This window comes from Microbacterium sp. Se5.02b, assembly GCF_019464375.1.
Taxonomy (GTDB): domain Bacteria; phylum Actinomycetota; class Actinomycetes; order Actinomycetales; family Microbacteriaceae; genus Microbacterium.
This window is the reverse complement of record NZ_CP080491.1, coordinates 1758787-1815488: the sequence shown is the minus strand read 5'-3', so window position 1 is coordinate 1815488 and position 56702 is coordinate 1758787. Positions and strand designations below refer to the sequence as shown.

The window sequence follows — 56702 nt, the reverse complement described above, 5'->3', positions numbered from 1 at the left end:
CCGCTTCCGAGCACAGCTGCGACGTTCTCAGTCGGAATCGACGAACCGGACGCCGGAGGTCGACCCACCGAACGTCGCCTCCCGCAGCGCCGCCTTCGCCGCCTTCATCGCCACAGAACCGTTGTACCCGCGCCGCGACAACTGCCCCACCAGACGCCGAAGCGCGGTGTCGTGGTCGAGTCGGCTCAGCGAGCGCGCTTTTCCACGGGCGAAATCGAGCGCTCGCTCGTCGTCGTCGTCCGGCAGCTCGTCGAGCGCCCCGTCGATCACATCCCGAGGGATGCCACGTTGGGCGAGCGCGCGGGAAAGGGCCACTCTCCCCTGCCCCTTCCGTTCCACCCCCGACACCACCAGGACACCGGCGAGGGCCTCGTCGTCGAGGTAGCCTCGACGACAGAAATCGTCGATGACGTCGTCGACGATTCCCGATTCGAGTTCGAAACCGCGCAACACCTGCCGGGCCTCGGAGACGGACAGCGAACGGGCGCGCAACTTGCGCACGAGAGACTCCTCCGCCGCGACGCGGGCCTCGTCGACAGACTCCGCACCCCCATCGGCAGGCGCCGAATTTTGTCCGCTCAGCGCCCGAAGACGGGGAGCCTCGGTCGCCGTCGTGTGCGGCGAATCGGATCCGGGCCTGCGGGACGCTCCGCGCGCAGGATGACGGTCGCTGGGGCTGCCCCATCGAGCGCACCGGATCGCGGCCCTCCGATGGACGGGGAGTCCCACGTCGAACGCCAGAGCCCGGCGTCACCGACCTGAGGCCGCGTGACGTCCACAGCAGGCTCTTCATCGGCGTGAGGGCGCTCGGGCTTGTGCGCCGTCTTCCCTGACCGCCGCCGAAGAGCGGGATGATGGGGGCGATCCGCTCGGGATCGCCCCCACGAGCGTCGTTCATCAGGCCGGACGACGCTCTGCGAGCTCGTCGGCGGCCGCGGGCGCCGCGACCTGGGCACCGATGCCGAGCTTCTGCTTGATCTGCGTTTCGATAGCCAGTGCGATGTCTGGGTTGTTGAGCAGGAACGTGCGTGCGTTCTCCTTGCCCTGACCCAGCTGATCGCCGTCGTAGGTGTACCACGAGCCCGACTTCTTCACGATGGCGTGTTCGACACCGAAGTCGATCAGGCTGCCCTCGCGCGAGATTCCGACCCCGTAGAGGATGTCGAACTCGGCCTGCTTGAAAGGCGGAGCCATCTTGTTCTTGACGACCTTCACCCTGGTGCGGTTTCCGACGGCGTCGGTTCCATCCTTGAGCGTCTCGATACGACGGATGTCCATGCGGACGGAAGCGTAGAACTTGAGCGCCTTGCCACCCGCGGTGGTTTCGGGCGAGCCGAAGAACACGCCGATCTTCTCGCGGAGCTGGTTGATGAAGATCATCGTGGTGTTGGTCTGGTTCAGACCACCGGTCAGCTTTCGCAGTGCCTGCGACATGAGTCGGGCCTGCAGACCGACGTGCGAGTCACCCATCTCGCCCTCGATCTCGGCTCGCGGCACGAGCGCCGCGACGGAGTCGATCACGATGAGGTCGATCGCACCGGACCGGACGAGCATGTCGGCGATCTCGAGGGCCTGCTCACCTGTGTCGGGCTGCGACACGAGAAGTGCGTCGATGTCGACGCCGAGCTTCGCCGCGTAGTCGGGGTCGAGCGCGTGCTCGGCATCGATGAAGGCTGCGATGCCACCGGCGCGCTGCGCATTCGCGATCGCATGCAGGGTCAGGGTCGTCTTACCTGAGGACTCAGGCCCGTAGATCTCGACGATTCGGCCACGCGGGAGCCCTCCGACGCCGAGGGCGACATCGAGGGCGATGGAGCCGGTGGGGATGACGGCCACGGGGGCGCGCTCATCGCTGCCCAGCCGCATGACCGAGCCCTTTCCGAACTGGCGGTCGATCTGGGCGAGGGCGGTCTCGAGGGACTTCTCGCGGTCGGCGGGTGATGGCATGATGTGCTCCTTCTGCGCGCGTGGTGCCGCCTGTAGGCTGTCGCGGCGCTCCCGGCTGGGAGAAACTCTCCGACAAGGCGTATGGCTCTTCGGCTTGTTCTCCACCGTAGGAGGGGCCACCGACAACGACTCGGCGATCCCACCGGATGTGCAGATCGGCTTCTCTGAACCACTTGTGCAGAAGACTACGCTCGTTTCGAACACATCTTCGACGACACGCCGGAATTGGCACACCATGTCCCGTATGTTGCGGACACAGGGCGAGTCGGACTCAGCGCTTGCGCGGCTCCTGACGGCCTACGCCGTAGCGGCGGTCCGCGGGGACATCCATCTCGGCGCAGAGAGCGAGCCAGATCTCCCGGGGTGGGGTTCCGTCAGCGAGAGCCTCCACTGCGGTCCGGCCTCGGAGAGCCGTCAGCCCGAGGTCGTTCACGAGCGAAGTGGCTCGCGCCTGGAACTCGGTATCCACGGCGCGAAGGAACTCGCTACGACGCATCGGTTCCCCTGTGGGAGGTCAGTGCAGTGAAAGCTGCGGCTCGACCGAAGCGACGAGGTCGTCGGGAACGACGTCAGGGAACACCTGGATGCCCTCGAGGACGGAGATGCGGTCGCCGACCTCGCGCATGATCGTGGAGATGGGCACATCGAGCGCATCGGCAACCGACGCGAGGATCTCGCTCGACGCCTCTTTCTGACCTCGCTCGACCTCACTGAGGTAGCCGAGCGCAACCGAAGCCTTGCTTGCGACCTGCCGGAGCGTGCGCCCCTTCTGCAGGCGGAAGTCCCTCAGCACATCGCCGATTTCTTGTCGTACAAGAATCATCGGAACCTCCTCCCCAAGTGATCGATCGAGGTCTCCCCCGATGAGACAGCCAGTCTAGTACGCCTGGCATGCACAGAATCTACCCCTGCACTCTGTGGTTTGAATGTGAGCACACCTGAGATAACCCCAGCGACACCGACACTATTCCGCAAGGGTCTCGAGCACCTCGACGAGCGCAGCCTCTACCGCCTTCGCGCGTATCTCTTCACGATCGCCGTGGAAGAGGAACGCCTTCGTCCGCGAGGCGGTCGGCGTCACGACGCCGATGTGCACGGTCCCCACCGGCTGCCCGTCAGGCGAATCGGGACCCGCGATCCCGGTGGTGGAAACGCCGACGTCGGCGACCCTTCCCCCCACTCGGACGACGCGACGCACGCCGCCGGCCATCTGCTCGGCCACCTGGGGGTGCACCGGTCCGTACGTCGCCAGGAGTTCACCCTCGACACCGAGCACTGTGGCCTTGACCTCCGTCGCGTATGCCACGACTCCGCCGAGCAGCACAGACGATGCGCCGGGGACCGAGACGATCTCGGCGCACAACGCACCCCCGGTGAGCGACTCGGCGACGCCCATGGTCCATCCGCGCTCGCGCAACGCCGACAACACGGAGACGGCGACGGATGCGCTCATGCCCGCTTCTGTCGGGATCCGCGCACCTGCGCGACGATGTAATCGACACCGCTGGCCACTGTGAGCACCAGCACGATGATCATCAGGACCAACGTGACCAGCGTCCAGGCCTCGAGTCCCATCAGGACGTGGAGTGGAAGCAGCGCCCAGCCGAGGGCGACACCCTGGAAGGCCGTCTTGATCTTGCCCATCCAGGCGGCGGCCACCACATGCTCACTGGCGACCATCAGGCGATGGACGGTGATCCCCCACTCGCGCACCAGGATGATCGCGACGATCCACCAGGAGACTTCGCCGAGGATGGCCAGACCGATGAACCCCGCACCCGTGAGCATCTTGTCGGCTATCGGATCCCAGAGCTTGCCGAAGTCGCTGACGATGTCGTACTTGCGCGCCAGGTATCCGTCGACCCAGTCGGTGGATATCCCGACGATGAAGAGGATCGCTGCGGTCCAGCGCAGTGCGGGTGCGAGATCACCATACGTTCCGCCGAGCAGCAGCAGCACGAAGAAGATGACTGCGAGCGGGATGCGCGCGACCGTGATGGCGTTGGGCAGCTGCCGAGGAATGGTCATCAGTCGCGTCCCGTCAGGCCCCAGGCATCTTCATCGCCCTCGGCTTCCACCTCGGGGAGCCCCTCGTACTGCGCAGCGATCGGATCGTGCGCAGCAGGCAGCGGCGGGGCGGGAGGGGCTGCTGGCGATGCGGCACCGGACGGAGCCGCCGGGACATCCTCGCCACGCAGCTTCGCCATCACCTGCGGCAGCTGTTCCGCTGTCGCGAGAACGTCTCGGGCCTTCGACCCCTCGGAGGGTCCAACGATCTCGCGGGACTCCAGGAGGTCCATCAGCCGACCCGCCTTCGCGAATCCGACACGCAGCTTGCGCTGAAGCATAGACGTCGAGCCGAACTGCGACGAGACGATGAGTTCAGCGGCCGCGAGCAGCAGCTCCAGGTCGTCTCCGATGTCCTCGTCGACTTCCTTCTTCTTGGTCGGCTCCAGGGCCTCCTGCACGTCGGGACGATAGTCGGGACGAGCCTGACGCGTGACGTGCTTGACGACCGCGTCGATCTCCTTCTCATCGACCCACGCGCCCTGCAACCGGAACGGCTTGGAGGACCCCATCGGCGAGAACAACGCATCACCCTGACCGATGAGCTTGTCGGCGCCCGGGCTGTCGAGGATGACGCGGCTGTCGGTGACGCTGGTGACAGCGAACGCGAGTCGCGACGGGACGTTGGCCTTGATGAGACCGGTGACGACGTCGACGCTGGGTCGCTGCGTCGCGAGGACCAGGTGGATCCCGGACGCGCGCGCGAGCTGGGTGATGCGGACGATCGAGTCCTCGACATCGCGCGGGGCGACCATCATGAGGTCGGCGAGCTCATCGACCACGACCAGGAGATAGGGGTACGGCTTGAGCACCCGCTCACTGCCGACGGGGACCTCGACTTCGCCGGCACGCACCGCGCGATTGAAGTCGTCGATATGGCGGAACCCGAACGATGCGAGGTCGTCGTACCGCATGTCCATCTCTTTCACGACCCACTGCAGCGCCTCGGCGGCCTTCTTCGGGTTCGTGATGATGGGCGTGATCAGATGCGGAACGCCCGCGTAGCTCGTCAGCTCGACCCGCTTCGGGTCGATCAGGACCATGCGTACATCGGCCGGCCGCGCCCGCATCAGCAGGCTCGTGATCATCGAGTTCACGAAACTGGACTTACCGGAACCGGTGGATCCCGCGACGAGGAGGTGGGGCATCTTCGCCAGGTTCGCGATGACGATGTTGCCGCCGACGTCCTTGCCGACGCCGATGGTCATCGGGTGGGTGCTCTTCTGCGCGGCGGGCGAGCGGAGCACGTCGCCGAGGGCGACCATCTCCTTGTCGGCATTCGGGATCTCGATGCCGATCGCGCTCTTTCCGGGGATCGGCGAGAGGATGCGGACGTCGTTCGACGCCACGGCGTAGGCGAAGTTGTTGCTCAGCTGCAGGATCTTCTCGACCTTGACGCCGTGTCCGACCTCGACCTCGTACTGCGTGACCGTCGGACCGCGGGAGAAACCGGTCACCTTCGCGTCCACCTTGAACTGCGTGAGCACGCTGGTGATCTGCTCGATCACCTTGTCTGTGGCTTCGGACCGCAGGACTGGGGGCGGACCTTCGACCAGGAGCCCGGGAGACGGAAGGATGTACGGAGCCACCGGCGCCTGCGGGCCCCGGTCGCCGGGACCTTCGGTGCCGAACCCGTCGAGGCCAGGGAGATCCGGCACCTCACCGGTATCGGAGGCGTCATCGAGGAGCGCGGTGGTCTGCTGCTCGGCGAGCGAGTCGGCGACCGAGCGGACGTCGGACAGCACCTCGGTCGCGGCGTCATAGGGATTCTCGACCACGACCGCCTGGTCGTAGGCGGGCGTCGGCTCGGAGGTGCTGAGCAGCGCGGTGATGTCGTCGGAGCCGAGTGTGCCCTCGTCGGGATCCTCTTCGCGGCCGGTCTTGTTCCGGCGCCACCAGGGCAGCACGTCGGGGTCGTCGACCTTGTCGGCGTCGTCGATCGCCGCTGCGTCTGCCGAGGGCTTGGCGGGACGCTCCGCGTCGAACATCCATGCGTACAGGTCACCGAGTCGAGAGCCGATGCGGTTCGGCGGAGTCTTCGTCAGGATCAGGATGCTGAGCGCTGCGAGGAGGGACAGGATGATGTACGCGGGGATGTCCGTCAGATACGTCAACGGCTGACCGACCAGCCACCCCAGCAGACCTCCGGCCTCGCTGAGGGCGGGCATGCCCTGGTTCGGATGGGGACGGGGGCCGGCGACGTGGAAGATGCCCGACAGCGCGAGGACGAACAGACCGAAGCCGATTCCGATGCGCCCGTTGTCGTGCACGGAGGAGGGATGGCGGAACAGCCACCCCGCCAGGAGCAGAAGAAGCACCGGCATGATGAAGGCGACGCGACCGACGAAGAGGCCGACGGAGTAGGCGCTGATGTTCGCGGCGACCTCATTGCCGATGAAGAACCACTCGTTCACGGCCCCGAGCGCGGCGAGCAGTACCAGCAGGAAGGGGAAACCGTCGCGGCGGTCGTCCTTCTCGAGGGTCTCGGGTCCGAAGGCACGGAAGAGGCCTCCGACGCCGTGCGCCAGTCCGATCCACGCCCGGACCGCGACGGGGGGCTTGTCGGGCTCGTCGATGTACTTCTTCGGAGCGGGCTGGGCCTTGGGAGACGTCTGCCGCTTGGGGCGCGACGGTGCGCTGGTCGACGCGCGCTCTGTCTTCGTGGTACTCCTGGCCATGCTCTCACGTTACGGCCAACACCCGACATCCCCGCGCAATGACGCGGCTTTCCGCGGATCCGACGCGGTCGATCAGGCCGTGCGACGCGCCATGGTGTCGCGCCTTGCGCCTTCCGCCACCACGGCGAATCCCTCGGCACGATACAAGTTGCGGGCGAAGTTGTCGCGCTCGACGCTCAGACTGATCCGCGCGTGCCCCTGCGATGCGGCGAGCTGAATGAGGCCGCGCAAGAGCGAACGACCGACTCCGCGTGCCCGCCAGAGCGGATGCACGCCGATGATCAGCTCGGGTACCGCGACGCCGACGAACCCGAGTCCTGGCGCGTTCTGCGGGAGCATCCGATACCACGCCGCGCCGACCGGAAGGCCGTCGGTCTCCGTCGCCACGAGACCGTCATCCGCCGCTCGCTTCCACCCCGCGAGATATCTCCGATGTTCCGGAGACATCAGCACTTCATGTCGTGGACGCACTCCGCCGGCACGCCAGTTCGCCGCCTCCACGAGCATGTCGCCGAGGAACCCCGCATCGGTCTGCGCCGCCCTGCGAAGGGCGAATCCCCTGTCCATGACGAGAGCCTAGGACCCGGGTGTTACGTCTCCATGTCGGGCAGCCGTGAGTACCGAAGGCAGTCGCACTTGGGTATAGTTGGCCTCGTCCACGTAACATGTTACATATCAGGAGGAAAGATGTTCTGCTGTTTCTACTTCATCCAGGCGCTCTTCAACTGCTTCTGCGGCTTCGGCGGTGGGTCGACCGGCGGATCGACGGGCGGATCGTCCACCGGCTACTGACCGCAGCCTCCCTCGCCACATGACGATCGAGGGCTCTCGGCGAGACCGGATGGTCTCACCGAGAGCCCTCGGTCGTGTCTGCTGCTACGCCTCGATCACAAGCGGGACGATCATCGGACGACGACGCAGACGCTGGTTCACCCACCGGCCGATCGTCCGTCGCACGATCTGCGACAGGGCATGGGTGTCTCGGACGCCGTTCCCGGATGCCTCCTTGAGCGCCGCCACGATCTTGGGCGTGACATCGTCGAACACCGCGTCGTCCTCCGCCACGCCGCGCGCGTGGATCTCGGGGCCGGAGATGATACGACCGGTGGCCGCGTCGACGACCACGATCACGGAGATGAACCCCTCCTCCCCCAGGATCCGTCGGTCCTTGAGGTCCGCGTCGGTGATCTCGCCGACCGTCGATCCATCCACGTACACGAACCCGAGGTCGAGCTGACCCGTGACCCGCGCGACGCCGTCCTTGAGGTCGATCACGGTACCGTTCGAGGCCATCAACGTGTTGTCCTCCGGGATGCCCGTGTCCTGCGCGAGCTTGGCGTTCGCGATCAGGTGCCGGTACTCGCCGTGCACCGGCAAGACGTTCTTCGGCTTCAGGATGTTGTAGCAGTAGAGCAGTTCACCCGCCGCCGCGTGGCCGGAGACATGCACGCGAGCGTTGGCCTTGTGCACCACGTTCGCGCCGAGCTTGGTGAGTCCGTCGATGACGCGATACACGGCGTTCTCGTTGCCGGGGATCAGGCTCGAAGCGAGGATCACGGTGTCCCCTTCGCTGACCTCGATCGCGTGGTCCATGTTCGCCATACGGCTGAGGACAGCCATCGGCTCTCCCTGAGAACCGGTCGACATGTAGACGATCTGCTCGTCGGGCAGGTCGCGCGCCTTCTTGAAGTCGATGAGGACGCCGTCGGGCACCTTCAGGTAGCCCAGCTGCTCCGCGATCGTCATGTTGCGGACCATGCTCCGACCGAGGAAAGCGACGCGACGACCATGTGCGGCGGCCGCATCGATCACCTGCTGCACGCGGTGCACGTGGCTGGAGAAGCTCGCGACGATGACGCGGCGGGGCGCCTTGCCGATCACCTGATCGAGCACGGGGCCGATCGAGCGCTCGGTCGGGGTGAAGCCGGGGACGTCGGCGTTGGTCGAGTCGACCAGGAAGAGGTCGACGCCCTCTTCACCGAGCCGTGAGAATGCCCGCAGATCGGTGATCCGTCCGTCCAGAGGCAGCTGATCCATCTTGAAGTCGCCCGTCGCGAGAACCATGCCCGCAGGGGTGCGGATCGCGACGGCCAGTGCGTCGGGGATCGAGTGGTTGACCGCGACGAACTCCAGGTCGAACGGTCCGACCCGCTCCTCCTGGCCCTCTCTGACCGTCAGCGTGAAGGCCTTGATGCGGTGCTCCTTGAGCTTCGCCTCGACCAGCGCGAGCGTGAGGCCGGAGCCGATCAAAGGGATATCGCTCTTCAGGCGCAACAGGTACGGGACGGCACCGATGTGATCTTCGTGTCCGTGCGTGAGCACCACCCCGACGATGTCGTCGAGTCGGTCGCGGATCGGTTCGAAATCGGGGAGGATCAGGTCCACGCCCGGCTGATGCTCCTCCGGGAAGAGGACGCCGCAGTCGACGATCAGGATCTTGCCGCCGTACTCGAACATCGTCATGTTCCGACCGATCTCGCCGAGACCGCCGATCGGGATGACCCGCAGCGTCCCTTCGTCGAGAGCGGCCGGTGCTACCAGGGGAATGGACATGCTGTCTCCTCAGTCGGACACTCCGCGCGTCCGTTCGTTCATGGTGACGCGTCTCAGCGCGTCGTGCCGTGCACCTTCGGCAGGGCACCACCCGCAGCCGCATTGCGGTCGGGTCGGAAGTTCGAGAAATCGGCACCGGGGACGTCTTTGACGAGATCGAGCTCATCCTCGATGAGCGCGGCCTCCCACTCCTCCGGGCCGACGAGGGGAAGGCGCACACGCGGACTCGAGATGCGTCCGAGCCCGTGCAGGATGTACTTCGCTGCCACGGTTCCCGGCACGTGCGTCATCACCGCGCGCACCAGGGGCTCGAGGCGCTTGTGCTCCGCGGTGGCCGTGGTGAGGTCGCCCGCGTTGACCGCGTCGATGATCGTGCGGTACGGCGCAGCAGCCACGTTCGCGGTGACGCCGATGAGGCCTGCGGCTCCGATCGCGAGGTGCGGCAGCACATTCGCGTCGTCGCCCGAGAAGTACATCAGATCGGTCTGGTTGAGTACGCGGCTGACCTCCGAGAAGTCGCCCTTGGCGTCCTTCACCGCGAGGATGTTCGGGTGCTTCGCGAGCCGGAGGATCGTCTCGTACTTGATCGGCACCCCCGTGCGGCCGGGAATATCGTAGAGGATCACCGGGAGGTCCGTCGCGTCCGCGACCAGGCGGAAATGCGTGAGGATACCCGCCTGCGTCGGCTTGTTGTAATAGGGCGTGACGATCATGATGCCGTCAGCGCCGGCCTTCTCACTGGCCTTGTACAGCTCGATCGCATGCGCCGTCTCGTTGGAGCCGCCGCCGGTGATGATCTTGGCACGGCCCGCAGCGACGGACTTGCCGACCTCGACGAGCTTGAGCTTCTCGGGGTCCGTCAGTGTCGACGTCTCGCCGGTCGTTCCCGTCACGACGATGCCGTCCGCGCCTGCGGTGATCACGTCATCGATGTGCTTCTCGACGGCGGGCCAGTCGACTTCGCCGTCGGCCGTCATCGGAGTGACGAGCGCGACGAGGACCTGTCCGAAAGGGTTGCCCGAGTGCGTCATGTTCCCAGCGTATCTGGTCGGATACCGCTCATGCGGACGCGGTGACTCGTCCGGTCACGTCGACGATGCGTCCTCCGTGCCGAGTGCCGGCGCGGCTCGGCATACGCTCGGGGGATGGGATGGGTCACGCACCGTACCGAGTCGAAGTACGAGAACGCCTGGATCCGGGTGCGTGAGGACGCCGTCTCGGGTCCGAACGGCGCCGATGGCATCTATGGCGTCGTCGCCACCTGGCATCCAGCCGTGTTCATCGTCGCGGTGGATGACCAAGACCGTATGTGCCTGGTCACGATCGACAGATACACGGTGGGCGTCAGCACGGAGATCCCGGCTGGGGGCAGCGACGGCGAAGACCCGCTCGCGGCGGCGAAGCGGGAACTGCGCGAGGAGACCGGGTACGAGGCGGACGACTGGACGTCGCTCGGCTCCATGTACGCATTGAACGGGATCGCCGAGGCGCGTGAGCATGTGTTCCTCGCACGCGGCGTCCGGGCACTCGCCGCCTCCGAGGACGCCGCCGCGACTCAAGCCGAAGAGGGTATCCAGGCGGTCTCCTGGGTACCCTTCGAACAGGTGCTCAGGATGATCGCGGCGGGTGACGTCACCGACGGCGAGACCATCGCCGCGGTCGCGATGGCGGGCATCGCGCTCGGCAGGTTCCATTGAGACCTGCGTCTCAGACGCGACCTCGCCTTGCCACGCGCGAGGTGAGCGAGCTCGGCAAGAAGCGGGCCACAGCAACGATCACCTTGTAGCGCACCGACGGCACCGACACCGCCTTACCACGGGCGGCATCGCGCAGCCCGGTGCGCACGACGTCGTGCGCGTCCAACCACATGATGCTCGGCACGCCTTCCTGCCCCACAGCCAGCCCCATGCGCTCGTGGAACGTCGTGTGTGTGAAACCCGGGCACAGTGCGGTCACCGAGACCCTGTCACTGCTGTACTCGGCGTTCGCCCACCGGCTGAAGCCGATCAGCCAGGCTTTGCAGGCCGAGTAGGTCGATCGCGAGATGAAGCCGGCCACCGAAGCCACGTTGATGATGCGCCCGCCTCGCCCTCGCATGGACTGGAGCGCGGCGTGCATGAGACGCATGGAGGCTTCGACGTGCACGCGGAGGTGCCTCACCTCATCTTCGAGGTCGTTGTCTGCGAACTGCAGCGGCAACCCGAAGCCGGCATTGTTGACGAGCAGATCGACGGGATCCGAGACATCACGGAGCCGCGCGGCGACCTTCTCGACATCGCCGACCTCCGCGAGATCCGCAGGGAGGACCTCGACGGCGACACCGTATTCACGACGCAACTCGGCGGCGAGCTCCTCCAGCGGACCCGCAGAGCGGGCGACGAGGATGAGATCGGCGCGACGTCGCGCGAGTTGACGAGCGAACTCGGCGCCCAATCCGGCACTGGCCCCGGTGATCAGCGCAGTGGGCATCAGCGCTCGTATCCGAGGAAGCGATAGCGGATGTCGGAGCGAGATGTGTGCCACTCCCCCTCGTCGACGAGGCGCCAGCCGGTCTTCGGCGGCGCGTAGGTGTCTCCGGCGACCTGAAGGTCGAGCTCGGTGACCTCGAGCCGATCGGCGTCGCCGATCACCTGTCGGAAGATCTCCGCTCCGCCGATGACCCAGACCCTGTCGAGTCCGCGCACGGCTTCGGCGACCGTCGCTGCCCGACGCGCACCCTTCTCGGACCAGTCCTGTTGCCGGGTGACCACGATGTTGTCTCGACCGGCGAGCGGGCGGAAGCGCTCAGGAAGCGAATCCCAGGTCTTGCGGCCCATCACCACCGGCGCTCCGAGGGTCACTTCCTTGAAATGCGCGAGGTCCTCGGGGACGTGCCAGGGCATTCCGCCCTCGGCGCCGATCACGCCGCCGCGCGCCTCCGCCCAGATCAGCCCGACCCACGTCATACGGCCACCGCTGCGCGGATCGGGGCGTGATGCTGATAGTCCGACACGACGAAGTCGTCGTAGCGGTAATCGAAGATCGAGTCCGGCTTCCTGGCGAAACTCAGCGTCGGGTAGTCGTACGGGTCGCGGCTGAGCTGCTCACGCACCTGCTCCACGTGGTTGTCGTAGATGTGGCAGTCTCCGCCGGTCCACACGAAGTCACCCGGTTCGAGTCCGACCTGCTGCGCGATCATCTTCGTGAGCAGCGCGTAGGAGGCGATGTTGAACGGGACACCGAGGAACATGTCGGCGCTGCGCTGGTACAGCTGGCAGGAGAGCTTGCCGTCGGCGACGTAGAACTGGAACAACGCGTGGCAGGGCGCGAGAGCCATGTCGGGGATCTCCGCCGGGTTCCACGCCGAGACGATCAATCGCCGCGAGTCCGGAGAGCGTCGGATCTGCTCGATCACCTCGGACAGTTGATCGATGCTCCCGCCGTCGGGCTTCGGCCAGGACCGCCACTGGACCCCGTAGACCGGACCGAGGTCGCCGGATTCGTCAGCCCATTCGTCCCAGATCGTGACGCCGTTCTCGCGCAACCACCCGACGTTCGAGTCGCCCCGCAGGAACCAGAGCAGCTCGTAGGCGATCGACTTGAAATGCACACGCTTCGTGGTGATGAGGGGGAAGCCCTTCGAAAGGTCGAAGCGGATCTGCCGACCGAAGACGCTCGTGGTGCCGGTACCCGTGCGATCGGACTTATGCGTGCCGGTCTCCAGGACATCGCGGAGCAGGTCTTCATACGGCGTCGGGACGGCTTCGCTCATGACAGCCACGATACCGCGACCATCCGCGTCTCGGGCGGAGCCGCTCTGGCTCCCGGCACGTCCGTCATGGTGTGAAACATCGGCCCGCAGCCTTCTTCGCACGGCATATTCTCGCTCTATGTCGCCCACGCTCGCCCTGGGGCTCGCCGCAGCACTCCTCGTGCTCGCGACGACCATCGGTATCGTGCTGCGCCGGCGCGACGGACGACGGCGCGATGGCGGCGCGCTCCACTTCGATCCGGCGGATGCCGCCACAGCGGAGTTCGGCGACAGGGCCACCCTCGTGCAGTTCAGCACCGAGATGTGCGCGCGGTGCCCGCAGGTACGCCGGCTGCTCGACGGTTACGCCTCCGACCACGAAGGACTCCGTCACGTGGAGATCGATCTGACGCATCGTCCTGATCTCTCCGCCCGCTACAAGGTGTTGCAGACACCGACGACGTTCGTCATCGACAGCTCAGGCGCCGTCCGCGCGCGCTTCCACGGCGTGCCGCACCGCCATGCCCTCGCCGACGCCCTGGCCACCGTCTGAGCCCGAAAGTCTGGAGCACAAATGAGCACGCCCGCAGGCATCGACCCCCGAGGCCCACGCTTCGCCGCCACCGTCACGGCCGTCCTCCTGCTCCTGGCGACCTTCCTCGGGCTGATCGGGATCTCGACCGCGCAGGTCCCCGGAAGCTGGTTCGCGATCACTCCCTCCTCGGACTTCGCATTCGTCGCCGGGAGGACCTGGGCCCTCCCCTCTGCGGGGTTCGCCGAACGTGTCCTCGACCCCGGGTTCCTGCTCACGGTGATCATCGCGCTGCTCTTCCTGTGGGGTGTCGTATCGCCCCGCACCGCCCCGTGGAGCGCCCTGTTCCGCACTGCGGTGCGCCCCGGCTCGCTCCGCCGTCCGAGCTGGAGGATCCACGACCGCCTCGGTTCTCGCAAGGGGTCGGACTCTTCGTCGTCACGATCGGACTCGTGCTGCATGCTCTCGGCGTTCCCTGGGCACTCCCGATCGCGACGGCTGCGGCCTTCATCGCGGCCTTCCTCAATGCGGCCTTCGCTTTCTGCCTCGGCTGCCAGCTGTACCTCCTGCTGCAGCGTGTCGGGGTCGTCGGACGCGAAGCTGCAGCGTCCTGACCGCTGTTCCCCCGCGTCGGAGCGCTCGATAGGCTGACCACGAGTCGACGCCGCAGCCCCGCAGCGCGAGAACCGGAGGAATCATGCCCGTCACCAGCGAAGCCGCCAGCACGTGGACCGGATCGCTCATGGAAGGGTCGGGCACCGTGGCGTTCTCGTCGTCGCATCTCGGCACCTTCCCCCTCAATTGGAAGGCGCGTAGCGAGGGCAGCGACACCACCACCACGCCGGAGGAACTCATCGCGGCAGCCCACGCGTCCTGCTTCAGCATGGCGCTCTCGCACGCCCTCGCAGAGAACGGCACTCCGCCGGAGCGCGTCAACACGACCGCATCGGTCACGTTCAAGCCCGGAGTCGGCATCACCGGAAGCCACCTCAATGTCAACGCGAGCGTTCCGAACCTGACGCCCGAGGCGTTCCAGGAGATCGCGAACGGCGCCAAGACCGGTTGCCCGGTCTCTCAGGCGCTCGCAGGCATCGAGATCACCCTCGAGGCGACACTCGCCTGAGCCGCCCGTCAGGGTCAGCGACGAGCGAGACGGATCGCCTCACGAATGCTGGCCCTGGCGTCCTTCCGGCGGCCGGCAGCATCCTGGACGACGCCCAGCCGGTAGCGCGCGCGCCAGTCGTCGTCGGCCGACTCGGCTTCCGCCGCGTACCGAGCGATGAGCGGATCCGCGTCGGCGCGAGCGATCCGCCCACTCGGCGTGAGTTCCGTCTCGACCGGGGGCATGCCGCCTTCGGCATCGAGAAGGCGTCCGAGCCGGTCAGCTCCGAAGCCGAACATCATCTCCCTGACGAGCGCCCATGCTCCGATCGGCGCCAGCACGAGGAGCGTGATCCCCATCCCGATCGACACGGGGGTGCCGACGGAGATGAACATCACCGCGAGCCAGATGGCGACAGCGAGGTAGACGAGCAGCGCCGCGGCCATCAGGCCGACGCCGATGCGCGACATCACGACCGGATGCCGATGTCGATCATGTGCTCGAGGCCCACGACCACGCCGGTCGCGTTGAGGGCGAAGGGCACGGCGAGCCGGATTCCGGGTGCGTACGCCAGCGCAGAGTCGGTGGTGTCGTGGGTGAAGGTGAGCGACTCGCCGGGACCGGACAGGATGACCTCCTGCTTCGCGACCACGCCTGGCCGCCGCAGCGAGTGGATCGGGACGCTGCCGACCTGCTGTCCACGCGCGCGTTGGTCCGCGTGCGGCGCGCTGACGGGCCCGTTCTCCGCCCGAGCGGCGGCGATCAGCTCTGCCGTCCGCACGGCGGTTCCGCTCGGAGAGTCGATCTTGGTCTCGCGGTGCGCCTCGATGATCTCCGCCGACCCGAAGAACGGGGCCGCCGCAGCAGCCAATGCCGAGCCGAGCACCGAGCCCAACGAGAAGTTGGGGATGAAGACCGCACCGGTGCCCGCGGCCTCGACGAGAGGGCGCACGAGCGCGATCCGCTCAGCCGACCATCCCGAGGTCGCGACCAGGACGTTGATACCGCGCTCGACGGCAGCACGCACGACCTCGATGCTCACCTGCGGCGTCGACGCGTCGACCACCAGGTCCACCCCGTCGAGCTCGGAGAGATCGCTGGACGAGGTCAGCACGCGACTCACCTCGAAGCCGTCGAGCTCATCGATCACCGCGCCGATGATCGTGCCGAGCTTCCCGGTTCCGCCGACGAGGGCTACCTGCGTGGTCATGCATCCAGTCTATTTCGACGTCGGCGGGGTCCGGCCGGGGGCGCGCGGGCTGCGCTGCGGTTTCCCTGAGAGCCGTGCCCGCTCGGGCACGGCACGTCACGCGCACGGACCGCAGCACAGCGCTGTCCGCGCGCACCGCTTCGAGTACCGCCTCAGACCAGGAGCGCGTCGGGGATGCCGGTGCGCAACTCCACGGGGAGGTGACCGGTGTCGTTATGGGTGAGGAGAGTCCACGGTCGCCCCTGCTTCTGCGCGATGACCGTGAGGCCGCAATGCGACTGGTTCAACGTCATCCATCGCCACTCCGGAGCCGCGAGCACCTCGCGGACGAACCACGAGATCACGAAGTTGTGTGTGATGAGCACCTCATGCACATCCCCGGTCTTGCGGACGAGGAACTCGTTGACCGCGTCCGACATCTGCGCCCGCCCCGCCTCGATCTCCGCCTCGGTGACGGATCCGAAGAACGGCTCGAACACCGCGGGAGTATCTTCCGTCATGCCGGTCGGCACGCAGTCGAACAGCAACGCGGTGGGCTCAGGGTCCACCGAGGGAAGACGAGCGGCGATCGCCCTGGCCGTCTCGTTCGCCCGCAGCAGCGGCGAATGCCAGACAGCATCGAGGGGAAGCCCGGACAGCCGATCGGCGATCAGCTCGGCCTGCCGCTGTCCTCGGGGAGAGAGGGGTCCATCGGCGAGACCGTGCTCCGCATCTTGATGTTCACCGTGTCTGACCAGATATATGTAGTGCGTCACAACTCGCTCGCTTCATCGCCAGCATTCGCCGGGCCTCCTTCCCACCCTATGTCACGGGCGGAGGGAAGCTCAGTTACCGGCCCGGGTGAGCTCGGCGAGGTGGCTGCGCGACAGCGACACCCCCGCGCCCTGCATGAGCTCGTCGACATGATCGGTGGCGAAGGCGTTCACGATCGGCGCGGCGATCGTGCGCTGCGCCAGCAGCCAGGCGATCGACACGGCCGCGACGGGAACCGCGAGTTCCTCCGCGACCTGGTCCAGCGCGCGCAGGATCTTGATCCCACGCCGGTTGAGGTGCCCTCGGAGCTGCTCGCCGCGGACACCCCGCGATGTGAGCGCCTTGTTGCGATGCCGACCGGAGAGGAATCCGTGCTCGAGCGCATGCGACGGGGTCACCGCGAGGTTCTGCGCACCGGCGACCAGGCGCAGATCGCCCTCGAACGGCTGACGCCGGATGAGGTTGTACGGCGCATCGATCACCTGGATGCGCGGGTAGCCCGCTGAGGCGAGGATCCGCGCCTCGACGAGTCGCTCCGGCGCGAGCCCGTAGGCGCCGACGGCCCCGACCTTGCCGGCATCTGCCAACCACTCCACTGTCGCGAGCGTGTCTTCCAGGTTCGTCGTCGCATCGAGGGTGGCATCGAGGTACAGCACGTCGATGCGCTCGACACCGAGTCTGGTGAGCGAGCCCTCCACCGCGCGCACGAGGTTCACGGAGCCGAGCCCCGGGTTGTCGGCGTGCGCGCCGATACGGACGCTCAGCACCGCCCGGTCGCGTCGTCCGCGAGACCGCAGCCACTGTCCGATGATGTGCTCGCTGCGACCACCGGAGAAACCGTCCGCGGTGTGAATGGCATTGCCGCCGAACTCCACATAGCGATCGAGGATGCCGTGGCTCGTCTCGAGGTCGACGTTCCAGCCGAATTCGGCCGCACCGAGCATCAGGGGAAAGGTCTCGAATCCGGTCTCTCCCAGAGGGACGCGGATCGTCTCTCCTATCCCGGGTCCGACGATGGGGATCGGCGCGGACGGATGCTCGGCGGATCCCTGCGGGGCGCGCTCCGCGTCCGCTCCCGCGCCTACGCTGAACAACCGCATTCTCTCTCACCCCCGCGTCGATCGGTGCGTGCCGACCTGCGTACCTGCTGGACCTGCACCCCCCGGTGCGTACTTCGAGGGTAAGCGACTTCCCCGAACGACTTGACCAATCCAGGGAACGGCGCGGAAACGTCCGATAACGATTTGATCACACCGGAACGGCGAAGCCCGGGCCCGTCCGAGACGGACGGACCCGGGCTCCGGTGCGAGCGTCGAGACTACTCGGCGGCAGTGTCCTCCGCCGGTGCGGACTCGGCGGCGGGCGCCTCGTCGATCACGGGCTCGAGCGACAGCTTGCCGCGGTCGTCGATCTTCGTGATCTTCACGAGGATCTTCTGACCGACCGACAGGACGTCGTCGACGTTCTCGACACGCTTGCCACCGGCGAGCTTGCGCACCTCGGTGACGTGCAGCAGACCGTCCTTGCCCGGAAGCAGCGAGATGAACGCGCCGAAGGTCGCGATCTTCACGACGGTGCCGAGGAACTGCTCGCCGACCTCCGGGTTGGTCGGGTTGGCGATCGCATTGACCTGGGCGCGGGCGGCCTCGGCCGAGGGGCCGTCGGTCGCGCCGATGTAGACGGTGCCGTCCTCCTCGATGGAGATCTGCGCACCGGTCTCGTCCTGGATCGCGTTGATCGTCTTGCCCTTCGGGCCGATCAGCTCGCCGATCTTGTCGACCGGGATCTGCACGCTGATGACGCGCGGCGCGGTCGGCGCCATCTCGTCCGGAGCGTCGATCGCGGCGTTGAGGACGTTGAGGATCGTCAGACGAGCCTCACGTGCCTGGGTCAGCGCACCTGCGAGCACCGACGACGGGATGCCGTCGAGCTTGGTGTCGAGCTGGATCGCCGTGACGAACTCGCTCGTGCCCGCGACCTTGAAGTCCATGTCGCCGAGAGCATCTTCCGCACCGAGGATGTCGGTGAGTGCCGCGTAGCGGGTCTCACCGTCGACCTCGTCCGAGACGAGGCCCATCGCGATGCCGGCGACGGGTGCGCGCAGCGGCACACCGGCGTTCAGCAGCGAGAGGGTCGACGCACAGACGGAGCCCATCGAGGTGGACCCGTTGGAGCTGAGCGCCTCGGAGACCTGACGGATCGCGTACGGGAACTCCTCGCGGCTCGGCAGCACCGGCACGAGGGCGCGCTCGGCGAGGAAGCCGTGCCCGATCTCGCGACGCTTCGGCGAACCGACACGGCCGGTCTCGCCGGTCGAGTAGGGCGGGAAGTTGTAGTGGTGCATGTAGCGCTTGCTCGTCGTGGGCGACAGCGAGTCGATCTGCTGCTCCATCTTGAGCATGTTCAGCGTGGTGATGCCCAGGATCTGGGTCTCGCCGCGCTGGAAGATCGCGGAGCCGTGCACGCGCGGGATGACCTGCACCTCGGCGTCCAGCGGACGGATGTCCGCCAGGCCGCGGCCGTCGATGCGCGCACCCTCGGTGAGGATGCGGCCGCGGACGATCTTCTTCGTCACGGACTTGTACGCGGCGGAGAACTCGAGCGGGGCCGCAGCCGGGAGCGAGCCCGCCTCGGTGGCCTCGATGAGCTCGGCCTTGACGCGGTCCTTGATCGCGTCGTCAGCGGTCTGACGCTCGACCTTGTCGGCGATCTGGTAGACGTCGCTGAGCTCGGCGAACGCGCGCTCGGACACGAAGCTGTAGACCTCGTCGCTGTATGCCGGGAAGACGGGGTAGACGCCCGGCTCCTTCGACGCGGTCGCGGCGAGCTCGGCCTGAGCCTTGACCAGCTGAGCGATGAACGGCTTCGAGGCCTCGAGACCCTGGGCCACGATCTCCTCGTTCGGCTTGGTGGCGCCAGCCTTGATGAGGTTCCAGCTGCCCTCGGTCGCCTCGGCCTCGACCATCATGATGGCGACGTCTTCCGTGCCATCGGCCTTGGTGACGACGCGACCGGCGACGATCAGGTCGAACACGGCATCTGCGACCTGCTCGGCCGTCGGGAACGCGACCCACTGGTCCGCGTGCTCGCCATGACCGGGGATGAACGCGAGGCGCGCACCGGCGACCGGGCCCGAGAACGGCAGACCCGAGATCTGGGTCGACGCCGAAGCGGCGTTGATCGCGAGAGCGTCGTAGAACTCGCCCGGTGCGATCGAGAGGACGGTGATGACGATCTGGACCTCGTTGCGCAGGCCGTCGACGAACGACGGACGCAGCGGACGGTCGATCAGACGGCAGACGAGGATCGCCTCGGTGGAGGGACGACCCTCACGACGGAAGAACGAGCCGGGGATCTTGCCGGCGGCGTAGGAGCGCTCCTCGACATCGACCGTCAGCGGGAAGAAGTCGAAGCCCTCACGCGGGTGCTTGCCCGCGCTGGTGGCCGAGAGGAGCATGGTCTCGCCGTCGAGATACGCGGCGACTGCGCCCTGAGCCTGCTGCGCGAGGCGGCCGGTCTCGAAGCGGATGGTGCGGGTGCCGAAGCGGCCGTTGTCGAGAACGGCCTCGGTGGCGGTGATTTCAGGACCTTCCAAGAGGTCTCTCCTTCTTTGTTTAGACTCGCGAGTCCGTATGACGCGCGAGCGTGTTCAAAGGAGCGGAACGGAAGGGTTCGGGCGCGCGGGCACTCCCGCGAATCTCGCCTGCGCTGGCCACCAGTAGAAAGCCACCCGACGTGTGCCGAGGAACCCACCACAGGGGACCAGCTTCTCCGCCGATCGCTCCATGAGTCGATATGAAATTGTGCGGTCGGCACACGCCGACCGCATCCACCCTACCAGCGCCGACCGCGATTCCCTCGTGGCGCCGTGCATCGTGGACCGGACATGCGTCGGACATACGACGTTCACCCGACGGATGCCGTCAGGTGGGAGTGATCGGTTCTGCTGAGTCCATGCGCATGTCAGTGATCGGCTGCGGGTACCTCGGTGCCGTGCACGCCGCCGCGATGGCCTCGATCGGGCACGACGTCGTCGGCATCGACGTGGACGAGCAGAAGATCGCCGCCCTGGCGTCGGGCGCTGCGCCGTTCTTCGAACCCCGACTGCCGGAACTCCTGGCCGAGGGGCTCGGTTCGGGGCGGCTGAGGTTCAGCAGTCGGATGGCGGACGCCGAGGGAGCGGATGTGCACTTCCTGGCAGTCGGCACTCCTCAGGTGTCGGGTGGACACGCCGCCGACCTCCGATTCGTCGAGGCAGCCGTCGACGGCCTGCGCCCTCACCTGAGGCCCGGCGATGTCGTCGCAGGCAAATCCACCGTCCCGGTCGGCACCGCGGCACGGCTCGCCGCGCGTGTGATCGACACAGGAGCGACGCTGGTCTGGAACCCGGAGTTCCTGCGCGAGGGCTGGGCTGTGCATGACACGCTCGCGCCCGACCGTCTCGTCGTGGGGGCGGAACAGGACGCTGACGGCGAGCGGGCCGTCGCCGTGCTGCGCGATGCGTACGCTCAGGCCATCGACGCCGGCGCCCCGTTCCTCGTGACGGACCTCGCCACCGCCGAGCTCGTGAAGGGGGCCGCCAACGCCTTCCTCGCGACGAAGATCTCTTTCATCAACGCGATGGCGGAGATCGCCGAAGCCTCCGGCGCGGACGTCGCTCTCCTCGCGGACGCTCTCGGATACGACACCCGGATCGGGCGACGCTACCTCGGGGCGGGCATCGGCTTCGGCGGAGGCTGCCTCCCGAAAGACATCCGCGCCTTCGCCGCACGCGCCGACGAACTCGGCCGCGGCGAAGCGGTCGGGTTCCTCCGTGAAGTCGACGCGATCAATCTGCGACGACGGGAACGCGCCGTCCGACTCGTGGTCGACGCGCTCGGGGGCTCGTGTTCGGGCGGCGGATCGCCGTGCTCGGAGCCGCGTTCAAACCGTTCAGCGACGACATCCGCGATTCCCCCGCTCTCGACGTGGCCGTACGTCTGCGAGGTCTGGGAGCGGATGTCGTCGTCACCGACCCGGCCGCGATCGACAACGCGTCAGCCGCGCACCCGCAGCTCGGATACGCGCGAGATCGGGATGACGCTCTCCGCGACGCCGACGCGGTCGTCATCGTGACCGAATGGGATGAGTACCGCCGGGACCTCTCGCCGGAGCACGCGGGTGCTCTGGTGCGCGGCCGCGTCGTCGTGGACGGCCGCAACTGCCTCGACGCCACCGCCTGGCGTGCGGCGGGCTGGCAGTACCACGGCCTGGGTCGCCGGTAACCCGCATCGCCCGCGACGGTCGCTGTCCTGCGATCAGCCCACCGTCACGCCGCGACCGGCCGGTGTCCTACCGAGGTAGACGTAGTCCTGGTGCTTCGACGCCCTGCCGTCGCCCGCGGCACGCCCATGCAGCCGGCGCCACACCCAGGGCAGGGCATGACGACGCCACCACACCCCGACGCCGATGGGTTCATGCTCGTGCAGCGCTGCGTCGAGTAGTCCGAGCGCATCGGCATCGGGCACACCGAGCATCTCTCCCGCCCGATACGCGAGGAAGCGATGCCCGCGACTGCTCAGATGCACGAGATCCTCCCCCCAATTGGGCCGCTCCGCGAGAGACGGATACAGGTCGGTGTCGATGAGCATGGCGCCGGTGCGCGCGGCGATTCCCGCCAACGCCGTGGCGAATGCGGCGAACCTCCGGGTGTAGATGACCGCCGCACGCCGCCCCGGCAGGAACGGCGTGACCAGGAGCACGTCGGCGCCGGCCTCCCTGAGCCGCACGACCGCACCTTCGAGTTCCAGAGCGAGGGCGGGGACGTCCACGTGGTGCTTCACGAGGTCGTTGGCGCCGATCAGGATCGAGACGAGGTCCGGGCGCAGCTCCACCGCCCGCTCCGTCTGCATGCCGGACACGTCACGCACCCGCTTCGACCGGATCGCGAGGTTGGCGTAGTGGAGGCCGCCCTGCGCCGCGAGGAGCAGTGCGAGCCGATCCGCCCAGCCGCGCAGAGCACCGTCGGGAGCCGGATCGCACAGTCCTTCCGTGAGCGAATCTCCGAGCGCGACGAACCGCCGCCAACGACGGGGTGCCACCGCCACAGGCGCCTCGGGCCGGACCGTGCGGCGCGCGCGTGCGCCCCTGTCGGCCCGGTGCAGCGTCCGCGCCTCGTCGTAGTGCGCGAGGAGCTGGTCGCAGACGCTCGCCCAGCTGCGGCTCTGCACGGCGGCGTGGCCTGCTGCGCCGAATGCCTGTCGCTTTCGGGCGTCCCCTGCGAGGTCGGCCACACGCATCCGAAGGTCCGCGTGATCCCCCGGTCGATACAACCAGCCGTCGATGCCCATCCGCACGAGGTCGAGGGGGCCTCCGCGACCGGTCGCGATCACGGGAACACCGCTCGCGTGTGCCTCCTGGAGGGTCTGACCGAAGGTCTCGCTCTCACCCGGATGCACGAACAGGTCGAACGACGCCATCGCGGACGCGAGCGCCAGACCGTCGAGGTGTCCGAGGAACACCGCCTCGGGGAGCAGGCTCTCCAGCCGTGTCCTGCTGGGTCCGTCCCCGACGATCACGATTCGCGTCCCGGGGATGTCGCGCAGCACGGCGAGATCCTCGACCTGCTTCTCGGGAGCGAGACGCCCCACGTAGCCGATCACGACCTCTGCCCCCAGGAGGCGCGGAGCGCCGCGTCACGGCGTGCGGGCTGGAAGCGTTCGGCATCGACCCCTCTCCCCCAGCGCCGCACACGATCCACCCCCAGTTCGGCGAGCTGCTGAGCGGAGTCGGCGGATGGAGCGAGGGTCAACGTCGCTCGGCGGTGCAATCGCGAGATGTGCGACTGAGCGATACCGGTCGTGGCGGCGATCCGGTACCGCTCCGTGTACGCGGCGACGTCCGTCTGGTAGGCGGCGGCGCTGGGGATGCCGAGGCGCTCCGCAGCAAGTACGCCACGCCAGCCGAGCGCGAAAGGCGAGGCGAGATGCACGACGTCCGGTCGGAACCGCTGGAGCGACGAGGCGATGCGGTGCACGCCAGACGTCCCGACCCTGACGTTGCGATAGCCCGGCAGCGGAAGGCTCGGAATCGCCTCGATGAGCGCGCCGTGGACGTGGGCGGGAATCCCGTCGGCAGCGGGCGCGATGACGTGTGCGTCGTGACCCGCGTGCTCGAGATGCCGAAGGATCTGCAGCACCGAGCCGGTGACGCCGTTCATGTGCGGAAGGAAGGACTCCGTGACGATCGCTACTCTCACAGCCCCAGGATGACGGCGATCCCGGCCTGCTCCGGTCGCAAACGGCTGTCAGCACCAGATGTTCACCGGATGCTGGACGGCGGGTCACCGGCTATCCGGCCTTTGGTTCCCGTTCACCGCCGGAAGGCACAGTGGACGACGTGGCTGCCGACCTGCTCACCGAATCGCTCGCGGGCCCGTGGAGTCTGGCGCTCATGTGCCTGCTCGTCGTCGGAGATGCGTTCTTCGTCGTCGTGCCGGGAGAGATCGCGGTGACCGCCCTCGGAGCGCTTGCCGCGACCACGGGTACTCCGCCGCTCTGGGCCGTCGTCGTGTGCGCGGCCGCGGCCGCGACCCTCGGCGATGTCTGCTGCTACGTGCTCGGGCGGCTGGTCGGCACCGAACGCTGGCGGTGGATGCGAGCAGCGCGCGTGCAGCAGGCTCGCGTGGGCGCGGCGTCGACTCGACACCGGTACGGCCACCGTCCTCTTCACCGCCCGGTTCGTACCGTTCGCGCGACTCGCGATCAATCTGGTGGCCGGAGCGTCCCGCATCCATCCGCCCCGCTACCTCGCTCTGGTCGCCCTCGCTGCGACGGGATGGGCGGGATACCAGGCGGCGGTCGGCGCCGCCGTCGCTGCCGTCGTCCCCGGAGGTCCGCTCGTCGCGGTGCCCGTCTCGGTGGTCCTCGCGATCGGTCTCGGTCTGCTGATCGACCTCGTCAGTCGACGCAGGAGAGGGTGAGAGACCGCACCCGGTGCTCTAGGCTCGGGGCATGAGCACCGAAGAAGGCGCCACCTCCGCTGAGGAGATGAAGCGCAAGTTCAAGGAAGCGCTCGAGAAGAAGAACGCGCACCACCGGCAGGGCGAGGCACACCTCGACGGCGATTCCGCCGTCCACAGTGCGAACGCCCCGCAGACCCGGCGCGAGTTCCGACGCAAGAGCGGTTGACCGCGCGGATGCGGGAGCCCGTTCACCTGGACTCCCGCGTCCCTCTCTCCCTCGCGACGTCCACGCCGTCGCCGAGGATGAGGTCATCTCACCGCTCGCAGCATCACTCGCCGGCGAGGCCGCCCAGCATGTGGCCGAAGGAGCGTCCTTCGCCGAGGTATGTGGCGGGGTCGTACGGGTCCGCCACCGTGGCGGCGTCCCGACGAGCGATGGCCTCCGCGAGCTCGTTCGCGCCCTTCTCGACACGTTTGCCGAGCGGAGCCACGTCGTCACCTGAGCCGCCCCAGTCGCTCGACGCGGCGAACACGCCCGTCGACACCGCCTCGGCGTGCAGGTAGGCGAAGAGCGGCCGGATGGCGTAGTCGATCGCGAGCGAGTGCCGCGCGGTGCCGGCGTTCGCGCCGATCAGCACCGGCTTGCCGGTGAGAGCATCGGGGTCGAGGACGTCGATGAACGACTTGAACAGTCCGGAGTAGCTCGTCGAGAAGATCGGCGTCACTGCGATGAGCGCATCGGCCGAGACGACCGTGTTGATGGCGGTCTCCAGCGCCGGCGGGGCGAACCCGGTGAGCATGTTGTTCGTGATGTCGTGCGCGTAGTCCCGCAGCTCGATCACATCGACGCTCGCCTCGATGTCGCGCTCGGCGAGGGCGTGGACGGTGGCGACGGCCAGCCGGTCGGCGAGCATCCTGGTGGACGAGGGGTTCGACAGCCCGGCCGCGACGACGGCGATCCTCCGAGTGGTCATCTCAGGCCTCCTTCCGGCCGAGTCCGAATGCTGCGCCCGCCGGTGCGGGCGTGTCCTGGTAGGGCGAGTCGCCGGTCAGGTTGTCGCCGCGGTTGGCGCCGGGACGCGCCTGACGGGTGGGGCCGTCGCCGAACTCGGCGCGGACTCGCGCGGCGTGGGTCGGCGCGTCCGGCACAGCGGCCGGTCGATCCTTCGCCAGCTCCTTGCGCAGCACCGGGACGACCTCGGAGCCGAGGATGTCGAGCTGCTCGAGCACCGTCTTCAGCGGCAGGCCGGCGTGGTCGATGAGGAACAGTTGGCGCTGGTAGTCGCCGTAGTGCTCGCGCATGCCCGCGTAGCGATCGATGACCTGCTGCGGCGAACCGACCGTCAGCGGGGTCATCTCCGTGAAGTCCTCCATGCTCGGGCCGTGACCGTAGACCGGGGCGTTGTCGAAGTACGGACGGAACTGGTTCACGGCGTCCTGCGACCTCGCGGCCATGAAGACCTGACCGCCGAGTCCGACGATCGCCTGCTCCCTGGTGCCGTGCCCGTAGTGCTCGAACCGCTGGCGGTACAGCTCGATCAGACGCTGGTAGTGCTCCTTGGGCCAGAAGATGTTGTTCGCGAAGAACCCGTCGCCGTAGTAGGCGGCCTGCTCGGCGATCTCCGGGGTGCGGATGGAGCCGTGCCACACGAACGGCGCGATGCCGTCGAGCGGTCGGGGCGTCGAGGTGAAGCCCTGCAGCGGGGTGCGGAACTTGCCCTCCCAGTCCACGACGTCTTCACGCCACAGCTTGTGCAGCAGTGCGTAGTTCTCGATCGCGAGCGGGAGGCCCTGGCGGATGTCCTGCCCGAACCACGGGTAGACCGGTCCGGTGTTGCCACGGCCGAGCATGAGGTCCATGCGCCCGTCGGACACGTGCTGCAGCATCGCGTACTCCTCGGCGATGCGCACGGGGTCGTTCGTCGTGATGAGCGTCGTCGAGGTGGAGACGATGAGGCGCTCGGTCTGCGCAGCGAGAGCCGCGAGGAAGGTGGTGGGGCTGGAGGACCAGAACGGCGGATTGTGGTGCTCGCCGATCGCGAAGACGTCGAGTCCGACCTCTTCGGCGTGCACGGCGATGGCCGTGGTCGCCTTGATGCGTTCCTGCTCGCTGGGGGTGATCCCCGTGGTGGGATCGCGGGTGATGTCGCTGACCGACATGATGCCGAACTGCATCGCCTGCGCGCCTGACTGCTCGCTCATGATTGCTCCGTGTCTCCGAACCGGATGCTTCGCATCCGTTTCTATTCATTTGAATGTATCTGTGTCAACGCGCTCAGAGCAACTTTATTCCCGGGCTGTAGCCTCGAACGATGAGCAGTACCGGGGCGGACATCTCAGGGCCCACCACAGGAGCGATCCCACGCAAGCGTCGACGCGTGCCGTTCTGGGACAACGCACGATACGTCTGCATCGTGCTCGTCGTCCTCGGCCACGCGATCCAACGGCTCATCTACGACTCCGACATCGCCTTCGCCTTCTATCTGGCGTTGTACGCGTTCCACATGCCGGCGTTCGCGATCATCTCCGGGTACTTCTCCAAGTCCGGTTCTCCGACAAAGACGCAGATGGCGAGGGTCATCACCGACATCCTGGTGCCGTACGTGATCTTCGAGCTGCTGTGGACTCTCACCAAGTGGCTGGTGGAGGGCCAGGCGAACCCCAACATCACGCAGCCCAGCTGGACGCTCTGGTTCCTGCTCGCGCTCGGGATCTTCCGACTCGTGCTGCCGTACCTCGCCCTCCTGCGATGGCCGTTGTTGTGGACCGTGGTGATCTCCATCGGCTCCGGCTACCTCCCCAACGTCGACAGCACATTCTCGCTCTCGCGCACCCTCGGCCTCCTGCCGTTCTTCGCTCTCGGCTGGTGGCTTCGCGACCGCGACATCGTCGATCGACTCCGCCTGCTGGACCTGCGTCCCTGGTGGATCCGCGCCGCGGCTGTCGGCGTCATCGCGGTGACCGGATGGGCGGCATGGAACTGGCTCCCGCTGTGGCAGGCGGTCGACCTGCGGCACTGGCTCTTCTATGAGGACTCCTATTCGGACCTGGTGGGAGAGCAATGGTGGGCCGGCGGCATCCGGATCGCGCTGATGCTGCTCGCCGTCGTCCTGTGCGCCGCATTCTTCGTGCTCATCCCCCGCGGCTCGTACTGGTGGACGCGCTTCGGCCAGTACACGATGTACGTCTACCTCCTGCACTCGTTCGTGCTGTATCCGTTCCGCGAGACAGGCATCCTGCGCGACCTCGAGCCGACGTGGCTGTGGTTGCCGCTGGTCACGGCCCTCTCGGTGGTCGTCGCCCTGCTCCTCGCCACGAAACCGGTGCGCCGGCTCTTCCGGCCTCTCGTCGAGCCGCGACCGCGCTGGCTCTTCAACGACCCCGAGCTCGCGACACGAGAGGGGCGACGCAACGATCCGACCGGGTCACGGCGCCCTCGCCCGACGCCGTGACGAGCGGGAGCCGGGCACACGCCGTGCGCGACCGGATCGTCGAAGCCGCGGATGCCGCCCGCTTCCAGGCCCATGGCCTCCACGTGCGGGTCGGGGCCCATGCTGCCGAGCATCGCTGGGCGCCCGACGTGCGCGAGGACGTGCACTCCGTCGCCAAGGGGGCCTGCGTCCTCGCCGCAGCGATCGCTGCCGACGCCGGACTGATCGACCTCGACGAGAGGCTGGGCGCTCTGCTCCCCGACTTCGAGCTGGGCGACGGAGTGGACGAGGTGACGCTGCGCCACCTGCTGACCATGTCGAGCGGTATCGATCTCCCCTGGTCGGAGACGATGATGACGGACTGGCCGGACCTCGCCCGAGAGTTCCTCCGCCGCCCGTCGCGGGGCCGTGCCTTCCAGTACTCGAACGCCAGCACCTACACCGCGATGGCGGCGCTCGAAACCAGAGTCGGAGACGTGGGCGACTACCTCGACGCGCGACTGCTCACTCCGCTCGGTATCACGGACGTCGTCTGGGCGCGCAGCCCGAACGGCCGCATCGAGGCCGGCGGGGGCCTCCCCTCCGCACGACCGAGATGGCGCGCCTCGGGCTCCTGATCCGCGACCGTGGGATGTGGGAGGGCCGACAGCTGGTGTCTGCGCGCGGGATCGACGCGATGCACGAGAACCCGGTCGTCGCGGGCGAGACGCCCGGCTACGATCGCTATGCCCTCGCGGGGTGGGGTGGCCCCGGTCGCGCCTGGCGATTGCACGGCGCCCATGGACAGCTGCTGATCTTCCTCGACGATGCGGTCGTGACCCTCACCGCGCACGACCACTTCGGAGCCGATGCGATGGCGGCATCGGTCGTCGGCATCCTCGAGGACGCACGGCGCGAAGCCTGAACGCGCTCAGGCGAACAGGTCTGCCCCGACGTACGAGCCGGGAGCCGCACCGGCCGGTACCGCCCAGATCCCCGAACCGACGTGACGGATGTACTCGTTCATGAGATCGGTCGACAGCCGACGCTGCAGCGAGATGAACTGCGCGGGGTCGCGCTGGTAAGAGAGGAAGAAGAGTCCGGCGTCGAGGCGTCCGAGCGCGTTGTTGCCGTCGACGTAGTTGTACCCGCGCCGGAGGATCCGGATCCCGTCGTTGTGCTCCGGGTGCGCAAGGCTCACGTGGCTGTTCGCGTCGATCGCGTGGCCCCTGAAGTCGGGGGCGGTGAATTCGTCACCTCCGGAGAGAGGCGCTCCCACCCCTTTGTCCCGCCCGATGATCGAGTCCTGCTCGGAGAGGCGAACCCGGTCCCAGGTCTCGATGAGCATCGCGATCTTGCGCGCCACGAGGTACGAGCCGCCGGCCAGCCATGCGGGTTCGTCCTCGGCGCCGACCCAGACGTGATCGTCGAGCGCTGCGTCGTCGTCGGCCAGGATGTTGGCCGTGCCGTCTTTGAACCCGAACAGGTTCCGTGGCGTCGCCTGCGTCGCGGTGGTGCGCGATGTCTTGCCGAAGCCCAGCTGCGACCAGCGCAGTCGCGCCCGTCCGAAGGCGATACGACTGAGGTTGCGGATCGCATGGACGGCGACCTGCGGGTCGTCTGCGCACGCCTGGATGCACAGGTCTCCGTGCGAGGTCTGCGGGTCGAGGTCGTCGCCGAGGAAGGCGGGGAGACGCTTCAGGCCGCCCGGGCGCTGCGCGGCGATGCCGTAGCGATCCCCCTCCTCGTTCTCGAACAGACTCGGTCCGAAGCCGAACGTGATCGTGAGCCCCGCCGCAGGAAGGCCCAGTGCCTCCCCGTGTCTTCCGGCGGAGCCTCGGGGGGGACCCCGACGGCGCCGCTCGCACTGACCTCGAGCCCCTGCGTCATCCGAGACGCCGCGTACGACCAGTCCTGCAGCAGACCGATGAGGTCGTCGCGGTCGCTGCGCGGCATCATGTCGAAGCTCGCGAAGTGCAGATGGTCTTGGACCGGCGTGGTGATTCCGGCCTGATGCGCGCCGAAGAACTCGTACGCGGAGTGGGCGTCATCCGCGGCACGCGCGCGGCCCAGCGCCACTCCTCCGGCGAGGCCGGCCCCCGCGCCGACCGCGAGTCCTGCGACGCCGCCGCCGATGGCGAGGCCGAGCAGTCCGCGCCTGCTCAGACCGCCAGGAGCAGACACCGCCTCCGTCGGCGCGTCGTCGCGAGAGGCCTCCGCTTCCGGTTCGTTCACGTCCGTGATGGTACCCGTCCGATCGCGCTCGACATCGATCAGTCCAGGACCGTGCCGGTGAGCTGCGAGAGCGGCTCGGCCAGCGCGTTGATCAGATCGGTGAACTCGCGCTTGTTCTCCTCGGTCAGTTCCGCGTACCCGACGAAGCCGTCGGTCAGCGAGCCGTGTGCGGCGAGCGAGTTCTCGAGAGCGGCGTACCCCGCCTCGATCTCATCGACGAGCGCGGCGCCCGCGTCGCCCTGTGCGACGGCGAAGTCCTCGACGAGCGAGAAGGCCATCTTCGAGCCCTCGACGTTCGCCGCGAAGTCGTACAGGTCGGTCCCGGACCACCAATCCTCCTCGCCGGAGATCTTGCCGGTGGCCACCTCGTCGAGCAGGGCGATGGCGCCGTTCGAGATGCCGCCGATGCCCTGGTCTTCGAGCGCCGTGGTGAAGTCGTCCGAGTGGACGTAGTCGTAGAGTTCCTGGACGTCCGCGAGGAGCAGGTCGCCGTAGTCGGCCCGCTCCTGCGGGGTCGACGGTGTCCAGTCCTGCCACGCCGGCGTCTCGCCGTCGGCGTTCAGCGCATCCTGCGCCGGCACCCACAGGTCCTTCTCGATGCGGTGGAAACCCGTCCAGTCCAGCCCCTCGGCGACGGCGTCGACCTCGCGGTAGTCGATGCGCGGGTCGAGGTCGCCCAGCGCCTCCGCGACCGGCTCGATGCGCTCGTAGAACGCCCGCGTCCGGGGGAAGAGTTCGCGTGCCGCCTCGTCGTCGCCGGCCTCGTAGGCCGAGGCGAGATCCTCGACCGCCGGGACGAGCTGGCCGACCTGGTCCTTCACGAATGCCGCGTAGAGGTCGACGGCCTTCTGCTTCTGCTCCGAGTCGGGGCCGTCGACGGCGACGCGATCGCCGGTCACGGTGAACGCGGCCTTGCCGACCCCGTCGCCGATCATGCCGGGCTTGCACAGGGTGAAGTAGTCGCCGGGCTGCGCGACGACCGTGAGTGTGCGGGATGCGGCAGGCGCGATGTTCTCGACCTCTCCCACGATGCGCAGTCCGTCTTCGGCCAGGAGGTAGAACTCCGAGACCTGGTCGGTGTCGTTCTTCACGGCGAAGGTGAGCGTGCCGCTCTTCGCCGTGTCCGCCGAGACAGCGCATTCGCCGTCCGTCGAGGAGACGTCGAACGCGGCGCCTGCCGCACCGTCGCTCTTCGCGACACAGCCGCTCAGGACGAGCGCTGCGGCGCCAGCCGCGGCCAGTGCGCCCAGGACACGATGCGAGATGGTCATGCTGCTCCTTGTGGTGAGAGAGGGGAAGGATCGGTCTTCGGGGCCGTGGCGGCGTGCGGTGCGGATGGGCGCTTCACGCGGAGGCCCCGGATGTACAGCGAGCCGACGACGACGACGTACACCCCCACGCGATGACCTGCAGCCAGGTCATCTTCGGCATGAAGCCGATCGTCGCCTGCAGCACCGTTGCGAGGGTGCCCCCGGCGCGATCACGGACGACGCGTCGAAGGCCCACCCGAACGGGAATGCGCCCCACCCGACGAGCACCCCGCCGGACGCCGCGTCGATCGGCGCCGCCGCGGTGAACGGACCGGGAAGAGCGCCCGCCTCCTGCAGGTCCATGAAGGCGTAGGCGAGGACTCCGGCGGCGACGATCACCAGGAAGCCGCCGGTCCACGCGAAGAAGCGACGCAGGTCGAGCTTGACCGCGCCACGGGAGATCAGCCAGCCGATGAGCACGGCGGTCGCGAGGCCGAGGAGGGCCCCGAGCAGCGCCGCCGGCGCGTCGCCGAACGCCTGCACCATCGACCACAGCAGCAACGTCGTCTCGATGCCCTCTCGAGCGACCGAGACGAAGCCGATCGCGATGAGAGCCCAGAGCCCTCCGACGGTGAGCGCGCGATCGATGCCGCCCTCGAGGGACGCCTTCATCGTGCGTCCGGCGCGCTGCATCCAGAAGATCATCCAGGTCACCATGCCGACGGCGAGGAGCGACAGCGTGCCGCCGATCAGCTCCTGCGCGGTGAAGGTGAGCTCGTACGCGCCGAACGTGAGGACAGCGCCGATGCCGAGAGCGAGGGCGATCGCGAGTCCGACACCCGCCCACATCCGTGGGAGAGCATCCGTGCGCCCGAGGCGGCGGAGGTAGGCGACGAGGATGCCGACGACGAGTGCGGCTTCAAGCCCCTCGCGGAGGCCGATGAGAAAAGTGGCGAGCACGGAGCCTGACTCCCGGATGATTACTGAGGTAAGGCAGCCCTTACTCACGAGACTCTAGCACCCGCGCCGCCCGCGTCGGAACCGGGGGTGCGGTGCTCGATGTGCGCGACGGTAATGCGACGCAACAGTCGAGCTCGCACCGAGAGAGCCGACATACCCTCGGTCCATGGCTGAACTCTCGCTTCCCATCCTCGACCTGTCCCAGCTCGACGAAGGCCCGGAGGCCGCGGCGCGATTCCGCGACGATCTCAGGGCCGCAACGCACGACGTCGGGTTCTTCTACCTCACCGGCACCGGCATCTCCCCCGAGCTCGAAGCCCGCCTGCACCGCGCAGCACTCGACTTCTTCGCCCTTCCCGAAGCGGACAAGCTGGCGATCGAGAACGTGCACAGCCCGCACTTCCGCGGATACACCCGCATCGGCGGAGAGCGGACGCAGGGGCAGGTCGATTGGCGCGAGCAGATCGACATCGGGCCCGAGCGCGAACCCGTCGACGGCGGCCCTGCGTTCAATCGCCTCATCGGCCCCAACCTCTGGCCGTCGGCGCAGCCCGAGCTGCAGGAGGTCGTCGCCGAGTGGCACGAGACGCTGTCGGAGGTCGCGCGCAGGCTCCTGCGTGAGTGGGCGCAGACCCTCGGCGCGGAGGAGACGTACTTCGACGAGCACTTCGGCGAGCCCTCGACGCTGATCAAGATCGTCCGATACCCGGGCACGCACGAGCCGGAGCCCCAGCAGGGCGTGGGAGCGCACAAGGACTCCGGCGTCCTGACCCTGCTCTGGGTCGAGCCGGGCAAGGGCGGCCTCCAGGTCGAGCGCGACGGCACCTGGGTCGACGCTCCCCGGTGCCCGGCGCCTTCGTCGTGAACATCGGCGAGCTGCTGGAGTATGCGACGGGCGGGTACCTCAAGGCCACGAACCATCGCGTCGTGTCGCCCCAGGCCCCCGACGACCGCATCTCGATCCCGTTCTTCTTCAACCCCGCGCTCGACAAGCGGCTCCCGTTGATCGAGCTTCCCGCCGAACTCGCCGCGGAGGCGAAGGGCGTCACGAAGGATCCGAGCAACCCGATCCACGCGCTGTACGGCGAGAACGCACTCAAGTCACGCCTGCGCGCGCACCCCGACGTCGCGGCGATCCACCATGCCGACCTGGTGGCCTCTCCCGCCTGACGCTCCGCGGTACCCCCGCACGAGGCCCAGGCATGACGAAGGCCGCCCCACACCGTGGGGCGGCCTTCTCAAGAATGTTCTGCGCGATTGAACGCAGGGTCGCGGTGCCTCAGCGACGAAGTCCGAGACGCTCGATCAGCGAGCGGTAACGCTCGATGTCGATGTCCTGGAGGTAGCCGAGGAGACGGCGGCGCTGACCGACGAGCAGGAACAGCCCACGACGCGAGTGGTGGTCGTGCTTGTGCTCCTTGAGGTGCTCGGTGAGGTCCTTGATGCGCTGCGTCAGCATCGCGACCTGCACCTCGGGGGATCCGGTGTCACCGGGGTGCGTCGCGTACTCTTCGATGATCGCCTTCTTGACGTCTGCTTCCAGTGCCATAGATTCGATCCCCTCTCTGCTTGTTGCGCGGCGCCCGACGCCTGATGCGTGGGCTCTCTTTATCCGCGGCCGATCGAACGGCAACCTGAAGAGTCTACCAGCCGGCGGCTCCTCCCGCGCACCGCAGCCGGACGCCCCCCGGTTCCGCCTCAACTAGGCTCGAGAGGTGCAGAAGAAGATCGACGAGTGAGCGCCCGACGCGGTCACCTGATCGACCTCACTCCCCTGAAGACCAGCCCTGCGTTCGCGCGGATGTGGATCGGCTCGACCCTCGCGGGCATCGGCGGCCAGCTCACGATCGTCACGGTGATGCTGCACGTGTTCGTGCTCACGCAGAGCACCTTCGCGGTATCGATGATCGCGGTGGCGGGGCTCGTCCCGATGATCCTGGCGGGCTTGTACGGCGGGATGCTCGCGGATGCATTCGACCGTCGCCGGGTGGCGCTGATCGCCGCCACCATCACCTTCGCATCCACCGCACTGCTCGCGGCGCTGACCTGGACGGGTACCGAGACCATCTGGTGGCTGTACGCACTGAGCATGATCAACTCGGCGGCGAACTCCGTCGGGATGGCGACGCGCACCGCGATCGTGCCACGCCTGATCCCGCGCGCGCAGCTGGCCGCCGCGTCCGCCCTCAACGGCGTCGCATTCGGACTCACCGTGATGGCGGGCCCCGCCCTGGCCGGCGTCCTCGTGGCGCTGACCGGCTATGGCTGGACCTACACGATCGACGTCGTGCTGATGCTGTCGATGTTCCTCGGCTTGTGGACGCTTCCGACCCTGCGCCCAGAGGGCGAGACCGTCCGCCCTGGGCTCGAGTCGCTCGTCGACGGATGGCGATTCCTCCGCAGGGCCGGCAACATCCGGATGCAGTACATCATCGACATCATCGCGATGACCTTCGGGCAGCCCCTTGTGCTGTTCCCCGCCCTCGGCACCGTGCTCCTCGGCGGGGGTGCCGTCACCACAGGCATCCTCACGGCCGCCGTGGCCGTCGGCACGTTCGCGTCGAGCCTGTTCTCCGGTCGCGTCGTCCAGTACCGCTGGCACGGTCGGGGCATCGCGCGCGCCGTCGAGGCCTACGGCGCATCGATCCTGCTGTTCGGGGTCGTCCTGCTCGTCGGAGCCTTCTCCGCCCCCGTCGGCGAAGACGCACCGAATGTCGGCCTGATCGTCGCGGCCTGCGTGGCGCTCGCCCTCTCCGGTGCCTCCGACAACGTCAGCTCGATCTATCGCAACACCATGATGCAGGCCGCGGTGCCCGATGCCATGCGCGGGCGCCTGCAGGGCCTGTTCGTGGTCGTCGTCGCCGGCGGGCCCCGCGTGGGGGCTCTGTACGCCGGCACGCTGGCCACGCTCACCACGCTCTGGTTCCCGCCGTTGCTGGGCGGCGTGCTCGTGATCGCCCTCGTCGCGATGCTCTCCCGCCGCAACCGCCGGTTCCACGACTACGACGCAGAGAACCCCGAGCCCTGACGGGCCCGGGGTTCGGGAGACTGCCGGATCGAGATCAGTCCTGCTGCAGCGCGCCCTGCAGGTCGAGGGTGATCGTCACGTCCTTGCCGACGAGCACTCCACCCGTCTCGAGTGCCGCGTTCCAGGTGAGACCGAAGTCCTCGCGGTTGATCACGGTCTTGGCGGAGGCGCCGGCCTTGTAGTTGCCGTACGGGTCGGTGCCGAAGCCGCCGAAGTCGAGCTCGAAGCTGACCGGCTTGGTGATGCCGCGGATCGTGAGGTCGCCGTCGACGAACAGGTCGTCGCCCTTGACGCGGGCGCCCGTGGAGACGAACTCCATGGTCGGGAAGTTCTCGGTGTCGAAGAAGTCGGCCGAGCGGAGGTGCGCATCGCGGCCGTCGTCCTTGGTGTCGACCGAGGTGACGTCGACAGACGCCTCGACCTTGGCCTCGAGCGGGTTCTCGGGTGCGATCAGCGTGGCGTTCTTGACCCCGAACGTGCCGCGCACCTTGGAGATCATCATGTGACGGACGCTGAAGGTGACCTCGCTGTGAGCGGGGTCGAGCACCCAGGTGCCGGGTCGGTAGCCGGGGATGTCGATGCTGGTCATGGTTTCTCCTCTGGAGACATCGGCCGCTGTTGCGGCTTCGGACAAGGGCCGCGTTCACCGCGACTCCTGTGACAACTTACATTCACCCGCATGTATTCCCCTGAATGGAGAAGAGTTTCGCGACACAGAACGGGGCGCTCCTCTTCCATTGAAGAGGAGCGCCCCGCGCGAGCCCGAGTGGTCAGCCCACCGCGACGAGATCGATGATGAAGATCAGCGTCTTCCCGGAGAGGAAGTGACCTCCGCCGACGGGTCCGTATGCGAGGTGCGGGGGGATGATCAGCTCGCGACGACCACCGACCTTCATGCCGGGAATGCCGTCCTGCCACCCCTGGATCAGACCGCGAAGCGGGAACTGGATGGTCTCGCCCCGACCCCAGGACGAGTCGAACTCCTCGCCGGAGTCGAACTCGACGCCGGCATAGTGGACGGTCACGGTGTCGCCGGGCTTCGCCTCGGCGCCGTCTCCCTCGATGATGTCGCGGATGACGAGCTCCGCGGGCGCGGGGGTGCTGGGGGCATCGAACTCAGGCTTTGTGCGATCAGTCATGCCTCCATCAAACCCGAGCGCGACTGACCCGGTCAACGCGATCGCACCTGCTCACAGCGAACACCCCGAGAAGCAGCGAGGACAAGAACCTCTTGACACCCGCGAGGGCCGGGTGCACCCTGTTTACAGATCAACTCAGCGCCCGGGAGACTCGCAGGCATCGCCGCAGCACCGGGCGCTGAGTCTTGTCCGCGAGGCGCGCCCGGACTCAATCGAGGTAGCCGACCAGCAGTTCCGCGATCTCCCTCGGCCTGCTCAGCATGGCGCAATGACCCCCGGGGACCTCGTCGGCGATGACTCCGAGACGCTCCAGCGCGAGTCGCCGGAGAAAGCTCGGAGGGAAGAACCGATCGTCCGCGAACACGACGAATCTCGTGGGCATGTCGGGCCATCTCTCGAGAGGCCACGGCGTCTGCATCGCCGCCCGCGAAGGGTGTGCGCGCTCTCGTCGAAGCGCCTCGTCGACCAGCCAGCGCGGAACATCCTGATAGAAGCTCACGTAGGGGTCGTCGTTGCCGGTCAGCCCGCCGTCACGGGCGGCCTGCTCCTCCGCCGCAGCGAGGTAGCCGGAGTCCGCCCACCATCGCTCGGGCGGCTCGCCGGGCAGCGGGATCATGCCTGCGGCCAGCACCAGGAGTCGGGATGACAGCCGCTCGGCGACGAGAGGAGCGGTGAACGCCCCGAACGAATGCCCGACCACGACCGTGTCCTGTCGGGCACCGACGGCCGCGACGACGGCATCCGTATAGTCCTCGAGAGTCAGCGAGTCGTCATCGGCGAGAAGGTCCGGAGCGAACACCTCGTGCCCGCGCGCTTCGAGTTCCGCGGCCACGAGATGCCAGGACCAGCCGACATCTCCCCCGCCGTGGATCAAGACGAAAGTGCTCATGCCTCCCTCTCTCCCCCGCGCATCCCGTGGGCGCACCTAGTAGGCCAGCAATGCCGCCCGTGCCGCGCGCGTGCGGATCAGGAGGGCGCGCTCGTCCTCGACGGCGAGCGGGTCTCGTCCGGTGATCGCTCGTTGGCGGACCGCGGCCAGGGCGGTCGCGTCCTTGATGAACTCCCGCATGAGGGGACGCCGGTCGCCGCGGAGGCCACGCGCCCAGGTGAGGCCTGCTTTGCGCCCACTCGGCGTCGCCAGCATCGTGACCTCCTCGGGCGTGAACCACCCCGCGCTCGCATACTCGGCGAGGCGGGCGCGGGTCAGACGGGCTTCTTCCCGGCGAAGAGCCACGATGCCCAGGATGAACCCGATGAACAGCGGCACCTGAAGGGTGAAGTACAGGCCGAAGAAGTCGGCGAAGGTGGCTGACCCGTTCCACAGCGCGTGGAGCAGGACAGCACCGATCATGCCGACGAGTCCCGCCCCGAACGCGGAACCCGCTGACCCGTGCCTGCGCGCGACGAGACCGATCGCGAAACCGGTGACGGCGGTGAACATGGCGTGCGCGAAGGGCGAGAGGATGGCGCGTACGGCGAACGTCACGGTGAGCTGCTCTCCCCCGCCCTCGATGAGGCTGAGCGCGAAGTACTGGATGTTCTCGGTGAACGCGAACCCTGCGCCCACGAGCGCGCCGTACACGACACCGTCGACCGGGCCGTCGAATGCCCGACGGGCGAGCAGGAAGATCAGGAAGATGCCGAGGCCCTTCCAGAACTCCTCGACGATGGGCGCCTGCACCACGGCGGAGAAGGCATCAGGAGTGGGTCCGATCAGGATCTTCAGACCGATGTCGACGAGGAGTGTGAGCCCCACGGCCGCGACCGCGCCCCAGGCGACCGCGAAGAGCACGAGCCGTTTCGGCTCCGGCTCCCAGCGATCGATCATCCGCACGCCGAGGAACACCACCGTCAACGGGATGAGGGCCAGGATCAGCCCGACCACCGATGCCGTGACGCCGAGAGCCCAGCCGAAGTACCCGATCAGCGCGAGAAGCAGGAAGCCGAGGAAGCTGAACAGCCACAGCGAGATCGTCCGCCCCTTGCGCGTCGGCATGGGCAACGCGGGCAGCGACTCGGCCGGTGCGGGCGCGACCGGGGCAGGCGGCGTGTACGGTGTCGGCTGAGCCAGCGGGGAGGCATAGCCCGGCTGCACTCCCTGGCGCGGAGGCGGCGTGAACGGGGATGGCTGCTGCGGCGGGGGCGGTCCTCCGAAACTCATAGGCAAAGCCTAGGGGCACAAGAGAGCACGCGCCGGTATGGCTGAGTCCTCCACGCGCCCGCAGCCCGCCACCGGGTACCGTAGAACCATGCGGTTCGCTCATCTGCGCCGTCCTGACTCCCCTCGCGCGATGCTCGCCGTGGTGCAGGACTCGGACGCCATCTTCGTCTCTGACCTCCTGACCGACGCCCCTGCCACCCTGCAACGGCTGATCGAGGGAGGGGACGCCCTGCTCGAGCAGTTGCGTGCCGCTCTCGCGCAGAGCACCGCACCGCGCCACCCGCTGGGCGACTGGGAGTTCTCATCCGCAGTGCTCGCACCACCGGCGGTCCTCGCCGTCGGCCTGAACTACGCCGCGCACTCGAGCGAGCTCGGCCTGAAGACCGATGCCGCCCCGACCGTGTTCACGCTGTGGCCGAACTCCCTCACCGGTCACGAGCAGACCACGTCCTGGCCACGGTCTCTGAGCGAAGCGGTCGACTACGAGGCGGAGCTCGGCGTGCTCATCGGCACCCCCGCGAAGGACGTCGGCGAGGCCGATGCGCTCTCGCACGTCTGGGGCTACACCGTGGTGAACGACATCACCGCCAGGAACATCCAGTTCTCGGAGGCGCAGTGGTCGCGGTGCAAGTCCTTCGACGGATTCACCCCCACGGGCCCCTTCGCGGTGACGGCGGACGAAGTCGCCGACCCGCAGGATCTGCACATCTGGGCCGTCGTCGACGGCCACACCGTCCAGGACGCGAGCACCGACCAGATGGTGCGTTCGGTCGCGAAGCTGATCGCCCACCTCTCTCAGTCGCTCACCCTGCTGCCGGGCACCCTGATCTCGACCGGGAGCCCTGGTGGCGCTGGGTACTCCCGCGATCCGCAGATCTTCTTGCGCGACCACTCGACCGTCACCGTCGGAATCGACGGCATCGGCGAGCTCACCACGCACTGTCGGATCACCGACTGAGGTCGTCCGGCATGCAGTGAGGGGACGGACGCCGTGGCGTCCGTCCCTTCACTGCATGAGGTGGCTCAGATCTCGATCAGGTCTTCCGGCGCGATCACCGGGATCGCCGCCGTGATGGTCTCGAGTCCGGACAGGCGAGCGGGCGACAACTGCTTGACGACCTCGTCGCGGGACATGAGCCCGGCCTCGACGACCAGGTCGGCCACGCTCCGGTTGGTCAGCAGTGCGGTCTTCGCCAGTGCGGCGGCGGCGGCGTAGCCGATGAACGGGGTGAGAGCGGTGATGACACCGACCGAAGCGCCCACCATCGCACCGAGGCGGTCGCGGTTCGCGGTGATGCCGTCGACGCAGTTGACGCGCAGCGTCCACATGGCCTGACGCATCCAGGTGATCGACTGGAAGATCGAGTGCGCGATGACCGGCTCGAAGGCGTTCAGCTGCAGCTGGCCTGCCTCGGCCGCCATCGTCACGGTCATGTCCGCTCCGGCGACGGCGAACGCGACCTGGTTCACGACCTCGGGGATGACCGGGTTGACCTTGCCCGGCATGATGCTCGATCCCGCCTGCATCGCGGGGAGGTTGATCTCGCCGAGCCCGGCCTGCGGTCCCGACGAGAGCAGTCGGAGGTCGTTGCAGATCTTGGACAGCTTCATCGCGTTGCGCTTGAGCGTCGACGAGAAAGACATGAAGGAACCGGTGTCGCTCGTGGCCTCGACGAGGTCGCCCGCCGTGCGCAGATCGAGCGCGGTGATCTCCCGCAGGTGCTTGAGCACGGCGGGGGCGTAACCGGGGTGGGTCGTGATGCCGGTGCCGATGGCGGTGGCGCCCATGTTGATCTCGAACATCAGCGAGGCGTTCTCGGTGAGGCGCGTGTGGTCGTAGCCGAGGGTCGTGGCGAAGCCGTTGAACTCCTGACCGAGCGTCATCGGCACGGCGTCCTGCAGCTGGGTGCGACCGACCTTGAGCACGTCGTGGAACTCGCGCGACTTGCCGAGGAAGGACAGACGCAGCAGGTCGAGCTCCTCGAGCAGGGAGCGCAGGGTCAGTGAGAGGCCGATCTTGACGGCCGTCGGGTACACGTCGTTCGTGGACTGGCTGCGATTGGTGTGGTCGATCGGCGACAGGAACGCGTAGTCGCCCTTCTCACGGCCGGCCAGCTCGAGCGCGATGTTGGTGATGACCTCGTTCGCGTTCATGTTGGTCGAGGTGCCGGCACCGCCCTGGATGACGCCGACGGCGAACTGCTCGTGGAACTCGCCGTCGATCACGCGCTGTGCCGCACGGTCGATGAGGTCGGCTCGTTCGGGATCGAGCACGCCGATCTCGCGGTTCGCCCGCGCGCTCGCCTGCTTCACCATCGCGAGCCCGACCACCAGGTCCGGATAGACCGAGATGGGCCGCTTCGTGATCGGGAAGTTCGCGTCGGCACGGGCGGTGTGGATCCCCCAGTACGCGTCGACGGGAATCTCCATGCTCCCGAGCGAATCGGTCTCGGTGCGGGTCAGGGTAGGCGCGGCAGAAGCCATGTCACATCCTCGTGGGTCGTGGCGGGTGAGAAGGGTGGGGGATGCCTTCAGTCTACGCCGGTCATCGACCGGGTTTGCGGGAGAACGCCTCGAGTCGCCCCTCCGGTGTGAGGCTCGCCATGTGCTCCAGCCACTCCTCGGAGAAGTAGTCGCCCGTCGCCGCCTCTGTCACGGGGACGACGGTGTGCGTGATCGTATCGGGGTACACGTGGACGAGGTGGAACGCCTGCGCCGCGTCCATGCCGTTCACCTCGGCGGGAGGGCGGGCCACGTTCATCGTGTAACAGGTCGCGGACGCCACGCTCACCGGCACCCCGGCGAAGGTCCCCTGCGAGGAGTAGTGCAGGTGCCCCGCGAGGATGCCCCTGACATCCGTGCCGCGGATCACGTCAGCGAGCTCCTCCTGGTGACGCAGTTCCAGGATGTCGAACAGCGGGAGGTGGCTCGGGATCGGCGGGTGGTGCAGAGCGAGCACCGTGCCGTGCGGGGCGGGTTCGGTGAGCTGCTCCGCGAGCCAGGACAGCTGGTCGCGGTCGATATCGCCGTGATGCCAGCCGGGAACGCTGCTGTCGAGGGCGATGAGTCGCAACCCGTCGAGATCCCAGACCCCCGTCACCGGGTCCTCCGTCGGCTCGAGATCGAGCAGGCCCGCGCGCAGGGCAGGACGCTCGTCGTGGTTCCCTGCGACCCAGGCCACCGGCGCGCCGAGTTCGCGAGCGACGGGCTCGACGGCGGCGCGCAGACGTCGATACGCGTCGGGCTCGCCCAGATCGGCGAGGTCTCCGGTGATCACGATCGCCGAGGGATGCGGATGCACGGCACGGATCGCGTGCAGCGTGCGGGCGAAGTTCTCCTCCACGTCGTACCGGCCGCCCAGATGAGCCCCTCCGGCGAGGAAGTGGGGATCGCTGACATGGATCAGGACATGCGATGCGGGTTCGTGACGGCCGAAGACGTGTGCACTGGCGGTTCCTGCGGACATGGGATCACCCTATTGCCCGGCGACCACAGCGGGTGTAGTGCTCGGGCTAGGATCGCCTCATGGCGAAGAACGAGGGCAGGCGCCAGGCGATCGCCGATGCCGGACTCGCGGTGCTGGCACGGGAGGGCTCCCGCGGATTGACGCATCGCGCGGTCGATGTGGCAGCCGGCATCCCGACGGGAACCACGTCGAACTACTTCCGCAGTCGGGACGCGCTCGTCGCCGGACTCGTCGAGCGCATCGGAGAACGACTCGCCCCGACGCCGGATGACCTCCGACGGAGATCGAGCGGGGTGCCGGACGCCGCACTGTTCGCCGACTACGTCCGCGACATCGTCCGCCGCCTGACCGAGGATCGCGAGGTCACTCTGGCGCTGTTCGAGCTGCGCCTCGAGAGCAGCCGCAGACCGGAGGTCGCCGCCGTCCTCGGAGCCTGGCAACGCGCTGGGTTCGACGGCGACGTCGCCTTCAACGCCACAGCCGGTCTGCCGGGCGGACGCCGCGAGATCGCACTCTTCCACTATGCGATCGACGGGCTCCTCCTCGATCGCCTCACGACGCCGATCGACCCCGACACGGAGACAGACGACATCATCGACGACCTCGTCGCCGGTCTGCTGGGCTGAGGAAGACCGCCGCTGTGCGATCAGTGGCCGATGACGAGGAGCAGGATCCCCGCGACGACGGCCGCAGCGCAGAGGGCGAAGCACGCGTAGGCGCCGAAGAGGGCGACGAGCTTCTGCCCTTCGGTGAGCGGACTCTTCCGCGCCGCCTTCGCCGCCTGCTTCTCCGCGCGCCGGAGCTCCTTCTCGGTGATCACGGTGATCGCATCCGTGAACTCCGCAGGGCTCACCACGGGTGCACGGCCGCTGCGCACGAGCAGTCGGAGACCGAGCGCGTAGAAGGTCACGATCGCGGCCGCTCCGATGAGAGCCGCGAGGAACACCTGGAGGAAGGCGACCCAGTCGATGACGACGTTCATTCCGACTCCCCGCTCCGAGGCGCATCAGGATTCTTCGATGACACCCCGGTCGTCGAGGACGCCCCCGACTTGGATGCCTTCGCGCTCGCCTTGTCCTGAGCCTTCTTCTTCGCCTTGGCGGCCGCCTCACGCTTCGTCTGGGCCTTCGCCTCTTCCCGAGCCGCCGCTCGCGCCTTCGCCTCGGCCTTGGCCTGCTCGATGCGCTGCTGGCGGCGTGTCGGAGGAGGGGTGTCGGGAAGGTCGATCGCCATTCCCGATTCGGCGACATCGCTCATCGCGTTCGCCGGGGTGACCGCGTTCCGCCGAGAGCGCATGAACAGGCCGAGGATGATCACGAGTGCCAGAACCGCGTCGATCGCCACACCCCAGTTGCCGAGCCACACGACCAGAAGCGCGGCCAGCGCCCCGACCCCGCCTGCAGCCGGGAGTGTCAGCAGCCAGCCGATGCCGATCCGGCCGGCGGTCCGCCAGCGGACGGTCGATCCTCGGCGTCCGAGACCCGAGCCGATCACCGATCCGGATGCCACCTGGGTGGTCGACAGCGCGAAGCCCAGGGCACTCGAGGCGAGGATGGTCGCCGCAGTCGAGCTCTCAGCCGCGAACCCCTGGGCGGGCTTGACGTCGGTCAGCCCCTTTCCGAGGGTGCGGATGATGCGCCAGCCGCCGAGGTACGTGCCGAGTGCGATCGTGAAGGCACACGCGATGATGACCCACAGCTCGGGCTCATGATGCGCACCCGACTGCCAGCCGATCGTGATCATCGCCAGGGTGATCACGCCCATGGTCTTCTGCGCGTCGTTCGTACCGTGCGCGAGGGCGACGAGGGACGAGGTGAAGATCTGCCCCCAGCGGAAGCCGTCGCGTCCGTCCGGCTTGCCGTCGTAACGGCGGGTGACGGAGTAGGCGATCTTCGTCGCCGCGAAGGCGATGAGACCCGCGGTCACGGGCGCGATGAGGGCAGGGAGCACGATCTTCGAGAGCACCATGCCGAAGTCGATGCCGCCGAGGCCTGCGCCGACCAGCGTCGCCCCAATCAGACCGCCGAAGAGCGCGTGCGAGGAGCTCGAGGGAAGCCCCAGGAGCCAGGTGAGCATGTTCCAGGTGATGGCGCCGATCAGGCCTGCGAAGATCAGGGAGAGGAAGAGATCCGCCCCCGCGGAGATGATCGCGTCCTCGCGGATGATGCCGCCGGAGATGGTCTTCGAGACCTCCGTCGACAGGAACGCGCCGACGAGGTTGAGGACGGCGGCGAGGAGGACGGCGGTCTTGGGCTTCAGCGCACCCGTGGCGATCGGCGTCGCCATGGCATTCGCGGTGTCGTGGAAGCCGTTGGTGAAGTCGAAGAAGAGTGCCAGCGCGATGACGAGCACGACGATGAGGGCTGCGGTTTCCACCGTTCGCTTTCGGTCGTTGAGGAAGAAGGAGTTGTCGACGGGATCGACGTGACGAACGAAGAGTTCACCGTGGGTTTGACTTCCGTTAACCGGCCCCGGTAAATCCTCCCACCCTCCCCCGTGCCGGTCAACTCGACCTGGGATAGCGTGGGACGGTGACTGACGCTCCCCTGGCCGCACGCCGCTCCACCCTCCGCACGCACCACGGCGACACGTTCGACGACCCGTACGAATGGATGAGGGCCAAGGACTCCGAAGAGGTCATCGCGCACCTCGAAGCCGAGAACGCGCATACGGATGCCGCGACCGCGCATCTGGCCGATCTCCGCAGTCGGCTGTTCGAGGAGATCAAGGCACGGGTCCAGGAGACCGACCTCTCGGTGCCCACCCGCCGCGGCGGCTGGTGGTACTACAGCCGCACGGAGGAGGGCGCCCAGTACGGCATCCATTGCCGGGCGGCCGCCGCCGAAGACGACTGGACTCCCCCGTCGCTCGTGCCCGGGGTCCCGGTACCCGGCGAAGTCGTCCTGCTCGACGGGAACGTCGAGTCCGATGGCCACGAGTTCTTCTCTCTCGGCGCCTTCGACACCTCGGACGATGCGACGAAGCTGCTGTGGTCGACCGACTTCGAGGGCGACGAGCTCTATACCGTGCACGTGCGCGACCTCACCACGGGCGAGACGCTCGAGGACGAGATCCCGAACACCGGCGGCGCGTTCTTCACACCGGACGGCACGGGCGTGCTGTACACGACACGCGACGAGGCGTGGCGCCCCGACACGCTGTGGCTGCATCGTCTCGGAACACCGGTCGCCGACGACGTCCGCCTCTTCCACGAACCCGACGAGAAGTTCTGGCTGGGCGCCGGGATCACCCGCAGCCGCCGGTACCTCGTGATCGGCGTCGGGTCCAGCATCACGAGCGAGGAGTACCTCGTCGATCTGACCGGCGAACTCACCGCCGAGCCGCGACTGGTCTGGCCCCGCCGCGAGGGCGTCGAGTATTCGATCGACCACGCCGTGGTGGACGGGGAGGACCGCCTCTTCATCCTCCACAACGATGACGCTCTCGACTTCGAACTCGTCTCCGTGGCGGCGTCCGACCCTCGGGGCGAGAAGCACGTGGTCATCGCGCACGAACCGGGACGGCGTCTGCTCGGCATGGATGCGTTCCGCGACTTCGCGACCGTGGAGTACCGCAGCGAAGGCCTCGAGCGCGTCGGACTCCTCGACTACGCGACGGACGCCGTCGACGAGATCCCGTTCGACGAGCCTCTCTATTCCGCCGGCGTGAGCGGGAACCCGGAGTGGCACTCGCCGTTCCTCCGCCTCGGGTACACGTCGTTCGTGACCCCGGGCACGGTGTACGACCTCGATCTGGCAGACCGGACACTCATCCTTCGGAAGCAGGTCACCGTGCTGGGCGGCTACGATCCCGCCGAGTACGGTCAGCGACGCGACTGGGCGACGGCGTCCGACGGGGTGCGCGTGCCGATCTCCCTCGTGTGGAAGCGCGCATTCGGGGAGCCGGGGGCCGGGACCCGACCTGTGCACCTGTACGGTTACGGCTCCTACGAGCACTCCATCGACCCGGGATTCTCCGTCGCTCGTCTCTCCGAGCTCGACCGCGGGGTCGTCTTCGCGGTCGCGCACGTCCGCGGCGGCGGAGAGATGGGTCGCCAGTGGTATGAAGACGGGAAGCTGCTGAACAAGCGCAACACCTTCACGGACTTCGTCGCCTGCGCCGAGCACCTCGTCACCACCGGTGTCACCGCGCCGAGTCAGCTTGTGGCGGAGGGAGGCAGCGCGGGAGGTCTGCTGATGGGCGCGATCGCCAATCTCGCGCCCGAGCTCTTCGCCGGCATCCTCGCCGGAGTCCCGTTCGTGGATGCCCTCACCACGATCCTCGACCCGTCGCTTCCGCTCACGGTGATCGAGTGGGACGAGTGGGGCGATCCTCTTCACGACCCGGACGTGTACGAGTACATGAAGTCCTACACCCCGTACGAGAACGTCCGCGAAGGCGTGAAGTATCCGCGCATACTCGCGGTGACCTCGCTCAACGACACCCGGGTGCTGTACGTCGAGCCTGCGAAATGGGTGGCACGACTGCGCGAGGCCGGGGCCTCCGATGTGCTGCTCAAGTGCGAGATGGTCGCGGGGCACGGCGGGGTCAGCGGGCGCTACAACTCCTGGAAGGAGCGGGCGTTCGAACTCGCGTGGCTGCTCGACACGCTCGGCCTGGCCGAGGACTGAGCGCAGCGGCCGCGCTCGACCCTGCAGCGGCCTCAGACATCACGCGAGTTCAGGCGATCACGCCGAATCAGGCTAATTCCTTCACTTCCTGCCTGATGCGGCGCTATCGCCTGTTCCGATTGCAGCAGAGCGGATGCGTCGACTCCTCCACAACTGCCGAGCCGTCGCACTTGTCCCCTTACCGCGGCTCGACCGCCCCGCGGCATGCCGAGCGTCGGCCAGGGTGGGGCCGTGACGATCTCTGCAGATGAATGGGTGCGTCAGCACGACGGTGCCGCACACTCGTCCGCTCTGCGGACGGCCGGTTTCTCGGACCACGCGGTGCGGCGAACAGTTCAAGATCAGGCAGAAGCTCAGAATCAGGCCGATGCAGTCAGCTGTCGCCTGATTCGGCGCGATTGCCTGATCTCAGGATGCTGGGACGACCCTGATCCGCCCAAGCGCAGCGCTGTCGAGCGAGTTCAGGCGATCAGCCGAAGAGTGCCGCCGCCTCGTCGTAGCGGTAGCGGGGCACCGTGTTGAGTTCGCCCAGCGCATCGGCGAAGGGCACACGGACGATGTCCGTACCCTGCATCGCCACCATCTGTCCCCATGCCTCGTCGACGATCGCGTCGGCGGCGTGGAGGCCGAGCCGCGTCGCCAGCACCCGATCGAATGCCGACGGGGATCCACCGCGCTGGATGTGTCCGAGGATCGTGGCGCGGGTCTCTATGCCCGTGATGCGCTCGATCTCGGGCGCGAGCTGGTCTCCGATGCCGCCGAGGCGAGGACGGTTGAAGGCGTCGAGCCCCTTGTCGCTGTATGCCTCGTCCATGCCGAGGAGCTTGAACCCCTCGGAGACGACGACGAGCGGTGCCCTGCCACGGTCGTGGGCGCTGGTCACGAGCTCGGTGATGTCGTCGATCGACATCGGAACCTCGGGGATGCAGATGACGTGCGCGCCTGCGGCCATGCCCGCGTGCAGGGCGATCCATCCGACGTGGCGCCCCATGACCTCCGCGACCATGCAGCGCTGGTGCGAGTCGCCCGTGGTCCGCAGACGGTCCATGGCATCCGTCGCGATGTTCACCGCGGTGTCGAAGCCGAAGGAGTAGTCGGTGGCCTGGAGATCGTTGTCGATCGTCTTCGGCACGCCGATGACCTTGATGCCGTCCTTCGCGAGCCGGTCGGCGGCGGCAAGGGTGCCCTCCCCGCCGATCGCGATGATGCCGTCGATCTTGTGTCCGTAGAGGGTCTTGGCGATGTTCTCGGCTCCCCCGCGCTCGCCCTCGTAGGGGTTCGTGCGGCTGGTGCCGAGGATCGTGCCTCCGACCTTGGAGAGCCCCTTCACCTCGTGCCGCGTGAGCGGCATGAAGTCGCCGTCGACGAGGCCACGCCATCCGTCGCGGATGCCGACGAACTCCAGGTCGTACGTGGTGGTGCCCTTGAGCACGATGCCGCGGATGACCGCGTTGAGGCCGGGGCAGTCGCCGCCGCTCGTCAGGATGCCGATCTTCATGCTGGTGCCTTCAGACGTTCGGGAGATGGGGGAAAGAGGCCGCGCTGCCTTCGATCGACACTAGCGCCCCGGTGTGCTCGGGCGCTATTCGGGGTCGACGAAAAACGCCGATCTTGACACGCGGTTCCGCCGATATCGACGAACTTCCCGATGCGGCGTGCGAGACGCGTGAATCGTGCGTTAAGAACCGCAGTTCTTGACGATCACGCTCCGCCGAGCGCCTGGCGCAGCAGGTGCATGAGTGCCGCGAGCTGCACGGGCTCGCCGGCCGACTCCTCGACGGCCTCACCGTCGAGTGCCCGCGCCGCAAGGCCCTGCTTCTGGTCGATGAGCTCCGCGATCTTCGTGTCGATCGTGTGGGCGGCGATGATCCGCCACGCGGTGACGGGCTCATCCTGACCGATGCGGTGCACGCGGTCGATCGCCTGCGTCTGCTCGGCGGCCGTCCACGACAGCTCGGCGAGCACGACGTTCGACGCCGCCTGCAGATTGAGTCCCACGCCGGCCGCGGTGAGCGAACAGACCGCGATCCCGACCGAGGGGTCTCCGTTGAAGTCGTCGATCGCCTGCTGACGCGCGGTGGACGTCTGGTCTCCGCGGATCGACACCGCACGGATCCCCGCGGCGGCGAAGTGCGCCTCGGCCTGATCCATGACGTCGATGTGCTTCGCGAAGAAGACCACCTTGCCGACCGAGCGCTGCAGCTGAGCGGCGTAGTCCGCAGCGAGCTGCGCCTTGGCCTGACCGATCCGGCGGACCATGGTGAAGACGTTGTCTCCGCCTGTGCCTGCCGCCTTCGACTCCTCGAGCTCGTTCTGCGCGACGAGACGCACGATGTCGTCGTCGATCTCGCCCGGCGCCAGCCCTCGGTCGCCTCGCGCCTCGATGATGCGGCGGTAGCGGGCGGCGAGCCGCTCACCCAGCTCGCGTTCGGCCTGACGGATGCTGCGCCCGAACTCGTCGTCGAGCTGCACCGGCAGGTCGGCGATCAGCTTGTCGGGCAGGTCGGCCGCGACGTCCTTCTTCTTGCGTCGCACGATGCCCATCGAGATGACGGCATCTCGCGCCTCGGGGTAGAACGCCTTGTCGGCCGGGGTGAAGCCGGTGGCGTCGAGCTTCTCCATGAGCTCGGGACCCGGCTTCTCGCCCGTCGTCCAGCCGAGGAAGCGCCAGATCGCGTCGAAGTCCTCGACGTCGTTGATCAGCGGCGTACCGGTGAGGGCGAGCATGAGCGGATCGTGACCGGGCGTGCGTTCACGAACCTGAGTGGCCAGCGACAGCACGTTCTGCGACCGCTGCGACGACAGGTTCTTGATGAAATGCGCCTCGTCGACGACCATGCCGCGCAGACCGATCGAGGCCAGCCACGACATGTGTCGGTCGAGGATCTCGTAGTTCACGATGAACACGTCGGCGAACGCGTCGATGTCGGTGCCGTCGCCCTGGATCACCGTGGCGCGACGCTGCGGTGTCCACCGCTCGACCTCGCGCGCCCAGTTCATCTTCACGACGTTGGGCACGACGACGAGCAGCGGGTAGGCGCCGGCGACGGATGCGGCGAGGACCGACTGCGCGGTCTTGCCGAGCCCTGGCTCATCCGCCAGCAGGAAACTGCGGTGCCCGGCCTTCACGGCCTCGAGGAACCGGGACTGGTGCACCATGATCTCGAGCCCCTTGGGCGAGAGGTGATCGAACTCTGGCGCCGGAGGGAGCTCCATCGACGCGGCGGAGCCACCGGCCCCGGTCTCGAAAGCCTTGTACAGGGGGCCCATGAGCTCCCAGCCGTCGAGACGCCGACGGGGAGTCGCGGTCGAGCGGGGTGTCAGATCCGGTGCGAGGAACGGGTTCGCCAGCTGACGAGCCTCGACGGACGGCGGCGTGACCTGGCGTTCGGCGATCGCCGCCGGCACGACCGAGATCTGCACGGGTGCGGCGTCGGCGATGATCAGCTCCTCCGGGGCCAGCTCCGCGCCGGACTCGAGCAGCCAGTCACGGCGCATACGCTTGGCGACCGGCGACGTCGCCTGGTCGGCTTCCAGCAACTGGATGAGCGAGGTGTCGCGTGCGGCCGTCTTGGCGAGGATCGTCGCCACGCCGTCGAGCCGCTTCAGCAGCTCGGCGCGCGCGGGGTCGCCGATCTCGGCGTCCGCCTTCACCCTGGCGCGCTCCTCTCGCACCAGGAAGGCGATCACCTGGAACTTCACCCGATTCGTCGGGCCCAGCTTCCCCCGCTGCGACTTCGCCTCGATCTCGCGCACCTTGCGCGCGAGGATCGGGATGAGGGGTGCCTCGTCGTCGCGACGGGACGTCTTCTTTCGCCGCGTGGCGGCGGTTGCCGTGGTCGGCATGCTCCTCCTGAGCGTGAAGGCTCCGACTTCCCCAGGAAGTCGCGGGCCGTTCTCGTTGTCCGCGTGTGGCGTGAGCCAGGACCGTACGAACAGTGGATCTTCTTCCCGACGAGGCACGCGAGAAGCGCGAGGATCGGCGGGAGCCGAGACCTATTCTATGCCATCACAGCCGAGCCACGGGGATCACCCACGCCGACACGTCGAACCGGAGCGACGATCAGGTGTGCAGTCCGAGAGCCCGAGCGGCATCCGTCACGTCGGTTGCCATCTGGTCCATCAGCTTCTCGATGCCTTCGAAGGCCACCATGCCGCGAAGGCGCTCGACGAACTCGACCGTGACGTCATGACCGTAGAGATCGAGGCCGGTCTCCCCCAGCACATGCGCCTCGACCTGGCGGACCAGGACATCGTCGAACGTGGGATTCGTGCCGACGGAGATCGCGGACGGATGCCGGATCCCGGTGTCGTGATCCACCAGCCACCCCGCATACACGCCGTCTGCCGGAACGAACGCATCGACGATCGTCGAGAGGTTGGCGGTCGGGAAACCGAGTTCGCGGCCACGTTTGAGACCGTGGACGACCTCGCCCCGGACGTCGGGGTAGCGGCCGAGCACCTTCGCGGCGGCGGCGACATCGCCCTCCATCAGGAGTTCACGGATCCAGCTCGACGACACACGACGCTCGGATCCGGGCAGATACACGTCGTCGACGACCTCGACCGCGAAGCCGTAGCGCGGCCCGAGTTCGCGGAGGAGTTCCGGGGTGCCCGCCCCCTTGTTCCCGAAGCGGAAGTCCTCGCCGACCAGCACCGTCGAGACTTCGAGTGCGCCCACCAGGATGTCGACGACGAAATCATGGGCACTGCGCGCCGCGAGCTGTTCGTCGAAGGTCAGCAGGAGCGTCGCGTCGATGCCCAGCTCGCCGAGCAGCTCGAGCTTGCGGTCGACGGTGACCACGTTCTCTGGGCACCGGTCCGGGCGCAGGATCGCGAGGGGGTTGCGGTCGAAAGTGACGGCGACCGACCGGCTGCCGGTGGCTGCGGCCGCCTCGTTCAGCCGTGCGATGACCGCCCGATGCCCCGCGTGGACGCCGTCGAACTTGCCGATCGCGACCGCGCTCGGTCCGAAGCCGGCAGGAACCTCCTCGGGACTCCGGAAGACGATCATGCGCCGACCTCGAGCGGTCGCGCGGCGTCGACCGGGCGGTGCGTGCGCAACCACCAGATCCCGAATACCGGGAGCACCAACGGGATGAACAGATACCCGCGCCCGAACAGCGACCACACGGTCTCGTGCTGGAACAGCGCCGGCATCAGGATGCTCAGAAGCCCGACCACGAGGACGCCCGTGAGTTCGAAGACGATGGCGACCCAGGCGACCGTGTACCAGCCGCGACGACGGGCGAGCACGAGTGCGAGAGTGGCGAGGATGTAGACGACGGCGGCGAGTGCGGACAGCGAATACGCGAGGGGCGCCTCGTCGAACCGGCGGACGATCTGCACGAAGCTGCGCCCCGTGGCGGCCAGCGCCATGACGGCGTAGACGATCACGAGGACGCGACCGATTCCGGTCATCCGAGTGGTGGGGGCGGTGGTGCTCATAGCGCATTCCATCCTAGAGCCGCGCGGGACACCGGGACTCCGCCCCGACGCCGCACGTCACGCCACCTGGATCGCCCAGATGACCTGCATGCGCCACAGCATGATGGCGATGGCCAGGGCAGCGACACCGAGGATGACGGTGCTCCATCTGCTGCGCTCCATCAGGGCCCACAGCACCGCGCCCGCAGGAAGCAGCGCGGCCGAGACGAGGTAGACCCAGTACTCGAGCAGGTCACCCGTCGGCGGGTTGCCCGCGAGGGGCGCGACGATCGCCACGACCACCTGGACGATCAGCAGCACCTCGACGAGCGCGAGGGCTCCGACGGTGAAGTCGCTCGGTCGACGACCCATGAGTCCCGCCACGAGGCAGAAGACCCCGGCAGCCACGGCCACCACGATCTGCACGACAGTGAACCACAGGATCATCGCTCGCCCTCCGGCATGTTCATGGCGCTCTTCAGGTCTGCGCCGCGCTTCTCGACGATACCGATGAGCACCCCGTCTTCATCGACGGCCGCAGCGAGCGCAGCTGTCAGTCGTCCCGCCTGCCCGGCGAGGCGCTTCCCCTGACGCAGGTCGCGCGCGTCATCGCTCGACATGTCCAGCACCGGCAGCAGGCGACCTGCGGCCTCCGCCGGAGTCAGCGTGTCGGCGTCGTCGAGGCCTTCGAGGGCGACGGCGTCGGTCACGTCGAAAGGACCGACCCTGGTGCGCCGCAGCGCGGTCAGGTGCCCGCCGACGCCCAGAGCAGCTCCCAGATCACGGGCGAGTGAGCGGATGTAGGTTCCGGAAGAGCAGTCGACCACCACATCGAGGTCGAGGGAGCCGTCACCTCGCCTCGCCTCGATCAGCTCGAACCGGGAGACGACGACGTCGCGTGCGGCGAGGACGACCTCTTCGCCCGCGCGCACACGGTCGTACGCACGACGTCCGTCGACCTTGATGGCGGAGACGGCACTGGGAACCTGTGAGATCGCCCCGGTGAGCGCAGCGATGCCTGCCCGCACAGCCGGATCCGTGACGGCATCCCAGGCCTCCGGCGCCGCGGTCGCGATCGTCTCCCCTTCGGCGTCATCCGTCGCGGTGGTCTCGCCGAGGCGGATCGTCGCCAGGTAGGTCTTGTCCGCGCCGACGACATAGGTCAGCAGACGGGTCGCGCCCTCGATCCCGATCACCAGCAGACCGGTCGCCATCGGGTCGAGGGTGCCAGCGTGACCGACTTTGCGCGTACCGAAAGCACGGCGCGTGCGGGCGACGACGTCGTGGCTGGTGAGCCCGGAGGGCTTGTCGACGAGGAGGATGCCGGGCGAGACCATCCTCCCAGCCTACCGACGGCACCCGCGCACTCCCGGCGCACCGACGCCTCCGACCAGGGATCCCGCCCGCGCTCGCATAGGCTGAAGGGATGCCCGTACCGCAGGCCCCTGCCGACATCGCGTCGCGCCTGTCGACGTGGTACCGGGCGACCGCTCGTGATCTGCCGTGGCGCCGGCCACAGTTCCACGAGGAGTTCGGGGCCTGGGGTGTGCTGGTCAGCGAGTTCATGCTGCAGCAGACGCCGGTGACGAGGGTCATCCCGCACCTGGAGGCATGGCTCGAGCGCTGGCCTACGCCGACCACCATGGCCGCGGCGTCGACGGCGGATGTCGTGCAGCAGTGGGCGAACCTGGGCTATCCCCGACGAGCGCTGTGGCTGCATCGAGCGGCCGTCGAGATCACCGCCCGACACAGCGGTGCGGTCCCCCGTGACATCGAGTCGCTGCTCGCGCTGTCGGGTATCGGCGACTACACGGCCAGGGCCGTCGCCGTGTTCGCGTACGGTGATCGCCACCCCGTCGTCGACACCAACACGCGTCGCGTGCTCGCCAGGGCGATCGAGGGTCGAGCCCAGCCCGCACCTCCTTCCCGCAGAGACCTCGAGCTGATGGCGTCGCTGCTGCCCGACACGGTCGAGGAGGCCGCAGAGTTCAACGCAGCGGCCATGGAGCTGGGCGCCACGGTGTGCACCTCCCGAGCGCCACGGTGCGACGTGTGCCCGCTCGCGCACGAGTGCGCCTGGCTGGGGGCCGGGCGTCCCGACACCGGAGACGGACGCCGGCGCCAGGCCACCTACGAAGGGTCGGACCGCCAGGCCCGCGGCGCCGTCCTCCGACTGCTCAGAGACGTCGCGCCGGAAGGGGCTCCGTTGCCGTCCGTCCTGCCCGATTGGCCCGACCAGCGGCAGCGTGATCGCGCGATCGACTCGCTGATCGCCGACGGGCTCGCGGAGGCCGACGGGGCCACGCTCTTCCTCCCCGCTGACGACGCGTCAGAGGTGCTGCTCTGCTCGGTGAGCCAACACGGTGAGTTCGACCCGGCTGCGCACCTCCAGCTTGGTGAACACGCGGCCGAGGTGCACCTCGACGGTACGGACCGACACCCTCAAAGCCTCCGCGATGTCACGGTTCGCCGCCCCGCGGATCGCGTGCATCGCGACCTCGAGCTCACGCGCCGTGAGCTGTGACGACCACGCGGCACGGCAGGCCGAGAGCGCATCGATCGCCGGAGCCGTGCTGCCCTCTCGCCGGTCCAGTCTGTCGAGGCGTCGACGGATCGCCCGCGCCCATGCCGTCGCTCCCGAGAGCTCGAACAGCCGCTCCGCGTGAAGAAGATGGATCCGCGCCGACACGTGATCGTCCCGGATAGCGAACTGGGTCCCGAGCATGCCCTCCACCCGCGCACGCGCGAACGGCGAGCTGAGCGTCCGTGCGGCCTCACGGACCTCGTCGCACTCCGACCGCCACCGCCCTTCTCCTGCGCGAGCCAGCCGAGCGCGCAGGCTCTGGGCGCGGACGATGTCGGGCGGCGCCATCGTGACGACCGTGTCCTCACGGATCCCCGCACCCACCGCGAGTTCTTCGAGACCCGGGACCGTCATCGCGGGCCTCACTCCTCCGAGATCGGCCCAGAGGCGGACGCTCGCCACCGCGTCATCGAACGAGCCGGCGAGGTACTCCCGGAGCCCTCGATCGATGAGAAGGTCGATCCGCACGCCCGGTGGCAGCGCGTCGGTGAGCGCGCGGGAGTAGGGGCCGAGTTCGCCGAGGACGATGAGATCGAGGCGGCGGGCGAGCACCACCCCAACCCTGCGAAGGGCATCGCGACGGGAAGGACGAGCGCGGCCTCGAACAGCCTGTCCCGCGCCGCACCGATATCACCGCGCCACGCGAGCAGAAGCACCTCGACCACGACACGGTACGCCTGCACCAGCGGGGTGCGCTCGTGCTCGGGGACGAGCGGATCGTCGACCGAGAGAATCGCGGGATCATCTCGCGCCAGCAGGCGCAGCCCCCGGTCGAGGTCACCGCCCATCGCGGCGCGCAACGCATCGAGTATCGCGCCGCTCACCGAGCGCGAACCCCTCGGCCCGTCGACGTCGCGCTCCCCGGCGATCAGCCAGCTCAGCGCCACGACCTGGTCTCCGAGGTCGCGTTCGACGCCGATGCGGGCGGCGCCCTGCCTGACCTCGTCGAGCCAGACGCGCATTCCGCGGCGATCCTGCCTCTCCGCGCACATCAGCGCCGCGAGGGCCGCGGCTCTCGTCCACTGCCCCCAGTCGTCGACATCCCCGAGCGGACGAAGAGCGCGAGGGTCGACGTCGGGCACCGTTCCCGTCATGAGCGCGTGCGCCACGAACAGGCCGCCGAGCCCTCTCCGCCGACAGCTCGCCGTACCTCCGGGGAAGAGGCGCGCCAGCCATGCGGCGCCTTCTGCCGCGTACCCGGCCGCCACCGCCGAGGAACCCGCGACGAGAACGGCCTCATCGCGGTGGCCTTCGACCGCGTGCGCCGCGGCCTCTCGAGCGAGCAGGAACGCACGCTCCGGGAGCCCCGCTCCGATGAGACGGCGGGCGATCCTGATGAGCTGAGGCGCCGTCGCGGGGTCGCGTTCGAGAGATCCACGCGCGTGATGCCAATCCGCACCGACGTGGTCGCCCCGCCGGCGGAGGATCGCGCTGAGCCGCTCATGCACCCGGGTCGCGGTCGCGGCGGACGACGTCGCCCTGATCCAGACCGACAGCCGCGGATCGACGAATCTGACATGCCCGGCGTGCACGAGGAGATGCTCGCCGATCGGGCCGGAGGTGATCTCGAGGGGCGAACGTCCGTCGAGATCCAGCAACGGAGCGAGGCTGTCGTCGAGTGCGACGGCGACGCCGAGCAGCAGCTCACGATCCCGGCTGTCGAGTTCCAGTCCCTCGAACGCGCTCGCGATGGCGGGCACGGACGGGAGCGGACCCGGCAGCGGACGCAGCCCGTGGCGCTGATCCGCCGACAGTCGTTCGACGACCTGTCTGATCGTCTCGACATCCGAGCCGAGATCGACGGTCAGACGCCCGAGCACGTGCGGTGCGCATCCGAGGCCCCGGTCGTGCAGATCGTCGAGCAGCAGTCCGACGACGGCGGGCGCGACGAAAGAGG

52 protein-coding genes and 6 pseudogenes are annotated in these 56702 nt (G+C 68.1%); 16 read left to right on the top strand and 42 right to left on the bottom strand.

The annotated features are described in order from the left end of the window. Positions 1 to 27: 27 nt before the first annotated feature. From K1X59_RS08960 to dapA, 10 genes are all read right to left on the bottom strand, one after another. Positions 28 to 501 carry a regulatory protein RecX gene (locus tag K1X59_RS08960; RefSeq protein WP_258567194.1) on the bottom strand — a complete coding sequence of 158 codons (474 nt, stop codon included), beginning with the start codon at positions 499 to 501 and terminating at the stop codon, positions 28 to 30. A gap of 396 nt (positions 502 to 897) precedes the next feature. Beyond that, entirely contained in the window at positions 898 to 1947 is a 1050-nt protein-coding gene (recA, locus tag K1X59_RS08955; RefSeq protein WP_183152792.1) for a recombinase RecA, read from the bottom strand. Positions 1948 to 2218: 271 nt separating this feature from the next. Further along, the gene (locus tag K1X59_RS08950) at positions 2219 to 2443 is read right to left on the bottom strand and encodes a DUF3046 domain-containing protein (protein ID WP_183152535.1); all 225 of its coding nucleotides are present in this window, start codon (positions 2441 to 2443) and stop codon (positions 2219 to 2221) included. A gap of 18 nt (positions 2444 to 2461) precedes the next feature. Then, complete coding sequence (locus K1X59_RS08945) at positions 2462 to 2770, bottom strand: helix-turn-helix domain-containing protein (protein ID WP_026049981.1); 309 nt, start codon at positions 2768 to 2770, stop codon at positions 2462 to 2464. 141 nt (positions 2771 to 2911) lie between these two features. Beyond that, entirely contained in the window at positions 2912 to 3400 is a 489-nt protein-coding gene (locus K1X59_RS08940; RefSeq protein WP_183152534.1) for a CinA family protein, read from the bottom strand. After that, entirely contained in the window at positions 3397 to 3975 is a 579-nt protein-coding gene (pgsA, locus tag K1X59_RS08935; protein WP_183152533.1) for a CDP-diacylglycerol--glycerol-3-phosphate 3-phosphatidyltransferase, read from the bottom strand. The genes K1X59_RS08940 and pgsA overlap by 4 nt, the downstream gene beginning before the upstream one ends. Continuing rightward, positions 3975 to 6692, bottom strand: a complete 2718-nt coding sequence (locus K1X59_RS08930; protein WP_183152532.1) for a DNA translocase FtsK — start codon at positions 6690 to 6692, stop codon at positions 3975 to 3977. Before K1X59_RS08930 ends, pgsA begins: the two co-directional genes overlap by 1 nt. 72 nt (positions 6693 to 6764) lie before the next feature. Beyond that, a complete protein-coding gene (locus K1X59_RS08925; protein WP_183152531.1) occupies positions 6765 to 7259 on the bottom strand; it encodes a GNAT family N-acetyltransferase in 495 nt (164 codons plus the stop codon). Between the two features lie 309 nt (positions 7260 to 7568). Then, complete coding sequence (locus K1X59_RS08920) at positions 7569 to 9245, bottom strand: ribonuclease J (RefSeq protein ID WP_183152530.1); 1677 nt, start codon at positions 9243 to 9245, stop codon at positions 7569 to 7571. A gap of 53 nt (positions 9246 to 9298) precedes the next feature. After that, positions 9299 to 10276 carry a 4-hydroxy-tetrahydrodipicolinate synthase gene (gene dapA, locus K1X59_RS08915; RefSeq protein WP_183152529.1) on the bottom strand — a complete coding sequence of 326 codons (978 nt, stop codon included), beginning with the start codon at positions 10274 to 10276 and terminating at the stop codon, positions 9299 to 9301. Between the two features lie 114 nt (positions 10277 to 10390). Between dapA and K1X59_RS08910 the strand changes: the two genes are divergently transcribed. Continuing rightward, entirely contained in the window at positions 10391 to 10942 is a 552-nt protein-coding gene (locus K1X59_RS08910) for an NUDIX domain-containing protein (protein ID WP_183152528.1), read from the top strand. A 10-nt stretch (positions 10943 to 10952) separates the two neighbouring features. On the opposite strand, the gene K1X59_RS08905 is transcribed toward K1X59_RS08910, so the two are convergent. Genes K1X59_RS08905 through K1X59_RS08895 form a run of 3 tightly spaced genes read right to left on the bottom strand, consistent with a single transcriptional unit; the run spans position 10953 to position 12996 of the window. Beyond that, on the bottom strand, positions 10953 to 11714 hold the full coding sequence (locus K1X59_RS08905) for an SDR family oxidoreductase (protein ID WP_183152527.1): 762 nt from the start codon (positions 11712 to 11714) through the stop codon (positions 10953 to 10955). Next, complete coding sequence (locus K1X59_RS08900) at positions 11714 to 12190, bottom strand: dihydrofolate reductase (protein WP_183152526.1); 477 nt, start codon at positions 12188 to 12190, stop codon at positions 11714 to 11716. The genes K1X59_RS08905 and K1X59_RS08900 overlap by 1 nt, the downstream gene beginning before the upstream one ends. Continuing rightward, positions 12187 to 12996 (bottom strand): thymidylate synthase, encoded by an 810-nt coding sequence (locus tag K1X59_RS08895; protein WP_183152525.1) that lies wholly within the window; start codon positions 12994 to 12996, stop codon positions 12187 to 12189. Before K1X59_RS08895 ends, K1X59_RS08900 begins: the two co-directional genes overlap by 4 nt. Before the next feature lie 118 nt (positions 12997 to 13114). On the opposite strand from K1X59_RS08895, the gene K1X59_RS08890 reads away from it, so the two are divergent. The 3 genes and pseudogenes from K1X59_RS08890 (at position 13115) to K1X59_RS08880 (ending at position 14630) form a co-directional block, all read left to right on the top strand. Continuing rightward, positions 13115 to 13528: a thioredoxin family protein gene (locus tag K1X59_RS08890; RefSeq protein WP_183152524.1), complete on the top strand. Its 414-nt coding sequence runs from the start codon at positions 13115 to 13117 to the stop codon at positions 13526 to 13528. 21 nt (positions 13529 to 13549) lie between these two features. Next, positions 13550 to 14121: pseudogene (locus K1X59_RS08885) on the top strand (DUF4395 family protein). 83 nt (positions 14122 to 14204) lie between these two features. Further along, positions 14205 to 14630, top strand: coding sequence for an OsmC family peroxiredoxin (locus K1X59_RS08880; RefSeq protein WP_183152523.1), 426 nt, complete (start codon positions 14205 to 14207; stop codon positions 14628 to 14630). Positions 14631 to 14644: 14 nt separating this feature from the next. Here K1X59_RS08880 and K1X59_RS08875 read toward each other — a convergent pair whose 3' ends face one another. The 5 genes from K1X59_RS08875 to K1X59_RS08855 all read right to left on the bottom strand — a co-directional run bounded on the left by K1X59_RS08875 (position 14645) and on the right by K1X59_RS08855 (position 20167). Next, on the bottom strand, positions 14645 to 15079 hold the full coding sequence (locus K1X59_RS08875) for a hypothetical protein (RefSeq protein ID WP_183152522.1): 435 nt from the start codon (positions 15077 to 15079) through the stop codon (positions 14645 to 14647). After that, a complete protein-coding gene (gene dapB, locus K1X59_RS08870) occupies positions 15079 to 15819 on the bottom strand; it encodes a 4-hydroxy-tetrahydrodipicolinate reductase (protein ID WP_183152521.1) in 741 nt (246 codons plus the stop codon). Before dapB ends, K1X59_RS08875 begins: the two co-directional genes overlap by 1 nt. Positions 15820 to 15971: 152 nt before the next feature. Beyond that, positions 15972 to 16574 carry a histidine phosphatase family protein gene (locus tag K1X59_RS08865; RefSeq protein ID WP_183152520.1) on the bottom strand — a complete coding sequence of 201 codons (603 nt, stop codon included), beginning with the start codon at positions 16572 to 16574 and terminating at the stop codon, positions 15972 to 15974. 69 nt (positions 16575 to 16643) lie between these two features. After that, the gene (locus K1X59_RS08860) at positions 16644 to 17672 is read right to left on the bottom strand and encodes an aldo/keto reductase (RefSeq protein ID WP_244632550.1); all 1029 of its coding nucleotides are present in this window, start codon (positions 17670 to 17672) and stop codon (positions 16644 to 16646) included. A 218-nt stretch (positions 17673 to 17890) separates the two neighbouring features. Continuing rightward, on the bottom strand, positions 17891 to 20167 hold the full coding sequence (locus K1X59_RS08855; RefSeq protein ID WP_183152519.1) for a polyribonucleotide nucleotidyltransferase: 2277 nt from the start codon (positions 20165 to 20167) through the stop codon (positions 17891 to 17893). A gap of 359 nt (positions 20168 to 20526) precedes the next feature. Between K1X59_RS08855 and K1X59_RS08850 the strand changes: the two are divergent. Next, positions 20527 to 21836, top strand: a pseudogene (locus K1X59_RS08850) (UDP-glucose dehydrogenase family protein). A 33-nt stretch (positions 21837 to 21869) separates the two neighbouring features. Here the strand turns inward: K1X59_RS08850 and K1X59_RS08845 are convergent. Then, complete coding sequence (locus K1X59_RS08845; protein ID WP_258567193.1) at positions 21870 to 23213, bottom strand: GDSL-type esterase/lipase family protein; 1344 nt, start codon at positions 23211 to 23213, stop codon at positions 21870 to 21872. Further along, entirely contained in the window at positions 23210 to 23809 is a 600-nt protein-coding gene (locus tag K1X59_RS21250) for a glycosyltransferase (RefSeq protein ID WP_258567192.1), read from the bottom strand. The genes K1X59_RS08845 and K1X59_RS21250 overlap by 4 nt, the downstream gene beginning before the upstream one ends. Positions 23810 to 24151: 342 nt before the next feature. Between K1X59_RS21250 and K1X59_RS08840 the strand changes: the two genes are divergently transcribed. Beyond that, positions 24152 to 24532: a DedA family protein gene (locus tag K1X59_RS08840; RefSeq protein ID WP_258567191.1), complete on the top strand. Its 381-nt coding sequence runs from the start codon at positions 24152 to 24154 to the stop codon at positions 24530 to 24532. Positions 24533 to 24563: 31 nt separating this feature from the next. Further along, a complete protein-coding gene (locus K1X59_RS08835) occupies positions 24564 to 24740 on the top strand; it encodes a DUF5302 domain-containing protein (RefSeq protein ID WP_183152518.1) in 177 nt (58 codons plus the stop codon). Between the two features lie 103 nt (positions 24741 to 24843). On the opposite strand, the gene K1X59_RS08830 is transcribed toward K1X59_RS08835, so the two are convergent. Together K1X59_RS08830 and K1X59_RS08825 are read right to left on the bottom strand one after the other, a co-directional pair. After that, the gene (locus tag K1X59_RS08830) at positions 24844 to 25488 is read right to left on the bottom strand and encodes an FMN reductase (protein ID WP_183152517.1); all 645 of its coding nucleotides are present in this window, start codon (positions 25486 to 25488) and stop codon (positions 24844 to 24846) included. Position 25489: 1 nt separating this feature from the next. Continuing rightward, positions 25490 to 26716 carry an LLM class flavin-dependent oxidoreductase gene (locus K1X59_RS08825; RefSeq protein WP_183152516.1) on the bottom strand — a complete coding sequence of 409 codons (1227 nt, stop codon included), beginning with the start codon at positions 26714 to 26716 and terminating at the stop codon, positions 25490 to 25492. Positions 26717 to 26826: 110 nt separating this feature from the next. On the opposite strand from K1X59_RS08825, the gene K1X59_RS08820 reads away from it, so the two are divergent. The 3 genes from K1X59_RS08820 to K1X59_RS21245 are packed head-to-tail and all read left to right on the top strand — an operon-like array spanning position 26827 to position 28849. Further along, on the top strand, positions 26827 to 27966 hold the full coding sequence (locus K1X59_RS08820) for an acyltransferase family protein (protein ID WP_183152515.1): 1140 nt from the start codon (positions 26827 to 26829) through the stop codon (positions 27964 to 27966). Further along, a complete protein-coding gene (locus K1X59_RS08815; protein ID WP_258567190.1) occupies positions 27963 to 28562 on the top strand; it encodes a serine hydrolase in 600 nt (199 codons plus the stop codon). The genes K1X59_RS08820 and K1X59_RS08815 overlap by 4 nt, the downstream gene beginning before the upstream one ends. Then, positions 28541 to 28849 carry a hypothetical protein gene (locus tag K1X59_RS21245; RefSeq protein WP_244632546.1) on the top strand — a complete coding sequence of 103 codons (309 nt, stop codon included), beginning with the start codon at positions 28541 to 28543 and terminating at the stop codon, positions 28847 to 28849. Before K1X59_RS08815 ends, K1X59_RS21245 begins: the two co-directional genes overlap by 22 nt. A 6-nt stretch (positions 28850 to 28855) precedes the next feature. Here K1X59_RS21245 and efeB read toward each other — a convergent pair. The 3 genes and pseudogenes from efeB to efeU all read right to left on the bottom strand — a co-directional run bounded on the left by efeB (position 28856) and on the right by efeU (position 32369). Beyond that, positions 28856 to 30159: pseudogene (efeB, locus tag K1X59_RS08810) on the bottom strand (iron uptake transporter deferrochelatase/peroxidase subunit). A 38-nt stretch (positions 30160 to 30197) separates the two neighbouring features. Then, entirely contained in the window at positions 30198 to 31430 is a 1233-nt protein-coding gene (gene efeO, locus K1X59_RS08805) for an iron uptake system protein EfeO (protein ID WP_220174153.1), read from the bottom strand. Next, a pseudogene (gene efeU, locus K1X59_RS08800) lies at positions 31427 to 32369 on the bottom strand (iron uptake transporter permease EfeU). Before efeU ends, efeO begins: the two are co-directional and overlap by 4 nt. 166 nt (positions 32370 to 32535) lie before the next feature. Here efeU and K1X59_RS08795 point away from each other — a divergent pair. Further along, positions 32536 to 33539, top strand: a pseudogene (locus K1X59_RS08795) (isopenicillin N synthase family dioxygenase). A 109-nt stretch (positions 33540 to 33648) separates the two neighbouring features. Here K1X59_RS08795 and rpsO read toward each other — a convergent pair. Further along, entirely contained in the window at positions 33649 to 33918 is a 270-nt protein-coding gene (gene rpsO / locus K1X59_RS08790; protein ID WP_055993247.1) for a 30S ribosomal protein S15, read from the bottom strand. Between the two features lie 186 nt (positions 33919 to 34104). Between rpsO and K1X59_RS08785 the strand changes: the two genes are divergently transcribed. Continuing rightward, positions 34105 to 35397: an MFS transporter gene (locus K1X59_RS08785; protein WP_183152513.1), complete on the top strand. Its 1293-nt coding sequence runs from the start codon at positions 34105 to 34107 to the stop codon at positions 35395 to 35397. 34 nt (positions 35398 to 35431) lie between these two features. Here K1X59_RS08785 and K1X59_RS08780 read toward each other — a convergent pair whose 3' ends face one another. The 4 genes from K1X59_RS08780 to K1X59_RS08765 all read right to left on the bottom strand — a co-directional run bounded on the left by K1X59_RS08780 (position 35432) and on the right by K1X59_RS08765 (position 38697). Beyond that, complete coding sequence (locus tag K1X59_RS08780; protein WP_183152512.1) at positions 35432 to 35986, bottom strand: YceI family protein; 555 nt, start codon at positions 35984 to 35986, stop codon at positions 35432 to 35434. A gap of 181 nt (positions 35987 to 36167) precedes the next feature. Beyond that, positions 36168 to 36536: an FKBP-type peptidyl-prolyl cis-trans isomerase gene (locus tag K1X59_RS08775; RefSeq protein ID WP_183152511.1), complete on the bottom strand. Its 369-nt coding sequence runs from the start codon at positions 36534 to 36536 to the stop codon at positions 36168 to 36170. 208 nt (positions 36537 to 36744) lie between these two features. Then, positions 36745 to 37425 (bottom strand): alpha/beta fold hydrolase, encoded by a 681-nt coding sequence (locus tag K1X59_RS08770; protein WP_183152510.1) that lies wholly within the window; start codon positions 37423 to 37425, stop codon positions 36745 to 36747. A gap of 36 nt (positions 37426 to 37461) precedes the next feature. Beyond that, on the bottom strand, positions 37462 to 38697 hold the full coding sequence (locus tag K1X59_RS08765) for a PrsW family intramembrane metalloprotease (protein ID WP_309491646.1): 1236 nt from the start codon (positions 38695 to 38697) through the stop codon (positions 37462 to 37464). A gap of 88 nt (positions 38698 to 38785) precedes the next feature. On the opposite strand from K1X59_RS08765, the gene K1X59_RS08760 reads away from it, so the two are divergent. Next, positions 38786 to 39655, top strand: coding sequence for a fumarylacetoacetate hydrolase family protein (locus tag K1X59_RS08760; RefSeq protein ID WP_183152509.1), 870 nt, complete (start codon positions 38786 to 38788; stop codon positions 39653 to 39655). A 65-nt stretch (positions 39656 to 39720) separates the two neighbouring features. On the opposite strand, the gene K1X59_RS08755 is transcribed toward K1X59_RS08760, so the two are convergent. Further along, a complete protein-coding gene (locus tag K1X59_RS08755) occupies positions 39721 to 41181 on the bottom strand; it encodes an aspartate ammonia-lyase (RefSeq protein WP_183152508.1) in 1461 nt (486 codons plus the stop codon). A gap of 61 nt (positions 41182 to 41242) precedes the next feature. Next, complete coding sequence (locus tag K1X59_RS08750; protein ID WP_183152507.1) at positions 41243 to 42163, bottom strand: metallophosphoesterase; 921 nt, start codon at positions 42161 to 42163, stop codon at positions 41243 to 41245. A gap of 59 nt (positions 42164 to 42222) precedes the next feature. On the opposite strand from K1X59_RS08750, the gene K1X59_RS08745 reads away from it, so the two are divergent. Further along, entirely contained in the window at positions 42223 to 42789 is a 567-nt protein-coding gene (locus tag K1X59_RS08745) for a TetR/AcrR family transcriptional regulator (protein ID WP_183152506.1), read from the top strand. Between the two features lie 20 nt (positions 42790 to 42809). Here the strand turns inward: K1X59_RS08745 and K1X59_RS08740 are convergent, their stop codons facing one another. Together K1X59_RS08740 and K1X59_RS08735 are read right to left on the bottom strand one after the other, a co-directional pair. Further along, entirely contained in the window at positions 42810 to 43145 is a 336-nt protein-coding gene (locus tag K1X59_RS08740; RefSeq protein ID WP_183152505.1) for a peptidase, read from the bottom strand. Beyond that, a complete protein-coding gene (locus tag K1X59_RS08735) occupies positions 43142 to 44539 on the bottom strand; it encodes an inorganic phosphate transporter (RefSeq protein ID WP_220174152.1) in 1398 nt (465 codons plus the stop codon). The genes K1X59_RS08740 and K1X59_RS08735 overlap by 4 nt, the downstream gene beginning before the upstream one ends. Positions 44540 to 44694: 155 nt before the next feature. Between K1X59_RS08735 and K1X59_RS08730 the strand changes: the two genes are divergently transcribed. Then, the gene (locus K1X59_RS08730; RefSeq protein ID WP_183152504.1) at positions 44695 to 46794 is read left to right on the top strand and encodes a S9 family peptidase; all 2100 of its coding nucleotides are present in this window, start codon (positions 44695 to 44697) and stop codon (positions 46792 to 46794) included. A 469-nt stretch (positions 46795 to 47263) separates the two neighbouring features. Here the strand turns inward: K1X59_RS08730 and K1X59_RS08725 are convergent, their stop codons facing one another. The 6 genes from K1X59_RS08725 to truB form a co-directional block, all read right to left on the bottom strand. Continuing rightward, positions 47264 to 48292 carry a 6-phosphofructokinase gene (locus tag K1X59_RS08725; protein WP_183152503.1) on the bottom strand — a complete coding sequence of 343 codons (1029 nt, stop codon included), beginning with the start codon at positions 48290 to 48292 and terminating at the stop codon, positions 47264 to 47266. 203 nt (positions 48293 to 48495) lie between these two features. After that, positions 48496 to 50640, bottom strand: a complete 2145-nt coding sequence (locus K1X59_RS08720) for a DEAD/DEAH box helicase (protein ID WP_220174151.1) — start codon at positions 50638 to 50640, stop codon at positions 48496 to 48498. 217 nt (positions 50641 to 50857) lie between these two features. After that, positions 50858 to 51808, bottom strand: a complete 951-nt coding sequence (locus K1X59_RS08715) for a bifunctional riboflavin kinase/FAD synthetase (protein ID WP_183152502.1) — start codon at positions 51806 to 51808, stop codon at positions 50858 to 50860. Continuing rightward, positions 51805 to 52242: a hypothetical protein gene (locus K1X59_RS08710; RefSeq protein WP_244632542.1), complete on the bottom strand. Its 438-nt coding sequence runs from the start codon at positions 52240 to 52242 to the stop codon at positions 51805 to 51807. Before K1X59_RS08710 ends, K1X59_RS08715 begins: the two co-directional genes overlap by 4 nt. Positions 52243 to 52299: 57 nt before the next feature. After that, positions 52300 to 52668: a hypothetical protein gene (locus K1X59_RS08705; protein ID WP_183152501.1), complete on the bottom strand. Its 369-nt coding sequence runs from the start codon at positions 52666 to 52668 to the stop codon at positions 52300 to 52302. Next, positions 52665 to 53558, bottom strand: coding sequence for a tRNA pseudouridine(55) synthase TruB (truB, locus tag K1X59_RS08700; protein WP_183152500.1), 894 nt, complete (start codon positions 53556 to 53558; stop codon positions 52665 to 52667). Before truB ends, K1X59_RS08705 begins: the two co-directional genes overlap by 4 nt. Positions 53559 to 53647: 89 nt before the next feature. On the opposite strand from truB, the pseudogene K1X59_RS08695 reads away from it, so the two are divergent. Continuing rightward, positions 53648 to 54538 (top strand): annotated as a pseudogene (locus K1X59_RS08695) (A/G-specific adenine glycosylase); the annotation flags it as partial. A gap of 12 nt (positions 54539 to 54550) precedes the next feature. Here the strand turns inward: K1X59_RS08695 and K1X59_RS22835 are convergent. Then, a complete protein-coding gene (locus K1X59_RS22835; protein ID WP_396652588.1) occupies positions 54551 to 54712 on the bottom strand; it encodes a helix-turn-helix transcriptional regulator in 162 nt (53 codons plus the stop codon). Between the two features lie 455 nt (positions 54713 to 55167). Beyond that, on the bottom strand, positions 55168 to 56625 hold the full coding sequence (locus tag K1X59_RS08685; RefSeq protein WP_220174150.1) for a hypothetical protein: 1458 nt from the start codon (positions 56623 to 56625) through the stop codon (positions 55168 to 55170). Positions 56626 to 56702: the final 77 nt, after the last annotated feature.

Coding starts and splice junctions, on each gene's coding strand:
- pgsA (WP_183152533.1), bottom strand. CDS start 3,975: ATGACCATTCCTCGGCAGCTGCCCAACGCCATCACGGTCGCGCGCATC.
- K1X59_RS08755 (WP_183152508.1), bottom strand. CDS start 41,181: ATGGCTTCTGCCGCGCCTACCCTGACCCGCACCGAGACCGATTCGCTC.
- truB (WP_183152500.1), bottom strand. CDS start 53,558: ATGGTCTCGCCCGGCATCCTCCTCGTCGACAAGCCCTCCGGGCTCACC.
- K1X59_RS08945 (WP_026049981.1), bottom strand. CDS start 2,770: ATGATTCTTGTACGACAAGAAATCGGCGATGTGCTGAGGGACTTCCGC.
- K1X59_RS08705 (WP_183152501.1), bottom strand. CDS start 52,668: ATGATCCTGTGGTTCACTGTCGTGCAGATCGTGGTGGCCGTGGCTGCC.
- K1X59_RS08950 (WP_183152535.1), bottom strand. CDS start 2,443: ATGCGTCGTAGCGAGTTCCTTCGCGCCGTGGATACCGAGTTCCAGGCG.
- K1X59_RS08780 (WP_183152512.1), bottom strand. CDS start 35,986: ATGACCAGCATCGACATCCCCGGCTACCGACCCGGCACCTGGGTGCTC.
- K1X59_RS08860 (WP_244632550.1), bottom strand. CDS start 17,672: ATGCGGTTGTTCAGCGTAGGCGCGGGAGCGGACGCGGAGCGCGCCCCG.
- K1X59_RS08820 (WP_183152515.1), top strand. CDS start 26,827: ATGAGCAGTACCGGGGCGGACATCTCAGGGCCCACCACAGGAGCGATC.
- K1X59_RS22835 (WP_396652588.1), bottom strand. CDS start 54,712: ATGCACGCGATCCGCGGGGCGGCGAACCGTGACATCGCGGAGGCTTTG.
- K1X59_RS21245 (WP_244632546.1), top strand. CDS start 28,541: ATGGCGCGCCTCGGGCTCCTGATCCGCGACCGTGGGATGTGGGAGGGC.
- K1X59_RS08925 (WP_183152531.1), bottom strand. CDS start 7,259: ATGGACAGGGGATTCGCCCTTCGCAGGGCGGCGCAGACCGATGCGGGG.
- K1X59_RS08880 (WP_183152523.1), top strand. CDS start 14,205: ATGCCCGTCACCAGCGAAGCCGCCAGCACGTGGACCGGATCGCTCATG.
- K1X59_RS08835 (WP_183152518.1), top strand. CDS start 24,564: ATGAGCACCGAAGAAGGCGCCACCTCCGCTGAGGAGATGAAGCGCAAG.
- K1X59_RS08740 (WP_183152505.1), bottom strand. CDS start 43,145: ATGAACGTCGTCATCGACTGGGTCGCCTTCCTCCAGGTGTTCCTCGCG.
- K1X59_RS08895 (WP_183152525.1), bottom strand. CDS start 12,996: ATGAGCGAAGCCGTCCCGACGCCGTATGAAGACCTGCTCCGCGATGTC.
- K1X59_RS08770 (WP_183152510.1), bottom strand. CDS start 37,425: ATGAGCACTTTCGTCTTGATCCACGGCGGGGGAGATGTCGGCTGGTCC.
- K1X59_RS08710 (WP_244632542.1), bottom strand. CDS start 52,242: ATGAGCACCACCGCCCCCACCACTCGGATGACCGGAATCGGTCGCGTC.
- K1X59_RS08900 (WP_183152526.1), bottom strand. CDS start 12,190: ATGACGTGGGTCGGGCTGATCTGGGCGGAGGCGCGCGGCGGCGTGATC.
- K1X59_RS08910 (WP_183152528.1), top strand. CDS start 10,391: ATGGGATGGGTCACGCACCGTACCGAGTCGAAGTACGAGAACGCCTGG.
- efeO (WP_220174153.1), bottom strand. CDS start 31,430: ATGACCATCTCGCATCGTGTCCTGGGCGCACTGGCCGCGGCTGGCGCC.
- K1X59_RS08750 (WP_183152507.1), bottom strand. CDS start 42,163: ATGTCCGCAGGAACCGCCAGTGCACACGTCTTCGGCCGTCACGAACCC.
- K1X59_RS08890 (WP_183152524.1), top strand. CDS start 13,115: ATGTCGCCCACGCTCGCCCTGGGGCTCGCCGCAGCACTCCTCGTGCTC.
- K1X59_RS08720 (WP_220174151.1), bottom strand. CDS start 50,640: ATGCCGACCACGGCAACCGCCGCCACGCGGCGAAAGAAGACGTCCCGT.
- K1X59_RS08905 (WP_183152527.1), bottom strand. CDS start 11,714: ATGCCCACTGCGCTGATCACCGGGGCCAGTGCCGGATTGGGCGCCGAG.
- K1X59_RS08775 (WP_183152511.1), bottom strand. CDS start 36,536: ATGACTGATCGCACAAAGCCTGAGTTCGATGCCCCCAGCACCCCCGCG.
- dapA (WP_183152529.1), bottom strand. CDS start 10,276: ATGACGCACTCGGGCAACCCTTTCGGACAGGTCCTCGTCGCGCTCGTC.
- K1X59_RS08765 (WP_309491646.1), bottom strand. CDS start 38,697: ATGAGTTTCGGAGGACCGCCCCCGCCGCAGCAGCCATCCCCGTTCACG.
- rpsO (WP_055993247.1), bottom strand. CDS start 33,918: ATGGCACTGGAAGCAGACGTCAAGAAGGCGATCATCGAAGAGTACGCG.
- K1X59_RS08745 (WP_183152506.1), top strand. CDS start 42,223: ATGGCGAAGAACGAGGGCAGGCGCCAGGCGATCGCCGATGCCGGACTC.
- K1X59_RS08875 (WP_183152522.1), bottom strand. CDS start 15,079: ATGTCGCGCATCGGCGTCGGCCTGATGGCCGCGGCGCTGCTCGTCTAC.
- K1X59_RS08830 (WP_183152517.1), bottom strand. CDS start 25,488: ATGACCACTCGGAGGATCGCCGTCGTCGCGGCCGGGCTGTCGAACCCC.
- K1X59_RS08920 (WP_183152530.1), bottom strand. CDS start 9,245: ATGTCCATTCCCCTGGTAGCACCGGCCGCTCTCGACGAAGGGACGCTG.
- K1X59_RS08715 (WP_183152502.1), bottom strand. CDS start 51,808: ATGATCGTCTTCCGGAGTCCCGAGGAGGTTCCTGCCGGCTTCGGACCG.
- dapB (WP_183152521.1), bottom strand. CDS start 15,819: ATGACCACGCAGGTAGCCCTCGTCGGCGGAACCGGGAAGCTCGGCACG.
- K1X59_RS08930 (WP_183152532.1), bottom strand. CDS start 6,692: ATGGCCAGGAGTACCACGAAGACAGAGCGCGCGTCGACCAGCGCACCG.
- K1X59_RS08825 (WP_183152516.1), bottom strand. CDS start 26,716: ATGAGCGAGCAGTCAGGCGCGCAGGCGATGCAGTTCGGCATCATGTCG.
- recA (WP_183152792.1), bottom strand. CDS start 1,947: ATGCCATCACCCGCCGACCGCGAGAAGTCCCTCGAGACCGCCCTCGCC.
- K1X59_RS08725 (WP_183152503.1), bottom strand. CDS start 48,292: ATGAAGATCGGCATCCTGACGAGCGGCGGCGACTGCCCCGGCCTCAAC.
- K1X59_RS08760 (WP_183152509.1), top strand. CDS start 38,786: ATGCGGTTCGCTCATCTGCGCCGTCCTGACTCCCCTCGCGCGATGCTC.
- K1X59_RS08940 (WP_183152534.1), bottom strand. CDS start 3,400: ATGAGCGCATCCGTCGCCGTCTCCGTGTTGTCGGCGTTGCGCGAGCGC.
- K1X59_RS08840 (WP_258567191.1), top strand. CDS start 24,152: ATGTCTGCTGCTACGTGCTCGGGCGGCTGGTCGGCACCGAACGCTGGC.